General features: G+C 69.3%; 38 protein-coding genes, 2 tRNA genes and 3 rRNA genes (1 of these 43 running past the window's edge). 24 read left to right on the top strand and 19 right to left on the bottom strand.

Annotation, left to right across the window (positions count from 1 at the left end; translation table 11 throughout):
- The 3 genes from rrf to H4W31_RS00015 form a co-directional block, all read right to left on the bottom strand.
- Window positions 1-104: ribosomal RNA gene (gene rrf / locus H4W31_RS00005) — 5S ribosomal RNA — on the bottom strand; the annotation flags it as partial.
- A 94-nt stretch (window positions 105-198) separates the two neighbouring features.
- Window positions 199-3,309 (bottom strand): 23S ribosomal RNA (locus H4W31_RS00010).
- Between the two features lie 363 nt (window positions 3,310-3,672).
- A 16S ribosomal RNA gene (locus H4W31_RS00015) occupies window positions 3,673-5,190 on the bottom strand.
- 602 nt (window positions 5,191-5,792) lie between these two features.
- Between H4W31_RS00015 and H4W31_RS00020 the strand changes: the two genes are divergently transcribed.
- On the top strand, window positions 5,793-6,014 hold the full coding sequence (locus tag H4W31_RS00020; RefSeq protein WP_192764737.1) for a hypothetical protein: 222 nt from the start codon (window positions 5,793-5,795) through the stop codon (window positions 6,012-6,014).
- Window positions 6,015-6,053: 39 nt separating this feature from the next.
- Here H4W31_RS00020 and H4W31_RS00025 read toward each other — a convergent pair whose 3' ends face one another.
- From H4W31_RS00025 to H4W31_RS00050, 6 genes are all read right to left on the bottom strand, one after another.
- Complete coding sequence (locus H4W31_RS00025; RefSeq protein ID WP_192764738.1) at window positions 6,054-6,848, bottom strand: carbon-nitrogen hydrolase family protein; 795 nt, start codon at window positions 6,846-6,848, stop codon at window positions 6,054-6,056.
- Between the two features lie 152 nt (window positions 6,849-7,000).
- Window positions 7,001-8,293 carry an ATP-dependent Clp protease ATP-binding subunit ClpX gene (gene clpX, locus H4W31_RS00030; RefSeq protein WP_192764739.1) on the bottom strand — a complete coding sequence of 431 codons (1,293 nt, stop codon included), beginning with the start codon at window positions 8,291-8,293 and terminating at the stop codon, window positions 7,001-7,003.
- A gap of 214 nt (window positions 8,294-8,507) precedes the next feature.
- Window positions 8,508-9,173, bottom strand: a complete 666-nt coding sequence (locus H4W31_RS00035; RefSeq protein WP_192764740.1) for an ATP-dependent Clp protease proteolytic subunit — start codon at window positions 9,171-9,173, stop codon at window positions 8,508-8,510.
- An 11-nt stretch (window positions 9,174-9,184) separates the two neighbouring features.
- Entirely contained in the window at window positions 9,185-9,826 is a 642-nt protein-coding gene (locus tag H4W31_RS00040) for an ATP-dependent Clp protease proteolytic subunit (protein ID WP_404825549.1), read from the bottom strand.
- 183 nt (window positions 9,827-10,009) lie between these two features.
- Window positions 10,010-11,374 (bottom strand): trigger factor, encoded by a 1,365-nt coding sequence (tig, locus tag H4W31_RS00045; RefSeq protein WP_192764742.1) that lies wholly within the window; start codon window positions 11,372-11,374, stop codon window positions 10,010-10,012.
- Window positions 11,375-11,501: 127 nt separating this feature from the next.
- Window positions 11,502-11,575, bottom strand: a tRNA-Pro gene (locus H4W31_RS00050).
- A 251-nt stretch (window positions 11,576-11,826) separates the two neighbouring features.
- Here H4W31_RS00050 and H4W31_RS00055 point away from each other — a divergent pair.
- The 7 genes from H4W31_RS00055 to H4W31_RS00085 all read left to right on the top strand — a co-directional run bounded on the left by H4W31_RS00055 (window position 11,827) and on the right by H4W31_RS00085 (window position 16,959).
- Window positions 11,827-11,900: transfer RNA gene (locus H4W31_RS00055), tRNA-Gly, on the top strand.
- Between the two features lie 222 nt (window positions 11,901-12,122).
- Window positions 12,123-12,572: a hypothetical protein gene (locus H4W31_RS00060; protein WP_192764743.1), complete on the top strand. Its 450-nt coding sequence runs from the start codon at window positions 12,123-12,125 to the stop codon at window positions 12,570-12,572.
- A 777-nt stretch (window positions 12,573-13,349) separates the two neighbouring features.
- On the top strand, window positions 13,350-13,880 hold the full coding sequence (locus tag H4W31_RS00065) for a helix-turn-helix domain-containing protein (protein ID WP_192764744.1): 531 nt from the start codon (window positions 13,350-13,352) through the stop codon (window positions 13,878-13,880).
- Window positions 13,881-13,884: 4 nt separating this feature from the next.
- A complete protein-coding gene (locus H4W31_RS00070) occupies window positions 13,885-14,535 on the top strand; it encodes a PIN domain-containing protein (RefSeq protein ID WP_192764745.1) in 651 nt (216 codons plus the stop codon).
- A gap of 423 nt (window positions 14,536-14,958) precedes the next feature.
- Entirely contained in the window at window positions 14,959-15,429 is a 471-nt protein-coding gene (locus H4W31_RS00075; protein WP_192764746.1) for a hypothetical protein, read from the top strand.
- A gap of 246 nt (window positions 15,430-15,675) precedes the next feature.
- Complete coding sequence (locus H4W31_RS00080; protein ID WP_318782945.1) at window positions 15,676-16,320, top strand: hypothetical protein; 645 nt, start codon at window positions 15,676-15,678, stop codon at window positions 16,318-16,320.
- Between the two features lie 33 nt (window positions 16,321-16,353).
- Window positions 16,354-16,959, top strand: a complete 606-nt coding sequence (locus H4W31_RS00085) for a DinB family protein (RefSeq protein ID WP_192764747.1) — start codon at window positions 16,354-16,356, stop codon at window positions 16,957-16,959.
- Between the two features lie 136 nt (window positions 16,960-17,095).
- On the opposite strand, the gene H4W31_RS00090 is transcribed toward H4W31_RS00085, so the two are convergent.
- Entirely contained in the window at window positions 17,096-19,912 is a 2,817-nt protein-coding gene (locus tag H4W31_RS00090; RefSeq protein WP_192764748.1) for a helix-turn-helix transcriptional regulator, read from the bottom strand.
- Window positions 19,913-20,080: 168 nt separating this feature from the next.
- Here H4W31_RS00090 and H4W31_RS00095 point away from each other — a divergent pair, with 168 nt between their 5' ends.
- Window positions 20,081-20,830, top strand: a complete 750-nt coding sequence (locus tag H4W31_RS00095) for a hypothetical protein (protein WP_192764749.1) — start codon at window positions 20,081-20,083, stop codon at window positions 20,828-20,830.
- Window positions 20,831-20,968: 138 nt separating this feature from the next.
- On the opposite strand, the gene H4W31_RS00100 is transcribed toward H4W31_RS00095, so the two are convergent.
- Both H4W31_RS00100 and H4W31_RS00105 read right to left on the bottom strand, forming a co-directional pair.
- On the bottom strand, window positions 20,969-22,060 hold the full coding sequence (locus tag H4W31_RS00100) for an NAD(P)/FAD-dependent oxidoreductase (RefSeq protein WP_192764750.1): 1,092 nt from the start codon (window positions 22,058-22,060) through the stop codon (window positions 20,969-20,971).
- 162 nt (window positions 22,061-22,222) lie between these two features.
- On the bottom strand, window positions 22,223-24,403 hold the full coding sequence (locus H4W31_RS00105; RefSeq protein ID WP_192764751.1) for an MMPL family transporter: 2,181 nt from the start codon (window positions 24,401-24,403) through the stop codon (window positions 22,223-22,225).
- 204 nt (window positions 24,404-24,607) lie between these two features.
- Between H4W31_RS00105 and H4W31_RS00110 the strand changes: the two genes are divergently transcribed.
- Window positions 24,608-25,192 carry a TetR/AcrR family transcriptional regulator gene (locus H4W31_RS00110; protein WP_192764752.1) on the top strand — a complete coding sequence of 195 codons (585 nt, stop codon included), beginning with the start codon at window positions 24,608-24,610 and terminating at the stop codon, window positions 25,190-25,192.
- Between the two features lie 104 nt (window positions 25,193-25,296).
- Complete coding sequence (locus H4W31_RS00115) at window positions 25,297-26,964, top strand: MFS transporter (protein ID WP_225945964.1); 1,668 nt, start codon at window positions 25,297-25,299, stop codon at window positions 26,962-26,964.
- 52 nt (window positions 26,965-27,016) lie between these two features.
- Here the strand turns inward: H4W31_RS00115 and H4W31_RS00120 are convergent, their stop codons facing one another.
- Both H4W31_RS00120 and H4W31_RS00125 read right to left on the bottom strand, forming a co-directional pair.
- On the bottom strand, window positions 27,017-28,606 hold the full coding sequence (locus tag H4W31_RS00120; protein WP_192764754.1) for a hypothetical protein: 1,590 nt from the start codon (window positions 28,604-28,606) through the stop codon (window positions 27,017-27,019).
- A complete protein-coding gene (locus tag H4W31_RS00125; RefSeq protein WP_192764755.1) occupies window positions 28,603-29,793 on the bottom strand; it encodes a CHAT domain-containing protein in 1,191 nt (396 codons plus the stop codon). Before H4W31_RS00125 ends, H4W31_RS00120 begins: the two co-directional genes overlap by 4 nt.
- 612 nt (window positions 29,794-30,405) lie before the next feature.
- On the opposite strand from H4W31_RS00125, the gene H4W31_RS00130 reads away from it, so the two are divergent.
- The 13 genes from H4W31_RS00130 (at window position 30,406) to H4W31_RS00190 (ending at window position 51,646) form a co-directional block, all read left to right on the top strand.
- Complete coding sequence (locus H4W31_RS00130) at window positions 30,406-31,050, top strand: 4Fe-4S single cluster domain-containing protein (protein WP_225945326.1); 645 nt, start codon at window positions 30,406-30,408, stop codon at window positions 31,048-31,050.
- Window positions 31,047-32,471 (top strand): coiled-coil domain-containing protein, encoded by a 1,425-nt coding sequence (locus H4W31_RS00135; RefSeq protein ID WP_192764757.1) that lies wholly within the window; start codon window positions 31,047-31,049, stop codon window positions 32,469-32,471. Before H4W31_RS00130 ends, H4W31_RS00135 begins: the two co-directional genes overlap by 4 nt.
- Window positions 32,468-34,189: an AAA family ATPase gene (locus tag H4W31_RS44065; RefSeq protein ID WP_192764758.1), complete on the top strand. Its 1,722-nt coding sequence runs from the start codon at window positions 32,468-32,470 to the stop codon at window positions 34,187-34,189. Before H4W31_RS00135 ends, H4W31_RS44065 begins: the two co-directional genes overlap by 4 nt.
- The gene (locus H4W31_RS00145; RefSeq protein WP_192764759.1) at window positions 34,186-36,039 is read left to right on the top strand and encodes a hypothetical protein; all 1,854 of its coding nucleotides are present in this window, start codon (window positions 34,186-34,188) and stop codon (window positions 36,037-36,039) included. The genes H4W31_RS44065 and H4W31_RS00145 overlap by 4 nt, the downstream gene beginning before the upstream one ends.
- Window positions 36,040-36,052: 13 nt before the next feature.
- Complete coding sequence (locus H4W31_RS00150) at window positions 36,053-37,297, top strand: hypothetical protein (protein ID WP_192764760.1); 1,245 nt, start codon at window positions 36,053-36,055, stop codon at window positions 37,295-37,297.
- Window positions 37,298-37,386: 89 nt separating this feature from the next.
- On the top strand, window positions 37,387-39,942 hold the full coding sequence (locus tag H4W31_RS00155; RefSeq protein ID WP_192764761.1) for a hypothetical protein: 2,556 nt from the start codon (window positions 37,387-37,389) through the stop codon (window positions 39,940-39,942).
- Window positions 39,939-41,165, top strand: coding sequence for a hypothetical protein (locus H4W31_RS00160; RefSeq protein WP_192764762.1), 1,227 nt, complete (start codon window positions 39,939-39,941; stop codon window positions 41,163-41,165). Before H4W31_RS00155 ends, H4W31_RS00160 begins: the two co-directional genes overlap by 4 nt.
- Window positions 41,162-42,115 (top strand): hypothetical protein, encoded by a 954-nt coding sequence (locus H4W31_RS00165; RefSeq protein WP_192764763.1) that lies wholly within the window; start codon window positions 41,162-41,164, stop codon window positions 42,113-42,115. Before H4W31_RS00160 ends, H4W31_RS00165 begins: the two co-directional genes overlap by 4 nt.
- Window positions 42,112-43,641, top strand: a complete 1,530-nt coding sequence (locus H4W31_RS00170) for a vWA domain-containing protein (protein ID WP_192764764.1) — start codon at window positions 42,112-42,114, stop codon at window positions 43,639-43,641. Before H4W31_RS00165 ends, H4W31_RS00170 begins: the two co-directional genes overlap by 4 nt.
- Window position 43,642: 1 nt before the next feature.
- Window positions 43,643-45,601 carry a caspase family protein gene (locus tag H4W31_RS00175; protein ID WP_192764765.1) on the top strand — a complete coding sequence of 653 codons (1,959 nt, stop codon included), beginning with the start codon at window positions 43,643-43,645 and terminating at the stop codon, window positions 45,599-45,601.
- On the top strand, window positions 45,598-45,819 hold the full coding sequence (locus H4W31_RS00180) for a hypothetical protein (RefSeq protein ID WP_192764766.1): 222 nt from the start codon (window positions 45,598-45,600) through the stop codon (window positions 45,817-45,819). The genes H4W31_RS00175 and H4W31_RS00180 overlap by 4 nt, the downstream gene beginning before the upstream one ends.
- Entirely contained in the window at window positions 45,816-48,650 is a 2,835-nt protein-coding gene (locus H4W31_RS00185; protein ID WP_192764767.1) for a CHAT domain-containing protein, read from the top strand. Before H4W31_RS00180 ends, H4W31_RS00185 begins: the two co-directional genes overlap by 4 nt.
- A gap of 110 nt (window positions 48,651-48,760) precedes the next feature.
- On the top strand, window positions 48,761-51,646 hold the full coding sequence (locus H4W31_RS00190) for an AfsR/SARP family transcriptional regulator (protein WP_192764768.1): 2,886 nt from the start codon (window positions 48,761-48,763) through the stop codon (window positions 51,644-51,646).
- A gap of 91 nt (window positions 51,647-51,737) precedes the next feature.
- Here the strand turns inward: H4W31_RS00190 and H4W31_RS00195 are convergent, their stop codons facing one another.
- From H4W31_RS00195 to H4W31_RS00215, 5 genes are all read right to left on the bottom strand, one after another.
- A complete protein-coding gene (locus tag H4W31_RS00195) occupies window positions 51,738-52,643 on the bottom strand; it encodes a hypothetical protein (protein ID WP_192764769.1) in 906 nt (301 codons plus the stop codon).
- A gap of 153 nt (window positions 52,644-52,796) precedes the next feature.
- Window positions 52,797-54,674 carry a GH39 family glycosyl hydrolase gene (locus H4W31_RS00200; RefSeq protein WP_192764770.1) on the bottom strand — a complete coding sequence of 626 codons (1,878 nt, stop codon included), beginning with the start codon at window positions 54,672-54,674 and terminating at the stop codon, window positions 52,797-52,799.
- On the bottom strand, window positions 54,671-56,281 hold the full coding sequence (locus tag H4W31_RS00205) for a glucoamylase family protein (protein ID WP_192764771.1): 1,611 nt from the start codon (window positions 56,279-56,281) through the stop codon (window positions 54,671-54,673). Before H4W31_RS00205 ends, H4W31_RS00200 begins: the two co-directional genes overlap by 4 nt.
- Window positions 56,282-56,408: 127 nt before the next feature.
- A complete protein-coding gene (locus tag H4W31_RS00210; RefSeq protein WP_192764772.1) occupies window positions 56,409-57,257 on the bottom strand; it encodes a carbohydrate ABC transporter permease in 849 nt (282 codons plus the stop codon).
- A gap of 6 nt (window positions 57,258-57,263) precedes the next feature.
- A protein-coding gene (locus H4W31_RS00215; RefSeq protein ID WP_192764773.1) for a carbohydrate ABC transporter permease crosses the window boundary here: on the bottom strand, window positions 57,264-57,671 show its end. It continues 567 nt past the right edge of the window; the window shows 408 of its 975 coding nt (coding positions 568-975); the start codon falls outside the window, past its right edge; its stop codon occupies window positions 57,264-57,266.

Genomic DNA, 57,671 nt, shown 5'->3' on the forward strand with positions numbered 1-57,671 from the left:
CTACTCTCCCACACCCTCCCGAGTGCAGTACCATCAGCGCTGGAGGGCTTAGCTTCCGGGTTCGGAATGTTACCGGGCGTTTCCCCTCCGCCATAACCGCCGTAACTCTATCAACAAATCAAACAACACCACCCAAAACACATTTGGGGGTCTGTTGTTCGTTTGCTGTGAATCACACAGTGGACGCGTAGCAGCTTTGTAGTCAAGTCCTCGGCCTATTAGTACCGGTCAACTGAACCAGTTACCTGGCTTACATTTCCGGCCTATCAACCCAGTCGTCTACCTGGGGGCCTTACCCCCTTTACAGGGGTGGGATACCTCATCTTGAAGCAGGCTTCCCGCTTAGATGCTTTCAGCGGTTATCCCTTCCGAACGTAGCCAACCAGCCATGCCCCTGGCGGGACAACTGGCACACCAGAGGTTCGTCCGTCCCGGTCCTCTCGTACTAGGGACAGCCCTTCTCAAGTATCCTACGCGCACGGCGGATAGGGACCGAACTGTCTCACGACGTTCTAAACCCAGCTCGCGTACCGCTTTAATGGGCGAACAGCCCAACCCTTGGGACCTGCTACAGCCCCAGGATGCGACGAGCCGACATCGAGGTGCCAAACCATCCCGTCGATATGGACTCTTGGGGAAGATCAGCCTGTTATCCCCGGGGTACCTTTTATCCGTTGAGCGACACCGCTTCCACACGCAAGTGCCGGATCACTAGTCCCGACTTTCGTCCCTGCTCGACCCGTCAGTCTCACAGTCAAGCTCCCTTATACACTTACACTCAACACCTGATTGCCAACCAGGCTGAGGGAACCTTTGGGCGCCTCCGTTACATTTTAGGAGGCAACCGCCCCAGTTAAACTACCCACCAGACACTGTCCCTGAACCCGATAAGGGCCCGAAGTTAGATACCCAAACCAACCAGAGTGGTATTTCAAGATTGCCTCCACCCATACTGGCGTATGGACTTCACCGGCTCCCACCTATCCTACACAAGCTAATTCAAGTACCAATGTCAAGCTATAGTAAAGGTCCCGGGGTCTTTCCGTCCTGCCGCGCGTAACGAGCATCTTTACTCGTACTGCAATTTCGCCGGGCCTGTGGTTGAGACAGTGGGGAAGTCGTTACGCCATTCGTGCAGGTCGGAACTTACCCGACAAGGAATTTCGCTACCTTAGGATGGTTATAGTTACCACCGCCGTTTACTGGCGCTTAAGTTCTCAGCTTCGCCCCGAAAGACTAACCGGTCCCCTTAACGTTCCAGCACCGGGCAGGCGTCAGTCCATATACATCGAATTACTTCTTCGCATGGACCTGTGTTTTTAGTAAACAGTCGCTTCCCCCTGCTCTCTGCGGCCATACAACGCTCCAGGAGCAAGTCCCTTCACGTCTCCGGCCCCCCTTCTCCCTAAGTTACGGGGGCAATTTGCCGAGTTCCTTAACCACAGTTCACCCGATCGCCTCGGTATTCTCTACCTGACCACCTGTGTCGGTTTGGGGTACGGGCCGCTCGGAACTCGCTAGAGGCTTTTCTCGGCAGCATAGGATCACTGACTTCACCTGAATCGGCTCGGCATCACGTCTCAGCCTTAATGCACCACGGATTTGCCTATGGTACGGCCTACACGCTTACCCCGGCACAACCACCGGCCGGGCTCAGCTACCTTCCTGCGTCACCCCATCGCTTGACTACTACCCGCCAGGTTCCCACGCTCCCCCAGATCAGTCCGAAGACCTCACCAAGATCGGGTGGTTAGCACAACAAGGTTCATCACGGGCGCTCCTACACGGGTACGGGAATATCAACCCGTTGTCCATCGACTACGCCTCTCGGCCTCGCCTTAGGTCCCGACTCACCCAGGGCGGATTAACCTGGCCCTGGAACCCTTGGTCATCCGGCGGAAGGGTTTCTCACCCTTCTTTCGCTACTCATGCCTGCATTCTCACTCGTGCCGCGTCCACAACTAGGTCACCCTGCTGCTTCACTCGCGGCACGACGCTCCCCTACCCATCCACACACCTGCACACAACCCCAAAGAGTCATGCGAAGTTAAAATGTGAATGCCACAGCTTCGGCGGTGTACTTGAGCCCCGCTACATTGTCGGCGCGGAACCACTTGACCAGTGAGCTATTACGCACTCTTTAAAGGGTGGCTGCTTCTAAGCCAACCTCCTGGTTGTCTGTGCGACCCCACATCCTTTTCCACTTAGCACACGCTTAGGGGCCTTAGCTGGTGATCTGGGCTGTTTCCCTCTCGACTACGAAGCTTATCCCCCGCAGTCTCACTGCCGCGCTCTCACTTACCGGCATTCGGAGTTTGGCTGATTTCAGTAACCTTGTAGGGCCCCTAGACCATCCAGTGCTCTACCTCCGGCAAGAAACACGCGACGCTGCACCTAAATGCATTTCGGGGAGAACCAGCTATCACGGAGTTTGATTGGCCTTTCACCCCTAACCACAGGTCATCCCCCAACTTTTCAACGTTGGTGGGTTCGGCCCTCCACGCGGTCTTACCCGCGCTTCAGCCTGCCCATGGCTAGATCACTCCGCTTCGGGTCTAGAACACGCGACTACACGCCCTATTAAGACTCGCTTTCGCTACGGCTACCCCACACGGGTTAACCTCGCCACGTGCCACTAACTCGCAGGCTCATTCTTCAAAAGGCACGCCGTCACCCCTAAAGGCTCCGACGGATTGTAGGCGAACGGTTTCAGGTACTATTTCACTCCCCTCCCGGGGTACTTTTCACCATTCCCTCACGGTACTCGTCCGCTATCGGTCACTAGGAAGTATTTAGGCTTACCAGGTGGTCCTGGCAGATTCACGGCAGATTACAGGAGTCCGCCGCTACTCGGGAACACCCACAAAAGAGACCAGCCACTTTCACCTACCGGACTCTCACCGTCTACGGTTGGCTTTTCCACACCATTCGACTAGCAACTGGTTTTATAACTCTCCACACAAGTGTCAGCTCATGTCATGAGGTCCCACAACCCCGACCACGCAACCCCTGACAGGTATCACACGCAACCGGTTTAGCCTCAATCCGCTTTCGCTCGCCACTACTCACGGAATCACTGTTGTTTTCTCTTCCTGCGGGTACTGAGATGTTTCACTTCCCCGCGTTCCCTCCACACACCCTATGAATTCAGGTGCGGGTGACACCACATGACTGATGCCGGGTTACCCCATTCGGACACCCTGGGATCACAGCTTGGTTGACAGCTCCCCCAGGCCTATCGCGGCCTCCCACGTCCTTCATCGGCTCCTAGTGCCAAGGCATCCACCGTTCGCCCTTGACAACTTGACCACAAAGATGCTCGCGTCCACTGTGTAATTCTCAACAAACGACCAACCCACAACCCACAGCCCCACACCAACAACCCCACAAGGGATCCGGTATGTGAGACCAGGCCATGCCTGGCAACCCAAGACAACAACCCCGCCCTCACGAAGAGGACCACGGTTTGTTCCCTCAGGACCCAACAGGATGCTCTACATTCGCCAACCAGCCGCACCCCCACCACCCTCCACACCCCCGAAAGGGTTGTACTAGTGGAAAGAAGGCCGTTGCCGGTAACAAACTCGCCAGTGTCTCCGCCATTGAGCACCCCGACCCGACATACGCGGACCGTGGGCTCCTACCCGACCTTCGCCGAGAGGTGCTCCTTAGAAAGGAGGTGATCCAGCCGCACCTTCCGGTACGGCTACCTTGTTACGACTTCGTCCCAATCGCCAGCCCCACCTTCGACCACTCCCTCCGGAAAACCGGTTAGGCCATGGGCTTCGGGTGTTGCCGACTTTCGTGACGTGACGGGCGGTGTGTACAAGGCCCGGGAACGTATTCACCGCAGCGTTGCTGATCTGCGATTACTAGCGACTCCGACTTCACGGGGTCGAGTTGCAGACCCCGATCCGAACTGAGACCGGCTTTTTGGGATTCGCTCCACCTCACGGTATCGCAGCCCATTGTACCGGCCATTGTAGCATGCGTGAAGCCCTGGACATAAGGGGCATGATGACTTGACGTCATCCCCACCTTCCTCCGAGTTGACCCCGGCAGTCTTCGATGAGTCCCCGCCATAACGCGCTGGCAACATCGAACAAGGGTTGCGCTCGTTGCGGGACTTAACCCAACATCTCACGACACGAGCTGACGACAGCCATGCACCACCTGTGACCGCCCCCGAAGGACCCCACATCTCTGCAGGTTTTGCGGCCATGTCAAACCCAGGTAAGGTTCTTCGCGTTGCATCGAATTAATCCGCATGCTCCGCCGCTTGTGCGGGCCCCCGTCAATTCCTTTGAGTTTTAGCCTTGCGGCCGTACTCCCCAGGCGGGGCGCTTAATGCGTTAGCTGCGGCACAGAGAACCGGAGAGGTCCCCCACACCTAGCGCCCAACGTTTACAGCGTGGACTACCAGGGTATCTAATCCTGTTCGCTCCCCACGCTTTCGCTCCTCAGCGTCAATATCGGCCCAGAGACCCGCCTTCGCCACCGGTGTTCCTCCTGATATCTGCGCATTTCACCGCTACACCAGGAATTCCAGTCTCCCCTACCGAATTCTAGCCTGCCCGTATCGGCTGCAAGCCCACAGTTGAGCTGTGGGTTTTCACAGTCGACGCGACAAGCCGCCTACGAGCTCTTTACGCCCAATAAATCCGGACAACGCTCGCGCCCTACGTCTTACCGCGGCTGCTGGCACGTAGTTGGCCGGCGCTTCTTCTGCAGGTACCGTCACTTTCGCTTCGTCCCTGCTGAAAGAGGTTTACAACCCGAAGGCCGTCATCCCTCACGCGGCGTCGCTGCATCAGGCTTCCGCCCATTGTGCAATATTCCCCACTGCTGCCTCCCGTAGGAGTCTGGGCCGTGTCTCAGTCCCAGTGTGGCCGGTCGCCCTCTCAGGCCGGCTACCCGTCGTCGCCTTGGTAGGCCATCACCCCACCAACAAGCTGATAGGCCGCGAGCCCATCCCAAGCCGAAAAACTTTCCACCCTCGGTCATGCGACCAAAAGTCATATTCGGTATTAGCCCCGGTTTCCCGGGGTTATCCCAAAGCCTGGGGCAGGTTACTCACGTGTTACTCACCCGTTCGCCGCTCGAGTACCCCGAAGGGCCTTTCCGCTCGACTTGCATGTGTTAAGCACGCCGCCAGCGTTCGTCCTGAGCCAGGATCAAACTCTCCAACAAAAACTTGGAAAATCAACCCGGCAACAATAAAAACACTTGCTGCCAAAACAATCAAAACCATTTTGGCACTGGCTTATCAAGCACCCTGTTGAGTTCTCAAAGAACAAACACACACCGATCGCGTTCCCAAAGTTTGGGCCCGTCCTCGGGGCAACTCGCCCAATCTACCCGGTCGGTGTCGCAGTGTCAAGCCTGAACTTCAGTCTCAATCTGCTTCGCCCGAGTGTCCCCGTGCTGACGCACACCGTGATCCGGTGGTCGTTTCGTAAGGGGGAAGCCTTCAGACCGGCCGACGGCCGCTCGCGGCACATCTGCCCGGCTCCTGCCGGCTTCAGGTACTCTACCCGGTTGGTCTCGCAATCTCAACCTGAACTTCATCCGGCTGAGCGCACCACCCGTTCCCGTCCTCCGTCGGCAGTTGCCTTCGTAAGACCGGAGTGTTCGCGGCCCGGCCATCCGTCCGGGGTCCCGCTTGCAGAGAGAAAGTTACGCTGCCGGCCCGCCCGACGCAAATCGACGTCCGCCTCCTCTTCCCGTCTCGGTTACCCACCCCGCCCTGGATGTCCGTGTCAGCCCTTGCCAGCCGTGCCAGAGTGGCAACCATGGCCGCACCTAGCGACACCGACATCGTCGTGGCGCAAGACAGCATCTCGGCTCTCCTCCTACCGTTCTGGCAACTGGTGATCGGCGGGCTCGTGCTGCTGGCCGTGATCGCGTCGGTCCGACGACTGGCCCGGCGGGGCATGTCCCGGATGACCACCGGACTGCTCGTCACCGCGTCGGTGATCGTCGGACTGGCCCTGGTCGGAGTGCTGCTGCAGTAGCGGCGGCAGGAACACCGCGCGCGTACCGCCGGCGTTTGGTCAGAGCCGGCGGTTGGCCAGGCTCGGCAGCTCCGTCCGGATCTCGCGCAACCGCTCGAAATCCAGGTCGACCACGACGACACCGACGGTGTCGGGCGCCTGGCCGAGGACCGTCCCCCAAGGATCGATCACCATGCTGCGACCGAAGCAGGTACGTCCCGGGTCGTGATCACCGATCTGGCCCGCCGCCGCCACGTAACACTGGTTCTCGATCGCCCGGGCGCGCAGCAGCACCTCCCAGTGGTCACGTCCGGTGTGCATCATGAACGCGGCGGGCACCACCAGCAGTTGCGCTCCGTCGACGGCCAGCTGCCGGTACAGCTCGGGGAAGCGCAGGTCGTAGCAGATCGACAAGCCCACCGGTACGCCGTCGACGTCGACCACCACCGGTTCGGTGCCGGCGGCGACGTTCCGGGATTCCAGATAGGAGACCCGACCGGGGATCTGCACGTCGTAGAGGTGGATCTTCCGGTACGTCGCCGCGAGCGCGCCGCCCCGGTCGAAGACCAGTGACGTGTTGTAGGTGTGCTCCTCGTCCGGCCCGGTTTCGTGGAACGATCCCGCGAGCACCCACATGCCGTGCTGCCGAGCGGCCGCGCTGAAGAACTCGGCGAACTCGCCGTCCGTCGGCTCGGGCGTCGGCAGACCACGCGACGGGCCGAGGTAGTCGACGTACTCCGGAAGGATCGCGAGGTCCGCACCGGCCGCCGCGGCCCTACCGATTAGCTCGCCGGCGGCGGCCAGGTTCGCCTTCCGGTCGTCGCGGGCGTTGAGTTGGCAGACGGCGACGCGCATGCCGGAAGCCTACGGCGACCGGGTACGGGTCGCCAGGCCGTCCAACAGAGCACGATGGTGGGTGGTTGGACCCCTGGGGTGTGGACAGGGGGCCTACCGCGCCAGCAGGGCGGCGCGGCGCACTGCCTACGGTCGGTCCGTGGGCCCGGCCCTCAGGCCGACCGCTCCTCGCGCTCACGACGGGCACGGCGCCCGGTGAACTCGCGCGGCACGATCGTCGGGTTCACGTTCTCGAGGACGACACCCCGGGTGATCAGTACGCGGGCCGCGTTCGGGTTGCTCGGCACCTCGTACATCACGGAGAGGAGGACCTCTTCGAGGATGGCCCGCAGTCCACGGGCACCCGTACCACGCAACATCGCCTGGTCCGCGATCGCCTCCAGCGCGTCCGGCTCGAACTCCAGCTCGACGCCGTCGATCTCGAAGAGGCGCTGATATTGCCGGACCAGCGCGTTGCGTGGTTCGGTCAGGATCCGGACCAGCGCCTCGCGGTTCAGGCTGCGGACGTTCGTGATCACCGGCAGCCGGCCGATGAACTCGGGGATCAGGCCGAACTTGAGCATGTCCTCCGGCATGACCCGACCGAAGATGTCATCGGTGGAGCGTTCGGAGATTGACCGGAGGTGAGCGCCGAAGCCCAACCCGCCCTGGCCGGTACGCGACTCGATGATCTGGTCCAGCCCGGCGAAGGCGCCACCGCAGATGAACAGCACGTTGGTGGTGTCGATCTGGATGAACTCCTGGTGGGGGTGCTTACGACCGCCCTGCGGCGGCACGTTCGCCACCGTGCCTTCCAGGATCTTGAGCAGCGCCTGCTGCACGCCCTCGCCCGAGACGTCCCGGGTGATCGACGGGTTCTCCGACTTGCGGGCGATCTTGTCGACCTCGTCGATGTAGATGATGCCGGTCTCGGCCCGCTTGATGTCGTAGTCGGCGGCCTGGATCAGCTTCAGGAGGATGTTCTCGACGTCCTCACCGACGTAGCCGGCCTCGGTCAACGCGGTCGCGTCGGCGATGGCGAACGGCACGTTCAGCATCCGGGCCAGCGTCTGGGCCAGGTGTGTCTTGCCGCACCCGGTGGGCCCGATCAGCAGGATGTTGGACTTGGCGAGTTCCACCGCGTCGCCCGAGCCGGGCCCGCTGGCGCCCTCGGCCTGGATCCGCTTGTAGTGGTTGTAGACCGCGACCGCGAGGGCCTTCTTCGCCTGGTCCTGGCCGACCACGTACGAGTCGAGGAACTGGCAGATCTCCATCGGCTTGGGAAGTTCTTCCCACTTCACCTCGCCGGACTCGGCCAACTCCTCTTCGATGATCTCGTTGCAGAGGTCTATGCACTCGTCACAGATGTAGACCCCGGGCCCCGCGATGAGCTTCTTGACCTGCTTCTGCGACTTACCACAGAAGGAGCACTTGAGTAGGTCGCCACCGTCGCCGATCCGTGCCACCTACGTTCTCCCTGCGCTCATCGGCCAGCCTTGAAGAGGCAACTGGCCTGCGGACGGTACACCCCGTCGGTCTTTCGTGCCGGCCGGTCGCGGCCGGCGGTGTGCGGTGCAGAACCGACGTTACTCGCTGCGCGAGGTTTCTCCGACCCCCAAAACGGGTGTGTCAGAGGCCGGCCGCCGTATCACCGCCCGGCCGGCCTCCGACCCGAGTCGATCAGCTCGAGGCGTTGGCCGCGAGAAGACCCTTCTTTCGGCTGGTCAGGATGGTGTCGACCAGCCCGTACTCCCGCGACTCCTCGGCCGTCATGAACTTGTCACGATCGATATCACGACGGACCCGCTCAACCGGCTGGTTGGAGTGTCGGGAGAGCATCTCCTCCAGCTGCGTACGCATCCGCAGGATCTCCCGGGCCTGGATCTCGATGTCCGAGCCCTGCCCGTAGCCGCCCTCGGTGGCCGGCTGGTGGATGATGATCCGCGAGTTCGGCAGCGCCATCCGCTTGCCGGGCGTACCGGCGGCGAGCAGCACCGCGGCGGCACTGGCCGCCTGCCCGAGGCAGACCGTCTGGATGTCCGGCCGGACGTACTGCATGGTGTCGTAGATCGCCGTCATGGCGGTGAACGAACCACCGGGCGAGTTGATGTACATGATGATGTCGCGGTCCGGGTCGGTGCCCTCCAGGGTCAGCAGCTGGGCCATCACGTCGTTGGCCGACGCGTCGTCCACCTGGACCCCGAGGAAGATGATCCGGTCCTCGAAGAGCTTGTTGTAGGGGTTCGACTCCTTCACGCCGTACGACGTGCGCTCGACGAAGGAGGGCAGGACGTACCGGTTGTGCACCGGTTCGAAGCCGCCGGACAGCAGGTTCGGGTCAGTCATCGTCAAGCTCCTCAGCTCAGGGTCCCGGCGCCTTCCGGAACCTGGGTGGCTCCGGAGATCACCTTGTCGATGAAGCCGTAGTCCTTGGCCTCGGTCGCGGTGAACCAGCGGTCACGGTCGGAGTCCGACTCGATCTGTGCCTGCTCCTGGCCGGTGTGGTGGGAAACCCGCTCCTGGAACATCCGCTTGGTGTAGAGCATCTGCTCGGCCTGGATGGCGATGTCGGACGCCGTACCGCCCATGCCACCGGACGGCTGGTGCATCATGATCCGCGCGTGCGGCAGGGCGTACCGCTTGCCCTTGGTGCCGGCGCAGAGCAGCAGCTGGCCCATTGAGGCGGCCATGCCCATGGCGACGGTCGAGACGTCGTTGTCGATGAACTGCATGGTGTCGTAGATCGCCATGCCGGAGTAGACCGAGCCACCCGGCGAGTTGATCCACAGGTTGATGTCGCGCTCCGGGTCCTCCGCGGCGAGCAGCAGCAGTTGGGCGCAGATGCGGTTGGCGACCTGGTCCGTCACCTCGCTGCCCAGGAAGATGATCCGCTCTTTGAGCAGCCGGTTGTAGACCGAGTCGTCGAGGTTGCCAATTGCGTCCCCACCGCGGGCTTCGATCACCCGCAGGGGCATAGCTGAGAAGTCTGAACCAGTCATGGCAGCCCTTCGCTCTCCGTGCCGTCTTACGCCCGACACTAACCGCTGACCGGGGTCGTAACGCCCCTGTCCGGGCACTGTTCGCTATCAGCGCAGTTGCCGCCGGAGACGTACGCCCAGGGGTTTTGTCCGGTCGGGCCCGGCCCGGGAAGGCCCGGGCCCGGCGGTCGACCCCCGCGCGGCTCAGTGCTCGTGATCGTGGTCGTGTTCGTGGTCGTGCTCTTCACCGCTCGCGGCGCGGAGCTCCTCCAGGTTGACCGGATTGCCCGCCGAGTCGGAGATCTTGATGCGCTCCATCACCATCGCCAGCGCCTTGCCCCGGCGGACGTCGCCGAAGACGGCTCCGGCCGCGCCGGAGCGGACCAGCTGGTCGTAGTACTGCTGCGGGGCCAGCCCGGCACGCTGCGCGCGGTGCACGATCTCGTGACCGAACTCGTCGTCGGAGACCTGCACCTCCTCGGCGTCGGCCAGGGTGTCCAGCAGCAGCTGGATCTTGACGCCCTCGGTGGCCGCCTCGGTCAGCTCGGCGTCGATCTGCTCCTCGGTCTTCTCCTCGGAGGTGAGGTACTCCTCCAGGGAGGCGCCGATCCGCTCCAGCTGGTCGACCATCGCCTGCTTGCGGTGCTCGACCTCCTCGCGGACGACCCCCTCCGGGGCCGGTACGTCGGCGGCGGCGACCATCTGCTCCAGGGCGCGGTCCCGGGCGGCGTAGATCTGCTCGACCTTCTTCGACTTGCTGACCCGCTCGCGGACGTCGCCGCGAAGCTCCTCGAGGGTGTCGAACTCGCTCGCCAACTGCGCGAACTCGTCGTCGAGGGCAGGAAGTTCCTTCTCCTTGACGGTGCGGACCGTCACCGCGACCTCGGCGTCCCGGCCGGCGAAGTCGCCGCCCACGAGCTGCGTCACGAAGGTCTTCGACTCGCCGGCCGAGACGCCGACCAGGACCTCGTCCAGGCCGGGCAGGAGCTGCTTGCTGCCGACCTCGTGCGAGATGTTGGTCGCCGAGCCGCCCGGCACCTCCTCGCCGTCGACGGTCGCCGCCAGGTCGATCTGGACGTAGTCGCCGTCCTGGGCGGGCCGCTCGACCGTCTTGAGCGTGGCGAACCGCTCCCGCAGACTACCGACCTGCTGGTCGATCTCGGTCTCGTCGATCTGCAGCTCGTCGACGGTCACCTCGACGGTGGAGAGGTCGGGCAGCGCGATCTCCGGGCGGACGTCGACCTCGGCGGTGAACTTCAGCGAGTCGCCGTCGTTGAACTCGGTAATCTCGACCTCGGGCCGGCCCAACGTCTTCACGTCGTGCTCGCGGACCGCAGCGAGAATGTTGTCCGGGATCGCGTCCTGGACGGCCTCGTTGAGTACCGTGCCCCGGCCGACCCGCTGGTCGATCACCGACGCCGGTACCTTGCCGCGCCGGAAGCCCGGCACAGTGACCTGCGAGCCGATCTCCCGGTACGCCTTCTTGAGGCTCGGCTCGAGCTCGACGAACGGCACCTCGATGGCGAGCCGCACGCGCGTCGGGCTCAGAGTCTCGACGGTGCTCTTCACAGGCGTACTCCTTGACGGATCTCGATCTTTATTCATGGGCCGGATTCAGCCCATCGAGTGTAGGCGAGCCGGCATGACTGTCCGGCGGCGCGGGGCAACACGAGCGCCCCGCGGCGGCGGACGACAGTCGGGGTGGCGGGATTTGAACCCACGGCCCCTCGCTCCCAAAGCGAGTGCGCTACCAAGCTGCGCCACACCCCGTGGCGTGAAAGAGTGTATGCCGTCCCCTCGGGGTCCCGCCCGCCCGGTCTCCGCACGCCGCCGCCGTGTCGTCCGAATCAAGCTTGATCTTGGCGTACGAGGACAGCTGATCTTGCGGTATCGGAGGGTGCTCCGGGCCCGGCGTCGTTGCTGGGCGGGGTGGCTGCTGGACCGCTCGACGGGGTGCCGGTACCCAGTCGACGGGGCGACGCGTTAGGCTGTCGGTCGCGTCGCGGGAGACCGGGACGAGCGCGGGCGTAGCTCAATGGCAGAGCTTCAGTCTTCCAAACTGACGGTGCGAGTTCGATTCTCGTCGCCCGCTCCAAGTGTTCCGGCCCAGGTCAGCGGTAGTTTCGCCGAGCCTGGGTCGTTCTGTTTCCAGCTCTCTTGATCATGCATGCCATTCGCGTGCCAGTAGTGCGCTTCGTGCCGTCCGGCGCGGCTCCAGGCGACAAGTTGGTGAAGTCATCCGCGCTTGCCGGCACCCGCTGCTAGCAGGCGGGGTGACCCGAAGCCGGGACGGTGTCTGAGGGTATTTTGCGCTTCAATGGCTCTCATCTTCATCGCGCTTGTGCTGCTAGCGCTGGCCTGGCCGGTGGTGGCGGTCGGCGCCGCAGTACTCGTGATACTTGCCGTGCTCGCCCTCAGGGGCGACCAGATCATGCGGGACAGGTCAAGGGCGCTGACGCGGGCGGGATGGTTGCTCACCGTTGGGGCGGCGATGACGACGATCGCCGCCTACGGTCATGGACTAGCGGCCACCACCTTCGGGTTGATCACCGACGCCGACGACCGGTGCGCGCTGAGGCGGCCGGAGGGCTACGACTACCACCTTGGTGCCCCGGCTGGTGGATCGCACAGCATGTGGCCGCTGCATGACACCACCTGCGGCCCCGATCTGGTGCCCGGTTTCGTCAATCCCTTGGTAGCTGGATCGGCGGTGCTGTTCGTGGCGCTCGGGGTGATCATGACTGCCGTGAAGATCAGATCTCGTTAGCGTTTGCGGCCGACGACGTGCCATCAGCACGCCATTGACGAGAGCTAACCCGAGGCAAATCAGGCCAGCGAGGACCAAACCAACCAGGCCGTCCGGCAGATGTGGAGTTGCCGTGACGATCGCGAGGGTGGTCGACAGCCATCGATCTTCCAAACAGACGGTGCGAGTTCGATTCTCGTCGCCCCGCTCCATCCGTTCCGGCCCAGGTCAGCGGCATGCTCGCCGAGCCTGGGCCGTACTGTTGCCAGTTTTAGCTGTCTTTGATCTTGCGTGGCAGTGGCGCGGTTGGTGCCGTCCGCTTGGTCAGTCGTTCGGCCGGGCGCCATGGACGGGCGAGAACCAGCCCGGCCACGAGGACGGGACGCTGGGCAGATCCGGGCGGGACGCTCCGGGGCGACGCTTGGGGAGTCGGTGGTACCGGCCAAAGAGCCACAAGGCCGGCCGCGCGCATGGGCCTGGCTCGTGGCAGCCGACACAGCGGCCTTCTCCACTCAACCGGGTCTCGGGTCAAACTGATGCTCCCGGCCACCCCCAGAGGCAGCAAGGAGGCAGCGGCCGTGCCGGCTGTGTTCGACGCGTCACGGCAGCGGACGAGGTCGCAGCCGAGCTGTGAGGCGCAGGACGACACCCGATGACAGCAGACGATGCAGCGCAGCCGCGGTCGGGACGAACGGACGTGGGCAGCCACGGGCTGCAAGCAGGGCCCTCGGCCGTCCAAGTTTTGTAGACGCAAGAAACGAATGCGGTTACGATGCTTGTGACGAGGAGGCGAGCGCCATGACTGCAGCTGCTCTGAAGGAAGCCACCTACCTGCCGGAGGCTGATCAGGAGGTCGCCAAGGTCTATGACTTCTTGAAGGCTCATGAGAGGGCCGGCCTAGGGCCGGTGGAGCCGCGGTACTTCCTGGCCGGAGCCACTCCCGGCGACCGAGTCGAACTTCCGGCTGAAATCTACGGAATGCTTCGCCAGGTAGTCGAGGCTCTGCAGCAGGGGTTCGCAGTCACTGTGGCTCCTCGGACCCTGACGTTGACGACTCAGCAAGCTGCCGACCTGCTAGGAGTTAGCCGGCCTACCGTCGTCAAGCTGCTCGATGAGGGCAAAATTCCATTTGAACGAGTGGGAACCCACCGTCGGGTCCTGCTGCCCGACCTACTCGTCTACAGGGAGCAGCGCAGGGCCGAGCAGTACGCCGCGCTGGAAGCCACGTCAGTAAGTATCGACGACGAAGAAGACCTAGATGCAGTGCTGCAGCGACTGCGCGAGGCACGCCGCACAGTCGCGCGTCGCCGAAGGGGCCTGACAGAATAGAGCTGTGTTCACAGCCCTCCTCGATACCTGTGTTCTCTGGCCCAGTCTGCAGCGCGACTTCCTGCTGTCTCTTGCGATTGAGGGCATGTATCGGCCCGTGTGGAGCGCGGTCATCCTCGAAGAGTTGGAGTATGAGGAGAGGGTGAAGTGGATCGAGCGAGGCGAAGAGGACGCCCTGGCGACTAGGCGGGCACGACACCTTATCGAGCAGATGCGTCAGCACTTCGACGATGCGGAAGTCACTGGGTGGGAAGGCCTGGAGGGCACATATGGCCTTCCCGACCCTGACGATGAGCATCTGGTTGCCGCCGCGTTCGTGGGCAGCGCTGGGGCGATCATCACCCACAACATCCGAGACCTGCCCCAGAGCAAGATGCCTGCTGGGGTGCAGGTTCTCCCGCCGCAGGAGTTCGCAGCGAACACTGTTTCTCTGGATCCTGTAAGGGCTCGCGCCGCCGTCGCCGCAATAGCGAGGCGATCGGGAAGGGTAGGTCCTACCCGGACCGAAGAGGACATCATGGAAACCCTCTCGGAGCGTTACAGAATGACGTCTGCGGTAGAGGTGATGCGCCGGGCCTCGGTTGGCGCCTCGGGCCTGAGGATTACGCGGCCTCGGGACGGTGGATCGGCACGTCCCACCAGAACCCCGGGATAGCGCGCCACAGCCGAGCAGGCTGATCCCACCGATTGAAGACGATCAACTCTGCGCGAGGGGGGTTCACAGGTTCAAGCCTCAGCCTCACCGACGTCCGTGCCCGATGCAGCGGTCAACATCGGCCAATAGAAGCCCGTTGTAGAGCTTGGCCGGCCGGTGTGCGCGTCGCGTCCCGGGATCGCACCGGACCTCATCCGGGCAGCCGGCAACGATCTTCCAAGCTGACGGTGCGAGTTCGATTTTCGTCGCCCGCTCCACACGTTCCTTCCCAGGTCAGCGGCATGCTCGCCGAGCCTGGGCCGTACTGTTTCTAGTTCTAGCTGTCTTTGATCTTGACGGATCCGTCCCAGGACATCCTCGTCAGGTGGCCTAGGGTCTAGCGGATGCGAGGCTTGCGACCACGATCAACTAGCCGGAGCGGGCATGGCCTACACGCTTGAGGCGGTCATCGGCCCTGCGACTCTGCTGCGAGCAGCGGTACAGGGTCAGCTGGCCGCTGTGCTGGTGTCGCTGCCACAGGGCCTCGCGATGGTGCCGATGACGGACGAACTCTTCGACGCGCTCACCACCGGCGCGTCCGGTCGTCCGTTGGGGTTCTGGAAGCTTCCCGGCGGCTTCGATCGCGTACTGGCGGCCTGGTCGTCCGCCGGGCCGGTCGGCTACGTCGAGGCGGAATTCTTTGGCGGTGTCGGCAGCCAACGGGCAGCCCTGTGGGCAGATGGAGAGCTGACGGTCGGACCTCTGTCGATCGAGGAGGACCAGTCGTTCGCGGAAGCTGGAAGTCCCATCTCGCAGGTCCTGAGAGGGCTTGGCGTCGTACGGGCGAGCCATTACGACGAGTTCGAAGCGCTCAACCTCGGGCGATACCGACGCACCACCGCCTGGCTGCCCTGATCACGCGACCGCCAACGCCTGCCGTGAGCGAAGCCGATCATGTCAAGCATCCGGTGGGACGCAAGTGTCAAGCATGTCCCGTGACAGGACGACTCGGCTGGTGCTGTGCACTGCCGTACCCATGTCTTGAGGATGAGGACGGCCCGTAAGCGGGCCGCGTCGGCCTGCACCGGTCTGCTGGCGGCCTCCGGCCGGCAGCCTCGAATCTCTGACGCCCACAGCGAGCGCCTATGTGATCATCCTGGCGTGGAGATCTGGTCTCACGAGGGCAACCTGTACGAGGTCGTCTCGTTCTACTGCCTGCCAGAGGACGCGTGGCGCTACGAGTTGGACGGGCTGAGCGGAGCCCCGGGTACCGGGCCGCACATCACCGTCGCCATCCCGGACGCGACCCCGGACGATGGACCCTTCACGCCAGAGCCCGCTCGCCTCGCCGTGGTCCACGTCGGCGGGGGCGAAACGCCCTGGCCGGTCCTGCGCCGGTTTCTCGACCTGGTCGAGTCCTCGGGTGACCTCGTGAACAACGAGGCTTCGCCGACCGAAGATGTCGAGCTTCCGTCGTCGAACAACGTCTGGTGGCACGACGGCCAGCGGTTTGAGGTCAACTCGTTCCACTTCGGCGAGCATGACGCCTGGTGTTACGAGTTGTGCGAGGTCAAGCCCGAGGCCGAGGGCAACGACTACATCGAGGTCCGCATACCCGACGCCTCTCCGGACAGCGGACCCTTCATCCCCGAGGCAGCCGACCGCGTCACTCTGACGATCCACGGCTCCTGGACCATCCCCTGGCCGATGTTCCGTCGCTTCATCGAAGCCATCAAGGCATCCGGCGACATCGTAGGAGACCCGCCGGAACCGGACGACCCAGAGCCATCAACGCTTGCAGGTTGAGCCCGCTGACGGCGCGTGGCAGGCTCGTGCCCCGTGATCGATGACTTCGCGAAAGAGTACCTGCACAGCGATCTACGTGAGATTCGTGAGGCGATGCTCTGGAAGCTCGACGGGCTGTCCGAGTACGACATCCGCCGCCCCCTGACCTTGACCGGTACCAACCTTCTCGGCCTGGTCAAGCACCTGTCGCTGTCGGAGTCCAGGTACTTCGGTGAGGTCTTCGATCGGCCGTTTCCCGAACCCCTGCCCCGTTGGGACGATCTCGGGGCGCGCGGGGCCGACACGTGGGTGACCGAGCGCGAAACGCGTCAGGAGATCATCGACCGGTACCGTCGTGTTTCGGAGCATTCGGACGCGACGATCACCGCCCTGGACATCGACTCTCCGGGCCACGTGCCCTGGTGGCCACGCCCCGACGTGAAGATGTTCAACATCCTGGTCCACGTGCTCACCGAGACGAGCCGGCACGCCGGACACGCCGACATCCTGCGCGAGCAGCTCGACGGCTCGACGGGGACAGCAGCCGGCTACGCGAAGCCGCAGCGCGAACCGGAATTCTGGGAAGCCCGGCGCGCGACGATCGAGCGGGCTGCCAAAGCAGCCGTCACCATGCCGTCCGAGACAGTACGCGACTCATGATCAACGGCACAGATTGGGCACGGCCGACGCCAGCGACGGCTGCCGACCGTCAACAACGGCCAGAAGGTTCGCAGCAGGGCCGATGAGCGGATGCCGTGCTGCCTCGGTCTGTCGGCGTCCGTACCCGGATGGGCGTTCATCCGGAGTCGCCCTCCGGTTCTTCCGGTAGGGCGTCGCCCAGCTGTTGCCGGTTGGAGATGGCCAGCTTGCGGTACGTGCTGGTGAGGTGGATCTCGACGGTACGCATGGAGACGAACAGCCCCTGCGCGATCTCCCGGTTGGTGGCGCCCCTCCTGGCCAGGCGTGCCACCCGCAGTTCGCCGGTGGTCAGCGCTTCGCGGCCGGTGAGGCGGGCCCGGCGTGGTCGGGCTCCGGCTGCGGTGAGTTCCTCGCGCGCCCGGGCGGCGAGTGGGGTGGCCGCGCACCGGTCCGCCAGGTCGAGGCCCTGCCGTAGGGGTGCCACGGCACCGGTTCGGTAACCGGCGCGGCGCAGGGCGGCACCGTGGTCGACCAGCGCGTGGGCCCGCTCCAGAACTGCGGGTGAGCCGTCCAGTAGTGACGCCGCCTCTTCCAGCTCGGTCAGCGCGTGCCGGCCCGGTTCGATGAGCGCACCGACCCGCAGGGCTCTTGCCACCGCACTGGTTGCGCCGAAGCGTCGGGACAGCTCCAGGTCCTCCGCAGCCAGTTCGGCGGCGAGGGTGGTCTGGCCGAGCGCTTGATGCGCCAGTGCCGCTGCCGTACGCCAGTGTGCGAAGTTGGGGTTGCCGTACCCGCCCTCGGTCAGCATCCGGCCGCACTCCCGCAGGTCTGCGGCTGCCTCGGCGTACCTGCCCTGGGCCAGTCGTAGCCGGCCGCGGGCCAGCAGGACGAAGTGTGCGATGAGTGTGGTCATCGACTGGTCGTCGTCCAGATGGTTGTCGGTGACCACGCGTTGGGCTTCCTCGATGGCGCCACGGGCGACCAACGCGTCGACGAGTACGGCTGCGGCGAGTGGGAGGTCCTGGGGGCGGGTGTCTTCCTGTAGTTCGAGCGCGGCCCGCCCGTCGCCCTCGGCGTCGATCAGGTTTCCGGCGTAGAAGGCGGTGTGCGATCGCAGTACCGCGAGGTAGCGGAACTCGGCCGCGTTTCCGAGCCGGCCCGCGTCGTCGATGCCACGGTCGAGCAGTTCCAGGGACTCGGGCAGGTGGTCGGCGACGGCGAGCGCCGCGCTGGCCATGTTGATGAGGATCCACCTGTCGCGGAACAGGAGCGGCCCGGCCGCAGACCGGCGGGCGAGCCGGGCGGCCTCGGCGGCGGGGCGGTCGCCGCTCACCGCCGCGCCGAAGGCCACGACGGACAGGATCAGCCGTTCGACGTCGCGTTCGCCGGACAGCGACGGCACCAGCGGGTCGAGCCGTGCGGTCCACGTCTTCGGGGGCTTGATCGTGATGATGTCGACCATGGCGAGGGCCGCCTGTAGCTGGAGCGGTAGTTCAAGGTGGTCCCCGTTGATCGACAGGCGGGCGAGTTCCATCGCCTCGACGGCTGCCCGGCTGCGTCCGGTGTGCAGCATCAGCCAGCCCAGCTGCATCGCCAGCTCCACCCGCCCCTGCGAGGTCGGGGCGAGGTCGATCGCCTGGCGGAGTACGACCGCCGCCTCCTCGGGTCGGTTGGCCATGCCGAGGGCCTGGCCCAGTTCGGCGTGGACCGCCAGCCGCTGCGGCGGCGCGACGGGCTCGGCCAACGCCCTGTTCAGGAACGCCACCGCGGGCTCGGGCGCATTGCGGGCCATCGCGCCGTTGGCGGCGGCCCGCAGCGCCTGGCTCACCCACTGGTCCGCCTCGGGCTCGGCGAGCAACAGGTGGGCGGCCAGTTCGTCGGGGTCGGCTCCGTCGTCGCGCAGGACCAGCGCGGCCCGTTTGTGGTCGGCGGCGCGCAGCATTTCGGTGGAGTCGCGGTATACGGCGGTGCGTACCAGCGGATGTATGAACCGCATCGGCCGACCCGGCTCCAGGATCGCCTCACGTGCCAGCGCCTCCGCCAGCTGCGCCACCTCGTGCACCGGCAGCCTGGCCAGCTTGGCCACCCGCCGAGGCGTGGCTGCGGGGCCGAGCACGGCAACCGCGCGGGCCACCCGGACCGCGGTGGGGCCGAGCCGGGCGAGCCGGGTCAGCACCGCCCGGCTGATGGTGTCGGGCTGGAGGTTCTCGACTCGCCGGGCCTGCGCCGCCTGCGGGCGTACTCCGCTGTCGCGCAGACTGGTCAGCGCCTCGATCAGCAGGAACGGGTTGCCGCCGCTGGCCCGGGCACAGGCCCGGCAGAACTCGTCGTCGGCATCGGGCCCCAACTCGGCGTGCACCAGTCGACTGATCGCCTCATCGCTGATCGGGGACAACTCGACAAGTGTCGGATTCAACCCGGTCAGGGCGCGGCCGATCGGATCATCGCCGCCGCGACGGGAACGGCTCGCGAGGATCAGCAGGGCGGGGATGTCGCCGAGCCGCCGGCCCAGGTGCGAGATGAAGCGCATGGACGCCTCATCGGACCACTGCGCGTCGTCGATGCTGAGCAGCAGCGGCCGGTCGGCGAGGTTGCAGCACAGCCAGTAGAGCCCGTGCTCCACACCGCCCGGGCCGGCCCCGCCCTCGCCGCCGGGGTCCATCCCGAACACCACGGTGGCGAGGCTGGCCGCGCCGGACAGCAGGTCGGCGCGTACCTCCGGACCGGCGGCCCGCAGCGGCGGCTCCAGCAACTGCCGCACCATTCCGAACGGTACGTCCTGTTCCAACTCACCGCCGAGCGCGGCCAACAGCCGGAATCCGCCCTTTGCCGCTCGGGACCGGATCTCGGCCAGCAGCGCTGTCTTGCCGATGCCGGGCGGACCCTCCACGAGCAGAACGGCACCCTGCCCGCCGGCGGCCCGGCTCAGCAGCCGATCCGCCGTCTCCAGTTCGCTATCCCGTTCGATCAGCACCACGTGCCGCCCTCATGATCATGTCCAGTCAGGGTCACGCTCTCGGATCCCGCCTAAAGGTAGTGGTGGGTACCACGATGCGTACCACTTCCACCACCGGCACCGTTGTCACATGTCATTCACCCGACGCGCCCGTGCCGTGGCAGGCCCGGCGAGGATGGAGCGGACGTGAAATCATGGGACCTCACCGACGAGGAACGACGGCGGGGGCGCTCGGCCCTTGTTCAATCGGTGACGTCACTCGCCTTCGGGGTGGCCGGCCCCCCGGCCGCATGGTTGGGGCAGTACCTGTACGACCGGAGAGACCTGATCTTCAACCGGTACGGAACGCCGAGACGAGCGTTCGATGCCGGTGGACATGCCCTCGACCTGTCCAGGGTGGGGCGCCCGTCGGCGACGCGACCTGCGACGCTCTCGCTCCAGACCGGACTGACGAATGCTGTCCGTCAACTCGGCCTTCGTGAGGGCGACCCGGTCACCCTCGTACTCGTCGGTCAGCTCTCCGTCCGGTCCGGAAGCGGCCTCGTCGTGCCGGCGCTCGTCGGCGACCAGGTCGAGCTGGCCATCCCCATGGGCACGTATTCGCTGACGGCGCTCGCCAGCCCGCGAGACACGCTGTTCGCCGAACCGGACCCCTTCCGGGCCGTGACCGGTCGGACAGTGGCCCTTGGCGGACACCAGACCCTCGCGCTTCCGCTGACAGCCCGACAGCCGGCAACCTGGGCACGGTCCACGACACCGTCCGCGCCTGCGGCGCTGCTGACGCGCTGCACCTGCCCGGAGTGCACTCGGCGGCGTCCCGTGCGGACCGGTCAGGTCAGGTTCCGGCCCACCGGCCCGGTGTGCTGGTCCTGCGGCCTCACCGAGTCCAGCTGCGACTGCCTGGTCGGCTCGATCCGGCGCTGGTGGGAGGGGTGAGACGACCGGGCGAGCGCACGCCCGTCCCGGCTCAGGCAGAGCTGATGTGCACGGCGAGTATCCGCCAGCCGCAGGTCGTAGGTCCAGGTCCGGGTGTAAGGACACCGCCGCTCCGGACGGATCGTCGGCACGTCACGCTCATGCCGTGGCCGTCTTCCAACTGAGCTGCGGGTCGGGGAACGAGCCGTCGCCGAACAGCACGCGCGACGCGGCGGCTCGTCCCGGCGACGTTCGGAGCAGCGCGAACGCGGCCTCGGTGACGGTCGGTGACCGTACCCCGGACAGGGCGCGGCGCATCAGCAGCCGTACCCGGAAGCGCGCCCGTAGCGACGCACCGTCGTAGTGCCGCAGCACCGACACGTCCCCGGTGCGCAGGTAGTCGTCGGTCACCGCGGCGGCCAGCTCCGACAGCCGCAGGCACGGGTCGAGGCCGCCGGCGGTCAGCGGTGACACCGCGCCGGCCGCGTCGCCGACGAGCAGCCCCTCGGGGCAGGCGAGCCGGCGCAGTACACCACCGACCGGGATCGGCCCACCGCGACGCCGTACCGGCCCGGTCGCGGCCGGCAGCCCGCCGAAACGCTGGCCGAAGGTACGCAGCAGCCGGGGCAGCGGGCCGGCGAGCTGGTCGGGCCGCCCGGCCAGCCCGACGTGGGCGTGTCGTCCGTCGTCGACGACCCAGGCGAGGTATCCCGGGGCGAGTCGCGGATCGACCACGCAGTGGAATGTCGGTGGCCCGCCGCCGTCGGCCACCGGGAACACCTCTTCGACGCCCACGATCACGTGCTGGTTGACGTCGAGCCCGAGCCGGCGGGCCACCGTCGACCGGGCACCGTCCGCGCCGATGGTGAACCGGGCCGCGACGCCGTCGACCGGATAGGAGACGCCGAGGCGTACCCGGGCACCGGCCTGCCTGGCGCGGGCCAACGCATGGGCGTAGATGCCGGCCATGTCGGCGACCCGGAACTCGTCGCGCGAGCTGACCAGCTCGACCGGCCGCCGCAGCGACGGCGGATAGAGCACGACCCGGCGGATCGCCGGCCCGAGCTGCTCGGCCGGCAACGCAAAGTCTTCGAGGGTACGGCGGACGAAGATGCCGGTGGTGCGGATACCCGAGTCGAGGGTGCTCCGGCGGTCGACGACAAGCACGTCACGGCCCTGTACGGCCAGTAGCCGCGCGGTGTGCAGGCCGGCCAGCCCGGCACCGACGACGAGTACGTCCACGGTCTCCATAGCCGCCGAAGGTAGCGGCGCAGGGGCCCGCAGGCGGCTGCTGTCACAACACCTTCACGCAACTTCCCCAGATCCTGCCGAGGGCCCGCCCGGCGCGTGTCACCACACCTGCGGAAGGGCACCTCGCGGTACGCGTACGGCGAGGTGCCCTTCCGCAGGTGCTCAGCCGACGCCGGCGCCGACCGGTGAGCGGTCGTCCGACGGAAGTTCCTGGTCGCCGTCGCCCGGCACGTCGCCGTGCCCGGGCCACCACGCCTTGTGGCCCAGCAACGCGGTCAGCGCGGGCACCAGGAACATCGACATCACGAATGCCGAGATGGTGATGCCGATGGCGACGGCGAAGCCCATCTCGGACAGGAACGCGACGCCCCCCAGCATCATCGAGGCGAACGTGCCGGCCAGGATCAGCCCGGCCGCGCCGACCGACGGGCCGCCGTGTTCGACGGCCAGCTGGGCCGCCGTACGCGGGTCGTTGCCGAGCCGCGCCTCCTCCCGTAGTCGGGCGATCATGAGGATGTTGTAGTCGGTGCCGATCGCCACCACGAACAGGTAGAGGATCGTCGGCAACATGAACGACAGCCCGGGCCGGTCGCCGAGGCCCTGGAACATCAGCACCGTCGCGCCCAGCGTGCTGAAGAAGCCCAGTACCACCGTGACCATGAGGTAGACCGGCGCGACGATGCTGCGCAGCATCAGGCCGAGGATCAGCGCGATCAGTACCGCCGCCACGGGGAAGATGACCCGCAGGTCCCGGTCGTTGGCGTCCCGGATGTCGGCGAAGATCGAGGTGGCACCGCCCACCAGCGCCGTGGTGCCCGGCGGAGCCTCGGCATGGGCCACGTCGCGGAGCTCGTCGCCGGCGAGGTCCAGCGCCTCGTTCGAGTACGGGCTGTCGGCGAGCAGCAGGTTGATCTGGGCGGCGGTACCGTCCTGACTCATCCCGGCCGACTCTCCGGACTGGCCGGCCGGCATGATCCCGCCGATGCCCGGTACCTGCTGAAGTCGCTGGGCGAACCGCTTCACCGCCGCCGGGTCAAGGCGCTCGCCACCGTCGCTGCGGACGTAGACGGTGGTCGGGTTGAGCGCTCCGGCCGGGAAACCGGACTGGAGGTCCCGGAAGCCCTGCGAGGATTCGGTGTCCTCCGGCAGTTGGGCGGTCTGGTCGTAGTCGGCCTGCATGCCGAGCGAGCCCAGCGCGAGGACCACCATCACGCCGCCGGACGCGAGCGCCACGACGGCGGGACGCCGCCCGACGAACCGGCCGATGCCCCGGAACGCACTGCCCTTCGGCGTGCGCTGCCAGGACTTGGACGGCCAGAAGATCTTCGGACCGAACAACGAGACGACCGCCGGTACCAGGGTGACCGCGGCGAACGCCATCACGACCACCGCGATGGCCAGCGCCGGCCCGAGGCTCTTGAAGGCACCGAAGACCGCCAGCAGCAGCGCCATGAACGCGATGACGATGGCGGCCGCCGCCGAGGCGATGACCTCGCCCACCCGGGCGACGGCGGTGACCAGGCCGGCCTTACGGTCGTCGCCCTCGCGTAGCCGTTCGCGGTAGCGGAACAGCAGGAACAGGATGTAGTCGGTGCCGATGCCGTACAGGACGATGGTCAGGATGATCTGCAACGACTGGTCGACCTGGAGATCGGTCGCCTGGGCCACCAGGGCGATCAGTCCCGGGGAGATGGCGCTGACCACGGTGACGGTCACGATCGGCAGCAGCGCGGCGATCGGGCTGCGGTAGATGAGCAGCAGCAGCGCGATGATCAGAACTACTGTCGCGATGCCGACGATGAGGAAGGCGGTCTCGAAGGCGTCCTGGTTGTCCAGTTGCATGGCGACGTCGCCGGTGACCGAGAGGGTCAGCGGTGTACCGCCGACCGCGGGTTTCGCCACATCGCGGATCTGCTGGACCGCGTCGAGCACCTTCGGGTCGTCCGGTAGGCCCTTGAGCCCGGCGCTGATCAACTGCACCTGTTTGTTCGGGGAGAGTGCCTGCGGGCCGGTCACCACCCCGGTGACCTGTTCGATGTTCGCCGACTGGAGCTTCTGTGCCAGCGTGCCGATCGTCGTCTGGTCGGAGTCGGTCAGCGGTTGGCCGTCGGTGCGCCGGACCACGATCGTGGCACTGGAGTCGTTGGCCTGGGCGAAGGACGTCTCCGCCAACTCCTGTGCCTTGACCGATTCGTAGCTGCCGGGCAGGAAGTTGGCCTGATCGGTGTTCGTGACGTCGGACAGGCTCGGCGCGAAGATGACGATCGCGGCCGCGGCCACCAGCCAACCGATGATGACCTTCCACGGATTGTGGACGACGTAGCGCCCCAACCGTTCGAACATGACTCCCCCTCTGTCGATGTCCCTTACCGTCCGGCAGGTAGATGCCTACCTGCCGGCAGGTAGACAAGATTCGAGAGTACGGCCCGTGCGTTTCGGGCACGTGACCTCCCCTGTGGACATCCTGCGAAACCCGCACTGTGAGCACGCTGAGGAAGCGTTGTGTTCGCGTTAAGATCATCGGCCGCGAGGGAGGCGGATCGAGCCATGGTCGAGGACACCAAGGAACGGATCAGGGCGGTGGCGCTGGCGCTGTTCACCACGCACGGCTACGAGCAGACCAGCCTGCGCGAGATCGCCGATCGGGTGGGCATCACCAAGGCCTCGCTCTACTACCACCACCCCTCCAAGCAGGCGCTGCTGATCGCCATCGTCGAACCACTCCTGACCGAATGGCGGATGATGGTGGAGCGCCTGGCGGCGGCGCCGCACACGCCCGAGCACGTACGCGACGTGTTGGGCGAGTGTCTGGACACGATGCTGCGGCACCGCGACGCCTGTGCCCTGTTCGCGCGGGACGTACCCGCGCTGCTCACCGCCGTCGGGCCGATCCTGGTGGAGGCGAAGGAACTGGGCACCCGGATGAACGCCTGGCTGGCCGGACCGGATCCGAGTCTCGCCGACCGGGTCCGGGCATTCGCCGCCACCGAGGTACTCAACTCGGCGCTCGCGTCCGCGGTCATGCTGCCCAGCGTGCCGCAGGACGAACTGCGCGCCACACTGCTCGACGCGGCCGCCGCCGTACTCGGCCTGCCCCGGACCGAGCCGGCTCCCGGCAGGCCGGGGGGCTAGCGACCGTTCGGGGGTAGCGAAGTTCTTAACGCGGAGTGCACGATAGGTCACGCCAGCGGTGGCCCGGCTGCCGGTAGTTGACTACGATGCGGATCGGTTGGGTGATGGTGACCGTCGGCCAGGAACTGCGCGTGCCAGGTTCGCCGTCACCGTGGCCGCCGCGTGCGGCGCTGACGCTGGCACTGGCGACGGTGGGATTGGGTTTGAACCTGAGGGCCTGGATCCTGCTGGGCCCGCACCTGCACGAGCGGTTCGACGTCGGGCTCCGGGACTACGTCCTGCTGATGGCGCTGCCGCTACTGGTGGCGGCGCTGGTACGCCTGCCGGTGGGAGTCCTCACCGACCGGTACGGCGCGCGGGTGATGTTTCCCGTGGTCAGCCTCGCGAGTGCGGTGTCGGTACTCGGCCTCGGGCTCGCCGAGTCGTTGCCGGCCGTCGTGGTCTTCGGCAGCACGGCCGGGCTGGCCGGCGCCGCATTGGTCGTGGGTGGATCCCTCGTGTCGAGGACGGTCCCGTACGGCCGACGCGGCCTCGCCCTGGGAGTGTTCGGTCTCGGTGCGACGGTCGCCGTGGTGATCTCGGCCCTCTCCTGGCGCCTCGGCCCCGACGGACGGCGGGCCGCTCTGCTGCTCGGCGTGGCGCTGGTGGTCTTCGCCGGGCTGGCCGCGCTGGTGTTCCGGGATCCGGTCACCGCGCACCGCGCCCGTTCGCCGCTCGGCACATGCGTCGAGATGATCAAGCTGGCCTCGACCACCTCGCTGTCGGTGCTGTACGCGCTCGCGCTCGGCGGTGTCGTGGCGAGCGCGGTCTACCTGCCGGTGTACCTGGCAACGGTGTTCCGGATGGAGTGGTTCCACGCCCTGGCGGTCACCGGCACGCTGGTGGGGCTGGGCGCCGGGGCGCGACTGCTCGGCGGGTGGTGGACCGATCGGCGGCCCACCCCGCAACTCCTGACGGTCTGCTACACCGTTGCCGCGGGCCTGTGTCTCGTCGCCGCGTCGGACCCGCAGCTACGGTGGCTGTCGATCCTGGTGATCGGGGCGATAGCCGTCTGCGACGGTGTGGCCAGCGGGGTGCTGCTCGCACTGATCGGCAAGGCGGCACGGGCGGAGAGCGTCGGCGCGGTGATGGGGGCGACCGGCGCCGTGGCGGCGCTCGGGGCGCTGGTACCTCCGCTGCTGATCGCCGGTGCGGACCGGCTGAGCCAGTCCCACGCCGTCGCGTGGATCCTGCTCGCCGCGCTGTTGCTCGTCGTGGCGCTCTACGTACGGGCGCACGGCCTTCGTATCGGGTTGGGCCTGGCCGTACGGTTCGAGCCGGAGCCCGGCCCGACGGCGATGACGGTCGCGGTGGTCGGAGAGGCGGAGACCCAACTGGGTGCGGCCGCCGTGGTGGCCCGGCTCGCCGAACTGGCGGCGAGCGACGAGCTGGTCGTGGTCTACGGATCCGACCGGCCGGTACGCCGCCGGCCCAGCGCGAACGTCCTGGTGCTCGGGCTGCGGGACCGCCTGCCCCGGCACAGCGTCGTGGGCGTCGGAGTCACGCCGTACGCCGGGACGCTCGGCGCACTCGCCGCCCCGGTCGGCGAATCCGTCGAGGCCGGTGAGGTGGCGATCGCCGTCACCCCGACGGCGGATCTCAGCGGCGTCGCCGCCGAACTCTCCAGCTATCTGCGCGCCGACCGGGTGCTGAGAGTCTCCTACTCTCCGGCGGGTGGTGCCGGCCTGCACGAGGTCTGGAACCGCCGTACGGCGGCCACGAACCACGGGTAGCACCACAACCGCCGTACGGGCCCTGTCGGGGCGCGGATACTGCGCTCATGGGTCACCCAGGGGGACTCGAACCGCCAAACCCCGGATTTAACGGGCTCTCCGGGTCCGGACGCTCGAACCAGGCCCTGATCTCGGTCAGCCGGTCGGCGAGGGCAGGGGCGACCGCCCTCAACCGGTCGAGGTCGCCGCGGCGATCGAGCTGCTGGGACCACATCACCGACCGGGCGAGTTCGAGCAGTTCGACGGCGCGTACCGGGTCGGCAAACGCCGCCGCGGCGCTGGCGGCCTCGGTGGCCCCGGCGAGACGATCTTCGCGTATGGAGCGGGACAGGCCCGGCCACGCGGCCGCCGGAAGCAGCGCTACCGCACCGCCGTAGCCCAATACCGCGTCTTCCCGGTTGCCGGCCTCGGCGCCGAGCTCACCGAGTTGGATCGCGGCCTGCAGTGCGTGCTGCAAGGTCAGCGTCGGCACGGGCAGTTCGACAGCCGTGCGCAGGTTCGCCCGGGCTGCCGCCCCAGCGTCCGGCCGCCGCAACTGCACCATGGCGAGCCGGGTGAGCGCCAGGCCGCGGAACGGGTGCCGTGGATCGAGCGCGGCGAGAGCGGCCTCGGCGGCCTGTTCGCTGCGACCGAGGGCGGCCATGTCGGACGTACGGTCGTACAGCGTCGCCGTGATCATGCTGAGGTTGTGCAGCACCAGCGGCCGGTTCGTACCGTCCTCCGGAGTCGCCGCGACCGCCCGCTCCGCGGCGGCCACCGCTCGGCGCAGGTCGCCGGTGTCGTCGCGGGCGCGCCCGCGAAGCCACAGCGAGGCGGCGAGGTTACCCAGGAACACCACACGGTCGGGCCGGTCTCCGGTCCGGGAGACTGCCAGCTCGCCAGCGGCGATCGCGGCGTCCAGGTCGGCCACTTCGCCGGTCACGCCGAACCGCAGCCGGTAGATCGTGCCGAGGTTGTCGGCGTAGCGGGCCCGACTGTGGTCGAACAGCTTGCGGGCGCCCACCGCCCGCCGGCCCGCAGTGACCGCCTCGTCGAGATCACGAACGTCGTCAGTGTTCACGAAACGTGAGGCCAGCGCCTCGGCCAGCACGTGCAGCCGTAGCGCGTGACTGTGGTGCCGCGGTCCCGTCAGGCTCACCGCTTCCCGGGCACCCTCGACCGCGGCCAGGACGTCGGCCCGGTCGGCGGTGGACAGGTAGCGCGAGTGCCGGGCAGCCGCGAGGTTCGTCAGCGCCACGGCTCGGGTGGCCGGGTCCTCGGTGGCCCGCAGCGCCTCGGCGGCAACGGCGACCGCCTCGTCGATGTCGGCGAGCCGCCCGTACCGGTGAAATCGCGCCCGCAGCGGCGCCGCGAGGTCCGCGAGATTGCCGGCTCGTTGGCCCTCCTCGACGCCGGGCACCGCGACCGCCTGCCGGCCGCGCCGGATCGCTGCCTCAAGATCCTCGACATCGCCGGTACGCTCGTAGCGCATCCAGAGTCCGTTGCCGAGCACGGCGAGCACCAGCGGGTCCGGCTGACCGCTGCGAACGGCGCGGCCAAGGTAGGTGATGGCGCGGTCGAGGTGGCGGCGCCGGTTGCCCAGCGAGTACAGCAGGGCGTTCAGCACCCCACGACCTTCGAAGAACGTCTCCAGCATGGTCACGGTCCGATGTGTATGAAGGGGGTCCAGGCGCTCGGGCCCGCCTGTCGGCGCAGCTCCCGGATCGCGTGGTGCAGGGCCTGTGCCGCCAGCCTCGGGTCCAGCCCGCCGTTGCGGACCAGGACGGCGTAGACGTCCGCGGCAACCTGGGCGGCCGTCTCGTCCCGGACCGACCAGAGTGTGGCGATGACATGCCGGAAACCGGTGTAGTGCAGGGCCGCGGCCAGCGTGATCGCCTCGTCGGGCAGGCGGACGCCGCCGACCGCCGTCTTGCAGCCGGAAAGGTAGGCGAACTCCCCCGCATACTGCAACGCCCCCAGGTTGGTCACAGTGAGGGGACCGTCATGGACGAGCAGAGCGCCGCTGGACGGGTCGTCGAGGTTCTGGTCGCCGTGGCAGGCGAAGTGCACCCAGGCATGGGCGGGCAACGTCCGCAGCACGCGCTCGCGGGTCGCCCGGTCGCCGATGAGCGAGGTGAGCCGGCCCGGCAGCAGCCCGGCGAGTAGCTCGTGTTCGGTCGCGACGTTCGGCAACGGGGCCTGGCCCGGTGTCTCCGGTAGACCGACGAAGAGCATCCGGTCGGCGTCCGCGGCCGGTGCGGTCCCCATGCCGGCCCGCCTGAGGGCGCGCAGCGTCGGCGTGTACGAGGAAACCACCCGGTCGAGAACGGCAGCTCCGGGCGTACGGTGGTGACCGGCGGCGTGCAGGGGCAGCAGGCTCAGCGCGCCCGTCGGGCACCACCACACGCGCGGCCACGGGGTGCCCTGCGCGGGCGTCGACCGGTAGCCGAGGTGGTCGAGGATCGGTTCGGCGATGCTGTCCCACATCCAGGCGAGGCACCGCTCCAGCTCCGGTTCGAGCGACTCGCCGACCTCGCTGTCGACAGTGGCGTCACGGCGCCCCTGGTGGGCGCCGACCGCGGCGAGGTACCGCTCGACGTGCTCGCCGACCGCGTCCTGGGCGAGCCCGGGCAGGTGGAACCGGTGTGGCCCGGCGGCCCGCACGATAAGGGCGTCGCAGCGCCAACGGCTCACGTTCAGGATGATCACCGGGCCGTCCGCCACGGCCGGAAGCAGCGTCTCCAGTCGGGGCGGACGCAGGAAGTCCGCGAAGCCGGGGAGCGCGCGGGTCCTGGCGACGAGATCGTCCCACTCGTGGGCCAGCGCCATCCGCCGGTCGGATTCACTCATGCCCGATCAGCCCGACGTCCGCCACGAGATCATCGACGCTCCGTGCAGCACATGAGGTACGGACGACAAAGATCACCTCGACAGGTCAGGAAACGTGGCGGCGGAATACGCCGATGCATTGGACGACCGCAATGCCGACACCCTTGCACGCTAGAGCATCGCCGATCCCGTCGAAATATTGCAACGGACATGTTTCGCCCGAGCAATTGGTGGTCCAGGGTGTCCGATCGGCCTATCCCCCATCCTCGCGCAGTTCCAACCGTGCCATCACGCCGTTTGCCCGATGGGCTGACCCGCCCACGCCGAACGGGGGCGACAGGAGCCGGACCGGACCGCTGACCTCTATTACTGGATGACAGATCGGCGTGACGGCCCCCGACCGGGCCCTGGCCGCCGCAGCGCAACCCGCAAGGTACGACTTTCGAACGAGGTCGTTCCGCGGAAACTCTCCATTCTTCGGAACGACCTCGTTCTGCGAATTCTCAGTCCTTCGCGGAACAACACATCCGCGCGGCTCGGACGCCCCGAGAAGGGAATTGCCGCAGCCCGGAAATCGTGCCACACTTTCGACTCGTCGCACCCGCCGAGCAATTCTCCCGGTGGAGGGAAATATTGAACGTCGCCGCGATCACCACATTCACCCGCGCCCTGGGGCCCGGCCGCCGGTCGGTGTTATGGGTGCAGGGCTGCCCGTTCCGGTGTGCCGGCTGCATCGCCGAGGAGTGGATCCCGCAGCACGAGGCTGACCGGATCACCCCGGCCCGGGCCGCCGAGCTGCTCACGACGGATCCGCGGATCGACGGCGTGACCTTCTCGGGTGGCGAACCGATGCTGCAGGCGGCCGCTCTTGCCGAGGTCATCACACTGATCCGCCGCGACCGCGAGCTCAGCCTGATCTGCTTCACCGGCTATCGCCTCGAACAGCTACGCGACCGCCCGCCGAACGACGGTGTGCCGGCCCTGCTCGCCGAGGTCGACGTGCTGATCGACGGCCTCTACGTCGCCGCCCGCAACGACGGCCGAGGGCTGCGCGGCAGCACCAACCAGCGGATCCACCATCTGACCGGTCGCCTGAGCGACAGCGACTACGACTACGAGAACCGCGAACGTGTCAGCGAACTGCAGCAGGTGGACGGTGAACTGCTGCTCGTCGGCGTGCCCGACCCCCTGTTCGCCGCGGCGTTCGGGCCGGAGGCCCCGCCGGTGCGGGTGCCGTCAGTCTCTCCACCGATCCGACGATCCGGGAGTTCACGATGAGCGGGCGCAAGGTTTCCTATGTCAGCGTCGAAGAGTCCGAGGCACGCAAGATGCGCGAGGCCCAGGCCCGGCTCACCGAGCTGCGCGCCGACGTGCCGAAGCTGCTGAACAAGGTGCGCGACGACACCAGACGCGAGGCCGACCGACGGTTCCGGGAAGCCGATGAGCGGCAGCGGCGGTACGCGGCCGCGGTCGACAAGCTCAGCGCCGACATCCGCCAGGTCGAGGTCGCTGCGCGGCGGCGTACCGAGGAGAACGCCCGCAGGCTGCGTCAGGAGTTGAACGCGGAGATCGACGCCGTCCAGCAGCAGCACGCCGTCGACCTGGCGGAGCACGACCGGCGGATGCGGACCGCGGTTCAGCAGAGCGAGCGGCGCCTGCAGTCGGCGATCGTCGCCGAGTCAACCGTCCGGCAGCAGGTCACCGAGCAGCTCGCCAGCGACATCCGGCAGGTGGGCCGGGATGTTGCGGCGCAGCGTGAGCGCGAACTGGCCGCAGCCCGCCAGTGGCTGGCCGACGCCGAGGTGCTGCGCAACTACATCGCCGGCGATCTGGCCCACGAGCGACTGGCGCCCGGACAGTTGCAGCGCCTGGCGCAGGACCTGCGCCTGGCCGTGGCCAACGCGGACAACGGCCTGTCCCAGGCCGCAGTGGCCCAGGCCCAGGCCGCGTACGCAGGGCTCAGCGAGCTGCGGGCCACGGTGGAGCTACGTGAGCAGGAGTGGTCGGCACTGCGCGGTCAGACGTACGAGCGCCTGCTGCTGCTCCGCGAGATGGTCCACGCCGTCGCGCAGCCGGGGACCGGCCCGGACGACGGCGTCGACGTCGACTTCTGGACCCACGGCAGGTACCAGGCGCTCCAGGAGGAGCTGGGACAGGCGGTCGCCCTGGCCGGACAGGACGGCCCCGACGCGCCCGGTCCGGAGGAGCTGCGCAGGCTGCTCGAGGTCGAGGCACCCCGGCTACAGGCCGAGCATGAGCGGTTGGTGGACACCGCCGCCGCGGCCGCGAACAACTCGCAGCTGCGCGCGAACATCGCCGACCGGGTCGTGCAGACGCTGGCGGTGGCCGGCTACGACCGCGACGTCGACGGCGGGTACGAGGGCGAAGACTTCCGGGGCGGCTTCGTGGCCCGGACCCGGCACGAGGACGGCAGCGAGGTGCTGGTCACCATCATGCCGGTCGACGAGCGCGGCACGGCCGAGCTGGCCATCCACTCGATCCACACCCGAATCGGCAGCGAGGAGGAGCGCCGGTCCCGGGCGACCGCGCTGGTGACCCAGTTGCGTGCCGGCGGCCTGCGGGTGTCCGACCCGGCCGAGGCGCAACCGCCGACGCAGCTCGACGAGCTGCGTGACATCACCAGGATCAAGAAGTCCCCGCCCGGAGCGGTCGTGCCGGCGCCCGGGGCACCGCAGTGACGGCGCCGATCCGCCCGGTCCCGCCGGGGTCGACCGAGCGGCTGGCATCGGCCCTGCCGTTCGACACCGGCGACGCCCTGCTGATCCTGTACGGGACCGGCACCACCGACCGGTTCTGCTGCGGCGACTACCAGGAGCGCGGCTTCGAGGAGGCGATCTGGTCGCTGCTGCGCTCGGCCGGCTACCAGCGGATCGTCTTCTGCACGCTCAACGGGTTGTACTTCCGGGACGAGCAGTCGGCGCAGCTGGACCGGGGCGGCACCGTCGCGCCGGACAACGCCGAGCCGGCGACGATGACGAGGTTCGCCGGCCCGCAGGGCCGGAAGGTGGTCGCGCAGACCGGACCGCCACCGACCGGCGGCTCGGCACCGACCATGCAGGACCCGCAGATCATCCAGAAGCTGGACGCCTGCATGACCGGGCGCGAGATGCGTACCGCCGTGGTGCTGCTGCGCACCGAGGACTTCCTGCAGCACAACCAGGCGCCACGACCGTTCATCGACCGGATCGGCGCCTGGATCGCAGCCGGGCCCTCCGCCGGCAACCTGTGCGTGCTGGCGTTCAGCAACAGCGGCCTGCAAGAGGTGCACGAGTCGGTACAGACGAATGGCGGGATGGGCGCCCTGCAGGCGTTCCTGAGCGACCAGCGACGGCGTCGCTCCGGCAGCGGCATCAGCCGCGTCGGTGAGTCGGACGAGGCGGAGTTGCGGCGGCTGGTGCATCGCACCCGCATCCGCGACGGACTGCGCATCGACGACTGGTCCCGGCTCGACAAGTTGATCTCCGCGATGGCGGCGATGAACCAGCCCGCCGGCCCGTGGATCGCCCGGCTGCAGGGCCTGGCCCGCGACGGGATGCCGCTGTCGGCCGAGCTCCTCCGCCAACGCGAATGGATCGAGAGGGCGAACATGGACGGTCGTACGGCGTTGGAGAGACTCAACGAGCTCATCGGCCTGAGCGAGGTCCGGAGGCACCTGTCCCAGCGAGCCGACCGCGTGCGGGCCAGGAAGGTGCGGCGGGCGACGAGTGACAACCCGCCGTCCCCACACCTGATCTTCACCGGCAATCCCGGCACCGGCAAGACCACCGTCGCGCGACTGGTCGGCGAGATCTATGCGGACCTCGGCCTGTTGCGCCGGGGCCACCTCGTCGTCGCCGACGCCCCAAAACTGATCGGGCGGTTCGTCGGGCAGACCGCCCCCCTGGTGAACGACGCCGTCGACGAGGCCCTCGGTGGTGTTCTGTTCATCGACGAGGCGTACCGCCTGACCGAACCGGACCGGGGCGGTTTCGGCCTCGAGGCGATCGACGCCCTGGTCGACCGGATGGAGAACGACCGCGACGCCTTCGTGGTGATCGCTGCGGGCTACCCGGACAAGATGGCCCAGTTCCGCTCCGCCAATCCGGGACTGGCCGGCCGCTTCCCGCTCCGCAACGTGATCCTGTTCGCCGACTACGACCCGGCGGAACTGCTGCAGATCCTGACCGGCATGCTCGCCGCCGCCGACCTGCGCTGGGAGGACGGCTTCACGGCCGATCTCAAGCTGGTGACCGAGGGCATCTACCGGGACCGTGACGAGAACTTCAGCAACGCGCGCGACATGCGCGAACTGGCCGCGGAGATCGAGGACAACTGGGCCGCCAGGGTCACCGACGACGGCGGGATTCCGCTCGAGTCCGCCGACCTGCCCAGTCGGCTGCGGAACTACCTGCGATGACCGCGACCTCACTCTGCCCGGTGTGCCGGCGGGCCGACGCGGGCGGATCGCACTGTGCCCGGTGCGGCTGGCAGATGTCCGGGCCGCTGCTGCTCGGCGGCGGCGACCCGGAGACCCTGGATGCCTCGCGGCGCGATCTCGAGTCGGCCGGCCACCGGTGGGACGCGATCGCGGCGACCCGCGCCGCGCGGGCAACCGGTGATCCCTTCGACGCCTACGCCGACCTGCTGCGCGGCGAGGGCGCCGCCGTCGCGACCGATCTCCCGACGTCCTCCCCCGGCCACCCGGCCGACCTGGCTCCGATGCTGGCCCGACTCGTCAGCGGCGACCTACCCGCCCTGCACTTCGTCGAGTTCACTGCGGAACACGCCGTCCGGGTGACGGCCACCGCCGACCGGGCCGGCGTCCCGGCCATCGGCTCGGGCCCGGTACACCTGCCCTGGAGCTCCGCCGTACTCGGCGCCGCTCCGCGTGTGCGCGCCTTCCGCCTGGCCGGCGGGGTCGGCCGGGAGCCGGTCGACGCGGGCGCGTTCGACGAGGTGACGGCCCGGTCCCTCGCCGGTTTCCTACCCGCCGACGGGGAGACCGTGCTGGTCACCCGGCATCCCGGCTGGGTCCTGCTGGAACGTGCCGCCGAACTGGCGCGCCGTCACCACGCCCCGGTCGCCGAGCTGGTCGACCCGTCGCGCACCGGGACGCTGTCCGAACTGGTCGCGGCGGTGCTGCGGCGGGCGCCGCTCGCCTACGACTACGTACTGCTCGGCATGTCGGTCGACCACGACACGGGCCAAGTGGATCTGGTACCGCTGACATTGTTCCCGGCCGGCACGGTCACCCCGGCCGACCGCCCGCTGTCACGGCAGGTCCCGGTGTACGGACCGCCGATCGCCGCGGAGGCTACGACGGCCACACTGCCACTGTTGGCCCGCCACGGCGCCCATCCGGCAGACTGGCCGATCCTGCGGCTGCCCCGGCTGGAGCTCGCCGGCCGGGCAGCCGAGACGGTGACCGTCACCCTGGTCGGGCCTGGCGCGCTACATTGCGCGGACGGCCGCAACGGCGACCTGCCGGTCGACGACCCGGAAAGTCTCCGTACGGGGCTCCGGCACCGACCGATGACGATCCCGGTCCCACCATCGCTGGACCTGGTCTGCCTGGTGGAACTCTGCGGCGGCAGCCGCGACGAGGTGCAGGACCGGCTCGACATTCTGCTGCGCACGGTGGACCTGCTCACCGAACGGTACGCCCGCCAGGACAGCCTGCGGATCGGCGTGGTCGGCTACTTCGACCACGTCTACACCGAGGCCAAGGGCGATCGGCAGCGCGAGCTGTGCCGGGTCGTCGAGCTCGGCGAGCCCGGCTTCGTCCGCGCCCAGGTCGCCCGCTGGCGCCCGGCACCGCGGCAGCGCGACTATGCCACCGCTGTCGGCGACGCCCTGGCCAGGGCGAACCGGCTGCGCTGGCGGCGCGACGACCCGCGGGTCGAACACGCCGTCCTGATGATCGGCCGCCGACCGCCGGAGGCGCGCCCCGGCTCGGACGACCTGATTCCGACCTGCCCGCGACAGGTCGACTGGCAGGTGGAGATGAACCGGCTGCAGGTGCTGCGGGCGCGCCGGGTAGCCCGCGTCGACCTGCCGGCGGACTGGCCCGGCACCGACCGGGCCGGCAACCACGCCCGCAGCTACGCCGAGCATGCCTGGCAGGTACTGGCCAGGGACGGCCTGCACCACGAGGACGGCCGGCCTGAAGACCTGGCCGACCTGGTCAGCGACCGACCGAGCATCGCAGACAGCAAGGCGTTTCCCTTCCCGTTTCTCGCACCGGCCGAGCGAGGCCGGAGTCGCTGAAAGGTGGCACTCGATGAGCACCGACCACACCGGCGGCTACCCGCCCCAGGAGCCGCCGGCGCAGATGCCGTACCCGCCGTCTCCGCCGTCGCCCGTTGACCAGGAGCGTCCGGCGAGCTACCCGTCGCCGACGTACTCATCCCCGCCGCCCGGACCGCTCCCGCCGCCGCTCTCCCCCAACGGCAACGGCACGACGCCGACCATCCCGCCCCAGTCCGTCGGCGGTGCCGAGCCGATGAGTGCCATCCCGTACGCCGTCGCGCAGCCGCAGTTCCCGGTGAACGAGCCGGAGCCGACACCGATCCCGACGCCCGGTGTCCTGAGCGCGACGCAACTGCCGTCGGTCCGGATCGGATTATGGGGATCGAGCCGGGCCGGAAAGAGCACCTACCTCGCTTCCCTGCCGATCGCCGGCATGCAGACCACCGACCCGAACGGGCGTTGGATCGTCGGCGGCATGACTCCCAACGCGGTGGAGTACCTCGTCCGAGGTGTCGATCGGCTGGCGAACCACCGAAGCTTTCCGGCCATTGGCCAGATCAACGAATCCCTGACCTGGGTGTTCCACGGACCGCCCCCGACCGAGCGGGCAGGGCTCTTCCGCCGCCAGCCGGCTGACGGTGTGCAGTTCGCGTTGCAGTTGCAGGACGTGCCCGGCGAGTTCCTACGCACCGGGCAGTTGTCGGAGGACGTCGTCGAGCATTTCGCCAACTCTCAGGGGCTGATCTATCTGTTCGACCCGATCGGCGACGCAGAGGAGCGGACGAGGAGTTTCGACTTCTTCTTCGAGATGTTGCAGGCCGTACACGCGCGGGTTCGTGAGGCCGGCCGACTGGTCCGTAACCGATTGCCGCACCGGGTGGCCGTCTGTGTCACCAAGTTCGACGAGCCGGAGTTCTTCGACGCGGCAGTGCACGCGGGCTGGGTCAACCAGCAGGACTTCGGCTCCCGCCTGCCGGTGGTGGAGGAGAAGCAGCGTGCCGCCTTTTTCGACTGGGTGTGCCGCGGTTACCGGGGCGGCACGGCGACGATGATCTGCGACGCGATCCAGTCGTTCTTCCACCCCACATACGTGCGGTACTACGCCACCTCGGCGATCGGCTTCCGGCTCAACAGCAACCAGGTCTTCGACTACCACGACTACCGCAACACGGAGCAGGTCAACAACGTCCGACGCATCCGCGCCACACCGCGTCCGCTGAACGTGCTCGAACCGCTGATCGACCTGGAACGCCGCATCAGCGGCCGGAAGCGGTAGGCGCCGTGCGACCCGATGCTCCGCCGAAGCGGCGCAGGCCGTCGGCACAGCCAGCGCTCTGGGCCCTACGCAGCAAACATCCTGGTCAGATGATGAGCTACGAACTGGTGGCCGGCACCGGCGACCTGCGGTTGGCGGAAGAACTCATCCGGGCAGGGGTGGTGGGCAATCCCGAACGGACCGCGGCCGATCAGCCGGACGCCCTGCCCTGGCTGGCCTTCGTACCCGGGAAAACGGCGCAGGTGCTTGCCTGTGTCGAGACCGGGTGGACCGAGGCCGTGGACGGAACGGGCCAGCCGATCGCACCGGTCAAGTTGGTCTATCTGCCCTACTCGGACGCGACGGTGGGGTTGCCGACCTGCCAGTCGCTCTCCACCGCGGTACACGGCCTGCGTTGGTCCGGTGTCGACCAGCCGCCGGCGGACCTCACCGGTGACGGCAGGATTGTGTTGGACCTGGCGCCAGGAGCCGTTGACACGCTGATCGCGGCAGTCGCTCACTGCGGGTTCGAGTGGGCAGCGACGGTGGCCGCCGTGCTGCTCGATGGCGGAACGGTCGCCATCGTGGCGGCCATCGACCAGTTCCCCGGCCCGGACGAGCGGATCGTCGCACTCGACGCCGTGTTCGCCCTGCTGCCGTACTGGTACCGCACCGCCCTCAGCGCCGCGACATGGACCAGTCCGCGAGCCGCGCATGCGATCCGGCTCAGCTTCACCTCTCGTGCCGGAAGCGAGCAAACCGAGGTCGGGTGGCGGGTCCCCGTACCCGAACCGCAGCTACGGACCCAGGACGCGGTGGCCTACCTCGAAGAGTTGTGCATCGCGGCACGCGATCCCGAGATCGGGACGGCGGGGGTCGTCCGGCACCTCGCCGAGCGCCGTCAGCCGCCCGCCGACAGCCCACAGTCCCATGCGCTCAATGATCTGCGCGAGGTCCGGCTGGCGGAGATGGTGCACCACGAGGTCAACCGAGGGTACGGTCACCCCCTGCGGGTCGACAACGTACTCGCCCGCGGCTGGCAACTCCTCGACGGCGTGAAGCGGCGGGACTTCACCTGCTTCCTCCTCGACCGGGCGGGTCGGCCGGACGAGCTTGGCGTGCAGGCGGTCGACGTGTTGCGTCGACGCTGGGTGCCCGACATGCTCGACATCCTGCTGGAGCGCACCCGGACGGCGCTGTCCGCGCGGGATCTCGCCCTGGTGCGCCGACATCTCGACGAGGTACACCGCCTGGCTCCGCCGAGCAGCGGCACGGCGGACCAGTTGTTCCAGCGGCTACTCGCCCGGGACCGGGGGGCCGACCCGGCCGTGCTGCTGGATCTCCTCTTCGACCCGCCCGACGGCATCGACGCCCAGGCGCCAGGCGTTGCGCGGGCATTGCTCCGGTGGCCCGATCTGTACTGTCGCTATCTTGAGCGCCTGCTGCGCTCGGACGCCGCCAGGATCGTCGGTCACCTGACCGGACTGGAGCGGGCCGCATCGGGTGATGTGCCCGGCTGGTTCCGCCCGTTCATCGCGGTCGCCCAGGGCGACATGAACCGGGCGCGCCCCGAGGACCGGGACTCTCTGGTCCAGATCTGGCCGGAGGCCGGCGGAACTCTTCTCGAGATCGCCGAGCTTCGCGGGGTCACCAACCGGATGTTCGGGTTCGTGTGGCCCGCGCTGGTCCGGTCCGTCGGCCTGAGCCTCGCCCGGACCGGATCCGCACCCCCGGTGCCCACGTTCATCCCGCTGAACGGACGAGACACCGCAAAGGCCGACCTGCTGAACCTTCTCATCCTCGGTGCCATGCCGGCGCTGGCGCTCTCCCCGGCGGAGCCGCCGGCCGACTATCTCGACGGCCTGAGGGTCGGTTGGTCGGATGCCGCATTCGCGGACCATCGTGCGTCGCGGGTTCGCCCCCTGGTCGACATCATCGGAGGGGAACCCGGCCCGGCCCGGGTGGCGAAGCTCTGCGCCGTCGGCAACGCCATCGACGACGACCGGGTGACGGCGGCCATCACCGACGCCCTCGCCGACGAGGTGGCCCGGGCGAGACCGCGATGGCTGAACCTGTCCGTCGAGTGGGCGCGCCGGATCGCGAACCTCGGTCGGCTGCGACACTTCTGGCCGCTCTACCAGCTCGCCGGACTGACCCGGATCGACGGCACCGACATCACGGCACTCGCCGGCACCGTCCGGCAGGCGGCAGCTCGGGGAGCCGGCCTGGACGAAATCCTACCGATGCTCGCGACCTGGCTGGCCAGGCAACTGAACGCCGGCACGCCCGAGTCCATCGTCCGGGACATGGTGTCAGAGATCAGCAGACCGGAGCCGCCGATATCGCAGCTCGGCCACCAGATCGGCATCGCGATCCTTCAGGGACGCGCCGGCCCCGAGCTGGCCAACGCTTTCGGGCGAGTGATCGAAACGGATGTACGGAACGCCAACGTATTCAGTCAACTCAGGGCGGCGGCGACGGCTCCGCCGCAGCACCACGCACCGGCTGTGCGGACAACCGATCGCATCAGCCCACCACCGGCCGTCGTGCGGGCACCGAAGGTCGTGCACCCGGCGGCTGCGCCAGGTGCACCCGGGGACAGCCGCATCAACCGGGCCCTGGCCGGTGTCCGGAAACACAACCCGTTCAAGAAGCGGCAGTCGTGAGGGTCGGCGTCGACCTCGGGTCGGCCTTCGTCAAGGTTGCCTTGGTGGGCCGCGACGGCACCCCCGTGCCGGTGGACCATCCCGACCTCGTTCCCGGGCACGGTGTACCCACCTTGGGCGCCGACCTGCCGACCGCACTGCTCAACGCTCTGCGTCCGATCCGGCCGGCCGAGGTCGTGGTCGCCGTGCCACCGGACGGGATCGACCAGCACCGGACGAGCGTCGCCGGCGTGCTGCGCGGCGTCGCCCGCTGGCAGGTGGTTGGCTCACCGGTCGCGGCGGTGGCCTGGTCACGGCGCACCGGTGAGCCGGACCCCGGGCTGCTGCTGACCGTGGACCTCGGCGCGGCAGGGTGCCGAGCCCACGTCTGCCGGATCGAGACCGGCCTGGTTGGCGTCCTGCCGGCGGCCGGGAGTGCGGACGAGCGCGACTTCGGGGCCGCCTTCGACCGGTCGGTACTGACGGCCGCGGACGAGCACGACATCAGCCACCTGCGGCGGGCCCGTCAGGCTGCGACACCGGGCACCGTTCGGGACAACCTCGCCTTCGTGGCGGGGCACCCCAGGTTCGCCGACATGCCGATCTTCGGCTCCGGCCCCTACCGCGTCGCCCCGACCCTGGCCGCCTACGAGCCGCTCGCCGCCCGAGTGCGCGACCTGGTCCACGGCACGCTGGGCCGGGTGTCCGAGCCGGTGCGACTGCTGGTCACCGGTGGGATGGCGAACTTTCCGCCCGCGCTGGACCGGGTAACCGAGCAGGCTACGGCCCACGGTGTTCCGGTCGTCGAGGGGCCGGCGGAGCGGGCGTACACCACGGCGTACGGCGCGGCGCTGATCGCCACGGGGCGGGTGACGGTCGGCGACCGGTTGCCGCATCCGGTCACCGTCCGGTCCCGACGGATCGCCACCGGCCAACTGGTCGCCGCCGACCTGCCGTTCGCCGGGAACGCCACCACCGACGGCCGCGCCTGTTTCGCCGAGGCCGGCGGCACACGCCTGGAGTTCAGCCTCGACGGCCCGCCATCGCGCGGACCGCTGGTGGACATGCGAACGGACGGCACCGCCTGGTCGGCGGCCGAACCGGACGGGCTACCGGCCAATGGCACCTTCCACGTCGGCATACGCCTGTGGGCCGGGCGCCCAGAGCTGGTACTCGCACCGGCTGACGGCGGTGAACCCTCCTATCACCGGCTCACCACCCACTCATGCAGGGAGAACCTATGACCACCATGGAGGTTGCGGACCCGGCCCGGTCGTTCCGGGTACTGCGGGACACGCTGCTGGCCGCCGCCAGGTCGCTGGACGAAGCGGTCGACGAACGACAGGTGACGTTGCCGCTGATCGCCGAGCTGGACGAGGCGCTGCGCAGCACGCCACGGCTGACCACCGCCATTCGGAATCTGCTCGACGCCGCGGATCCCGGCCGCGCCGTCGCGGGGGATCTGCGGCGCTGGTCCGAAGACCTGGTCCGGGTGACCGAGCAGCTTTCCGCCGTACGGGCAGAGCTGGCCGAGGCGTCGGCGACCGAGGCGCAGCTACGCGAAGCCGCCGCCGAAGCCGAACGGGAGCAGGGCCGCATCGACGAGCTGCACCGCGCGGAGCGGATGGCCGGCCGGCTCGACGAACTGAGGGCCGCCCGTACCGCCCTGGAGGCACAGCATGGCGCACCGAGTGACCAGCTGGCGGTCGAGGAGGAAGCGTTCTGGCCGCCGCTCGACCAGGCCATCGAGCTGATCGAGCGGCTCGCCGGTGATCTGCGGGCGGAGACGGTGCGGCGTGGCCGGCGGGCGGCGGAGCTGGCCGGCGAGGTGGCGGCGCAACAGTCCGAGTTGCTCGCCGCGCGCGTGGCGGTCGAGCGCAGCTCCGCGCAGATCGAGTTGATGACCACCGAGATCGCCGCGGCGGTGGAGCGGCAGCGGCAGCTCGGCGCCGAGCTGGCCGAGCTGGTACAGCGGCATCGCCGGCACGCTGAAGCGGACCGGTTGCTCGCCGAGGCGTTCAACGCCGATGGGCCGGCGGACGGCGCGGTGCCCAACATCGCCGAGGCACGGACGCAACTCGCCGCGGTCGAGGAGCGGCTCACGAAGATCGACGAGGTGCTGCGCGAGGCGCTGATCGCGGACGAGGCGCAGGACCGGCTGCGAACGGCGCCGATCTGGCCGGGGGGCCGATGACCATGCTGATGAGGACAGTCGTACGACCGCTCGCCGGTGTGGTGATCACCGGCCTGCTCGCCGGGGCCACCCTGCTGCCGGCCCCGGCCTCCGCCGACCCCTCGGCAACCCGCAAGGAGATCTACACCAGGCTGGGGGTGGATCAGGTCCGTGCCGACTACGTGGTGCTGGTCGACTCCTCCAACTCGATGTACGAACGGGACCGGTACGGCCAGGTGCGTAGAACCCTGCTGCCGTTCCTGAAAGGCCTGTCCAGCACCGACCGGGTCACGCTGTACACGTTCGACAACCAGCCGGCGCTGCGGTACGGCGGACCGGCCGGTGACCCGGCGGCCGTGGTCGCCAGCCTGCCGCCCGGCCCGACCCGGGACGGTCGGACTGACATCGGTGCGGCCATCGACGCCGCGCTCGTACAGCTCGAGCGCGGCGACGCCGCCGAGGTGGCCACGGTCGTACTGGTGACCGACGGTGCCCACGATGCCCCCCTCGGGTCGGCATACTCCGACCTCGGCTCGCAGGCCTGGACCAGGCTGGCGAACCGGGCCAGGGCCATGACCGGCAAGACCGTCAACGCGTACGCGTTACCACTGGACACCGCGGACGGGGCGAAGCTGCTCGGCCAGGTCTTTCCGCGGGCCACGGTGCTCAGCGCCGGCTCGGTGCAGGATCTCGGCGGCTATCTGGACCAGGCGAAGGAGGCGACCCGACTGGGTAAGGCCGCCAATGCCCTGGCCGGCGATGTCGGCAAGGGTATGGCGGTGCGCTGGGAGGTGCCGGACCGGGTCGACCTGACCGACGGCCCGCAGCCGGTACGCGCGGTCCTGCGGTCCACCACCGCCAAGGTACCGCTGACCATCACCGGACTGGCCGCCAGTTCCTCCTACGGCCCACTGATCGCCGAGGCCTCCCCGTCCGTCGTCACCCTGGCACCCGGCGCGACCGCCACGGTCGAGGTCACGCTGCGCTGGCGGCCCGGAGCGGATCTGCTGCCCATCAGTCGTACCCGGCAGGCACAGGCGAACCTGACCCTGACCGGAACGGTGGCCTCGCCCTGGACCGCCGCCCTGGAGCCCACCGTCCCGCTGCGCATCCCGGCCGCGTTGTCGGCCACCACGGCGGCGACGACGGTCACCGCCGACGTGGGCCACCCGTGGGTGCTACCGGCAACGGCCGGCGGGGTCATCCTGACCGTGCTGATCCTGTGGTTGCTGACGTACCGGCGGCGGCATCCGTACATGCCAGGAGTGCTCTCGGTCAGCACCGTCGGCGGTGACCAGGAGCTGGCCCGGTTCCCGCTGGGCCGACGGCGGCCGCTCGACCTGCGGGTGCCGGGCATGCCAGGTATCGGCACGGTCCGTGGGCGGCGCAGCACCACGACCGCGGGCGGGTCGGTGGAGGTCAGCTACAGCCCCGACGGCTCGGACGGCCGCCGCGCGACCACCCTGCTACAGCCCCGCGAGCCGCTGATCCTCAGCGGACTGACCTTCGTCCACCAGATCGACGACACCTTGAGGCAGGTGCCCTGAGATGGCCAAGCTGTACGCCTTACTGGTCGGCATCGACGACTACCGCCGCCCGATGGAGCCGCTCGACGGCTGCCGCAACGATCTGGGACACGTCGAAGAGCTACTGCGCGGCCGCGTCGCCGCGGCCGACCTGCGGCTGCGTACCCTCCTTGACGCGCAGGCCACCAGGGCCGCCGTGGTCGGCGGCTTCCGGAGGCATCTCGGCCAGGCCGGCCCCGACGACACCGCGCTCTTCTGGTTCAGCGGGCACGGCTCGACCGCCCCACTGCCGCCCGACATGCCGTTCGCCGAAGCCAGCGGCGACTGCCAGACCATGGTCTGCTACGACAGTCGGCACGACGACGTCCCCGACCTGTACGACAAGGAACTCGCCGTTCTCGTGCACGAGGTCGTCGACCGCGGCGCCCACCTCGTCACCGTGCAGGACTGTTGCCACTCCGAGAGCGGCATGCGCGGTGCGGCGAGCGGGCTGCGGGCCCGGGTGGCGCCGCCCGTCAACGTGGCGCCGCTGCCCGGCACGCTGCTGCCCGAACTCGGTGCCGGCGGCCTGGTGCCAGGTGCGCAGGACCCACGGCACGTCGCGCTCTCCGCGTGCCAGGCCTTCGAGCTCGCGAACGAGTTGCAGTTCGGGAAACGCGCGTACGGCGCTTTCACCCGTGCGCTGCTGCAGGCGGTCGCGCATCTCGGCGGAGACGCCACGTACCGCGAGGTCATGGCCGTCGCGCGGACCCGGGTCAACGTCCGGTACCGGCAGCAGGTCCCGGTCCTGGAACCGCGCGACCCCGGCGGCATCGCCGACCGCCGGTTCCTCGGCGGCCTGCTGCGGCCCGCAGCCGCGCAGGTGACGATGCTGCGCGTCGACGGAACGTGGACGATCGACATCGGTTCGCTGCACGGTCTCACCGCGCCGGTCGACGGGGAGGAGACCCGTTTCGCGGTACACGGCAGCAGCCCGCTACAGGAGGTACGGGTGACCGCCGTGCAGACCGAGCGGTCCGTCGTCGAGCCGGTCGGCTGGCGGCCGGATGGGCGAAGGCCGTACCAGGTGGTGCTGAGCCGGGTCCCGCTGCCGGTCGTCGGCGTGACGATCGACGGGGAAGCCGACGGCGGCGTCATCGGCCGCCTGACCGATGCGATCGCCGTGGCTGCCCCCGGCGGCGGGCCCTCACCGCACGTGCGCGTCGTCTCCGCCCGCGAACTCGCGGGCGACGGGCCGGGGTTGCGGGTGACGGTCCGCCACGGTGGGCCTCTGCAGATCACCAGTCTGGACGGTGTGCCCCTCGCGACCCCGGTGGCCGCCGACGAGGCCGGGATCCGGCAGACCGTCCAGGATCTCGAGCACGTCGCCCGCTGGCTGCATATCCGCAACCTCGACAACCCCGGCTCCGCGTTGCGGGACGCGGTCAGGCTCGAGGTGCTGCCGGCCGCGCCCGGCGAACGGATCCTCGCCGACGACCAGCGCCCGGACCTCGGGCCCGGCCCGATCACCGCGGCGTACACCCGGACAGCTGACGGCTGGGAGCCCCCGTCGATCTTCATCCGGCTGACCAACACCACCGACCACCGGCTGTACTGCGTGCTGCTCGACCTCACCGACACGCACCGGATCCATGCCGCCCTGTTCCCCGGCGAGCACATCGCCGCGCACTGGACGACCGCGGCCGGCAACGGCCGGCCGATCCGCCTCACGCTGCCCCGGGGCCGCACCCTCGAGCCGGGGGCCCGGGTCAGCGACTGGTTCATGCTGGTGGTCGCCGAGGAACCGTTCAGCGCCGAGCCGTTCCAGTTGCCTCGCCTGCGGGAGAAGGCGGAGCCCGGCAAACGCGGCGTGGCGGCGTTCACCGGGATTCCGGACCGGCTCGGCCTGGCCGCCGCCCGCCGTGACGCGGAGACCGCACCTGCCACCGGCACCGACTGGGCGGTCACCGTCGTCGAGGTCACCACCACGGTGCCGGCATGACCCCGGTGACGCGGAACGATCTCATCGCCGTGCTTCTGCTGGTCGGCCAGCACCGCATCGGCCCGGTCACCGGGCCGGGGACCCGCTGGCCACTCTCGCCGACAGCTACGGGGTGTGCCGATGCCGCGGGCGTCCGCGACGCGGACCCCGATCGCGACGCCGGACCCGACCCGCTGTACGGCTCGGCTCCGTTCATCCACCTCGGAGGATTCGCATGAGCGACAACGGCCCGGACGCGCTCACCGGCATGATCGCCCGTACGTCGGCGGTGATGGCGGCCGAACCGGAGAGTGGGCGGGCCGCCTGGGCGTTCGCCCGCTGCTGGCTGCAGACCCTACGGTTCGAGGACCACGGCCACGATCCCGGAGCGCTGCGGGCGGCGCTGGACGATTTCGACGTGGTCGCGCCCGCGCTGCCGGGCCGGGCCAAGCTCGCCGCGATGCTGGTCAACGCCCAGATCCGGGCAGGAGTGCTACGCGAGGGTCCGTCGATCCGTCGGGCCGCGGCCCTCGCCGAGATCGCCGACGCCGATGACCGCCCGTTGCCGAACTGGCCGGCGACCCGTGCCGTGATCCGCGCGCTCACCCTCCTGCAGCTGTGCCAGGACGGCGACGCCACGGTGTCCGCACACTCGGCACTGGCGGAGCTGTCCACGCTCGACGCGGTGGTGGCCGGGCAGCAGCCCCATGCCGAGATGCTTGACCTGGCCCGGTTCGCCCTGACCAGCCTGCGTGCCCAGCAGAACCTGGACCACGCCGGGATGTCCCAGGCCGCGGCCCAGGCGGAGGCGATCGGTCGTCGGCACGGCCCCGGTTCCCCGCTGCACGGCCGCGCCAGGGTGCTGGAGGCAGCGGCTGCCGCCCAGGCGGCCATCGCCCGGGGCGACATCGCCGCGGTCACCGCCGCGGTCGAACAGATAAGGAGCTACATATCCGATCTTGCCCCCGACCATCCGACGCGCCGGCAGAGCGAACAGCTGCTCGCCTCGGTGGAACCCTTTCTCGCCCTGCTGCGACAGGGCCCGACGAGCGCGGGCGCGGGCGTGGCGAACGCGGACGCCTTCCTGACGCACGGCGGGCCCGTGCCGCCGCCGCTGGATGCGGGCCTGGCGGCGCTGCGACGGCAGGCGGATGAACCTGGCCTGGACGACCTGGAACGCGCCATGCGGCTGTCGACCCTCGGAACGGCCGAGGCGGCGTACGGGCCGGCCGCGCCGCACGTTCTGGACGAGGGGGTACGCCACCTCGCCGAGGCCGTCGCGACCGCGCCCGCCCACGATGCTCGGCTGCCGTTCTACCGCATGTCACACGGCTACGCACTGATCCAGCGCTATGAGCTGGCCCGCCGCCCCGCCGACCTGACCGACGGGATCCGGGTGCTCGAACAGGCTCGGGCGCTCGCCGACTCACCGGCGCACCCGTACTGGGCGGTGGTCAGCCAGATGCTCGGCCACGCTCACCGCCTCGCCGGTGCCAGGCAGCGCGGCCGCGGGATCGCCCTGGAGGGCCTGCGTGGGCACGCCTGGAGTGTCCTGCTGCAGGCGCACACGGCAGCGGCGACCGCCGCGGCCCGCGACGCCGCCGGGGACGCCATCGACGTGGCTCGCTGGTGCCTGCAGGACAACGCGCCCGGGGAGGCGGTCACCGCGCTGGACGCCGGCCGCGGCCTGATCGTGTACGCGGCGACGCAGATCCGCGGCGTCGCCGACCAACTCGACGAACACCATCCCCAGCTGGCCGGGCGATGGCGGCAGGCGACCGCGCAGCACGCTCCGGGCGATGTCGGCATCGACCTGCGCCGCGAGGTGCTGAGCGCGCTGGCCGGCATCTCGGGCGGGCCGGCCGCCTCCCGGCGGCTGCTGGACCCACCCTCGCTGCACGAGCTTCGCGCCGCGCTCGTCGCGCTGGGCGTGGACGCGCTCGTCTATCTGGTACCGGGCGATCAGGGCACCGGCGCGGCGGTGATGGTCCCGGCCCGCGAGGAGCCCGCGTGGCGCCCGCTGCCGCTGCTGACCGGCGAGGCGATGACGGAGTTCGACGTCCGACCGAGCCGCAACCGTGACGCTGACCTCGACGACGGGCTCGCGGTCGCGGGATTGCCGTCGGTTGACGAGGTGTGCACCTGGGCGTGGGATGCCGGCATCGGACCTGTGCTGGAGATGCTGGACCTGCCCGCCGACGGCAGCGGCCGGATCGTCCTCATCCCGATGCGGGAACTGGCCCGGGTGCCCTGGCACGCCGCCCGGCACCGGGTCGGCGGGTGCGATGAGTACGCGATCCAGCGCGCCGGCTTCTCCTATGCGGCGTCGGCGCGGCTGATCTGCGACTCGGCCTGGGCCGGAGACGTCGCGGTGTCGAAGACCGGCCTGATCGTGGGCGACCCGGACACCGCTTCGGCGGCCCGGGCACTGCCTGCGGCCCGGGCCGAGGCGCTGGCCGTACGAGATGCGTTCTATCCCCCGGCCCGCTATGTCGGCCGGCTCGAGACCGGGAGCGAGAGCGCCGCAGGGCCGGGCGACCGCCGCGACGTGCTGAACTGGTTAGCCGACCCGGGCGGCGGAACAATGCTGCACCTGGCCTGCCACGCGGTGGTCGACTCCGGCGTCGGGGCGGACGACAGCGCATACCTGCTGCTTGCCGACGGCGAACGGCTCTCGGCGGAAGACATGGTCCGCGCGCTCACTGGCCGTGCCGGGCGCGACATCGCTCTGGCGACGCTGGCCGCGTGCAGTACGGGCGTCTCCTCCCGCGGCTACGACGAGGCGTTCAGCCTGGCTACGACGTTCCTGGCAAGCGGAGTCCGATCGGTGGTCAGCTCGCAGTGGGCCATCCCGGACGAGGCGACCTCCGTGCTGATGTTCGCGTTCCACCACTTCCTGCAGACCCACTCCGGTGGGCCGGCTCAGGCGTTGCGGGAGGCCCAGTTGTGGATGCTCAGCGAGCGGCGCCCTGAGCTGGACGGGATGCCACCGGAGTTGCAGAAGCGGATGCGCGGCATGACGCTACCGGAGATCGCCGACTGGGCGGGTTTCGTCCACTCCGGGCGCTGACCCCGCGACGTCCGGCAGTCGTGAAATTGGCTGCTCGGCGGCGGTGTGTTACGGCATCCTGCTAGCACGGCGTCACCTCCGGTGAGCCGGGTCAGGGGGTGCGGCCGGCGATGGCGGTGGAGTTGCTGCTCCTCGGGGACGTACGGGCCCGGGTCGACGGCCGACCGGTCGATCTCGGTCACGCGAGGCAGCAGTGCGTGCTGGTGGCGTTGCTGGTCGACGCCAACCGGGTCGTACCGGCCGACCGGCTGCTGGACCGGGTGTGGGGCGACCAGCGCCCGCAACGTGCCCGCAACGCGCTGTCCGGGTACGTGTCCCGGCTGCGTGCGCTGCTCGGACGGAACGGCGATGTGACGATCACCCGCCGCTCCGACGGCTACCTGTTGACGGTGGACCCGGACGCGGTCGACCTGCACCGGTTCCACCGGCTGCTCGCCCGAGCCCGGTCGACGACCCGGGGCGGCGACACCGGCGACGAGGCGTATCCGGGCGGTGCCGAGAACCCGGCGGTGCTGCTGGAGCGGGCCCTGACGTTGTGGCGGGACGAGCCGTTCGGGACGCTCGACACGGCGTGGCTGGCCGGAATCCGTACCGCGCTCGCGGCCGAGCGGTTGGCCGCCGTACTCGATCTGGTGGACCTGGCCCTGGCCGGCGGCCGGCAGGCCGAACTCCTCGGCGAGCTGGCCGCGCGGGCGGCCGAGCATCCGTTCGACGAGCGGATCGCCGGGCAGCTGATGACGGCGCTGTACCGCTGTGGCCGGCAGGCCGACGCGTTGCGGCACTACCAGGACGTCCGGTCCCGGCTGGCCGAGGAACTGGGCATGGACCCGGCGGCGGCGCTGCAACGGCTGTACCACCGGATTCTCACCAACGACCCCGCCCTGGAGGTCACGGCGGCGCCGGGTCCGGAGCGGGTCCCGGCCGAGCCGGCCACAGCGGCCACGGCCACGCCGCCGTCGGCGCCGCGCCAACTGCCGGCGCCGCCGTCCGCGTTCAGCGGCCGGGAGTACGAGCTGACCGAACTGGACGCGCTGCTCGAACCCGCCCCGGAAACCGCCGGTACGGCGGTGGTCTCCGGCTCCGCCGGGGTGGGCAAGAGTGCACTCGCCGTGTACTGGGCACACCGGACGGCGGAGCGTTTCCCCGACGGGCAGCTCTACGTCAACCTGCGCGGCTTCGACCCGGACGGCGTGGTGGTCGACCCGGCCGAGGCGGTACGCGGGTTCCTGGACGCGTTCGGTGTGCCGGCCCAGCGCGTACCGGTCGGGGTCGCCGCGCAGACCGCGCTCTACCGCAGTCTGGTCGCCGGCCGGCGGGTCCTCGTCGTACTCGACAACGCCCGCGACGCCGCCCAGGTCCGTCCCCTGCTGCCCGGCGCACCCGGCTGCGCGACGGTGGTGACCAGTCGGAACCAGCTCGGCGGCCTGGTCGCGATCGACGGTGCCCGGGCCGTGACGCTCGATCTGTTCACCGTCGCCGAGGCCCGCCGCTTCCTGGCCCGACGGCTGGGTGCGGACCGGGTGGTGGACCAGCCGGCCGCCGTCGACGAGCTGGTGACCCGGTGCGCGCGGCTGCCGCTGGCGCTGGCGGTGGTGGCCGCCCGCGCCGCCGCACACCGCGACTTCCGCCTCGCCGATCTGGCCGCCGAGCTGCGCACGGCCGGGGGCAGCCTCGACCCGTTCGACGGCGGCGAGCCGGCCGCGGACGTCCGGGCGGTCTTCTCCTGGTCGTACCGGGCACTCAGCCCGAACGCCGCGCGGCTGTTCCGGCTGGTCGGGCTGCATCCCGGACCCGATCTGGGTACGCCGGCCGTGGCCGCGATGGCGGGCCTGCCCCCGACGGCGGTACGGCGGCCGTTGACCGAACTCGCGCGGGCGCACCTGCTCACCGAGCGGTCGCCGGGGCGCTACGTCCTACACGACCTGCTGCGGGCGTACGCCGCCGAGCAGGCTGCGGTCGAGGAGGCCGCCCCGGATCGGCGGGCGGCGGCGAACCGGCTGCTCGACCACTATCTGCACACCGCGTACGCCGCCGACCGGCTGCTCTATCCGCACCGGGATCCGATCGTGCTGGTCGAGCCCGTTCCCGGTGCCGGGCCGGCGCCGCCCGGCGACCGGGCCGAGGCGATGACGTGGCTGGGCGGGGAGCACCAGGTCCTGCACGCGCTGGTCGACTGGGCGGCCCGGACCGGGTTCGACCGGCACACCTGGGAGCTGGCCTGGAGTCTGACCAGCTTCTTCAACCTGCGCGGGTACTGGCACGACCAGGTCGCCGTGCAACGTACCGCGCTGGACGCGGCGCGCCGGATCGGTGACGAGGCGGCGCAGGCACACGTACACCGGAATCTTGGTCGTGCCCACACCCAGCTCGGCCAGCTCGACCAGGCCCGCGCCCAGCTCGCCCTGGCCTCGGAGCTGTTCGTCGCGGTCGGTGACCGCGCCAACCAGGCGCAGACGCGGGTGAACATCGCCCGGATCCTGGAGCAGCAGGGTCGGGACATGGAGGCGCTGCACCACGACCAACGCTCACTCGACCTGTACCGGGACGCGGGCCACCTCACCGGACAGGCCCGCGCGTTGAACAACATCGCCTGCATGCTGACCCGCCTCGGCGATCACGACCAGGCCCGCGACCTGTGCCGGCAGGCCCTCCGGCTGAACGAGGAGATCGGCAACCGGCACGGGGCGGCCACGAACTGGCAGAGCCTCGGCTACCTGGAGTACGCCGCCGGCGCGTACCGGGACGCGACCACCGCCTGCCGGCGGGCGCTCGACCTCTTCGGCGACGTCGGTGACCGGGCCGGCGAGGCCGAGACGCTGACCTGCCTCGGCGAGGCCCTCCAGGCCCGGGGTGCGGTCCGCGCCGCGCACGAGACCTGGCAGCGCGCGCTCACCCTGCTGGACGAGATGGGCCACCCGGACGCCGACCGGGTCCGCCGGTACCTGTTCGACCAGCGGCAGCCCGCCGTCCAGCACGCGCGCCCCTGGGTTCGCTAGCCGCCTGTTCCGCCGGGCAGCAACGACCGATGGCCGGTCGGCACCCGCGGGTGCCGGCCGGCCATCGGTGATCCAGGGACATCGGGGCCGGTCAGGTGGCACAGATCGCCTGGGCGACGATGAAGTCCCAGTCCTGGCTGACCGGGGTGTTCTCCACCGCGAACGCCTCGACGTTGTCGAGGGCGTTGGACGGGTACACCACCTGCAGCGACACCCCGCCGGGCGCGGCGTCGGAGATCGCCGCACCCGCGCCGTGCACGCGCGTGCCGGCCGGGCACCGCGCGAACGCGATCTTCTCCGACTCGGAGTCGCCCTGGGTCGACGCGGTGGTGACCACCTGGTAGCCGGCGGGCCGGTTCACGCAGACCGCGTACGCGTCGACGGTCCAGTTACCGGAGTAGCCGTCCGCGTCCTCGTGCGCGCTGGCCCGGAAGATGTCACCGGTGCCGGAGGCACGGGCCACCTGCAACGCGACGTCCCGGCCCGGGTTGACGATCCGGGCACCGCCGCCGATGGCCCGCCTGGTGCCGCAGCCGGCCCGCGCCTCCAACTCGACCGGCGACGAGGTCGCCGGGTTCCGGGTCGTCACCAGGCCGTACCCGGCGAGGCCGGACGGGCTGGCGCAGATGGCGTACGCCTGCACCCACCAGTCACCGGTCATCGCCGCCGTGGTCTCCGAACCCGTGACCACGAAGCCGTCCCGGGTCCCGTCGGTGCGGTGCTCCGGTCGCAGTTCGACCAGCGTCACCTTGGCACTGTCCGCGGCGGCCACCGAGAAGGCCCATCCCCCGCCGCCGGTCACCCACTTGCCCGCCGGGCACTCGGCCCGCACGGTGTGGGTCTGCTGCGAGTCGATCGACGAGAGCGGCGAGGTCACCTTCTCGATGCCGGTCACCGCGGCGGCCGGGGCGGCGCCCACGAGTTGGATGCCGACCTGGGCCGCCAGCACCATCGCGGCAACACTGGCCAGAGCGAACCAGCGATGTGTTCGGTTCATCGTGAATCCCCTTTCGATCCGGGCCATCGGTCGGCCCGGCAACTGCTGACCACAGTCGCGGGCGGGGTTTCGGCGACGTTTCGGTGGCGATGAAATCGCCGCGCCGATGGCGTCGACGCGGCTCCTTCGACCGATCACCGGTAGGGAGTCCGTTCAGCCGGACTCCCCCGGGTCGTCGGCCAGGGGGCGCAGTTCGAGATGGTGGATGCCCGGCATCGGCAACTCCAACTCGACCGTCAGCTCACCGCCGACGGGTTCGACGTACCGGGGCTCCGCCTCGGCGAGCCGGTCCGCCTCGGCCAGCGCCCGCCACTGTGCCTCGTCCGGCCAGTCCGCGCCGCCGCCGAGTTCCCGCCACCGGGCGGCGACGTTGGAGTGACCGGCGTCCACCCGCCACTGCCGCAGCTCGTACCGCTGGCCGGGCAGGCCGGTGACCCGGACGGCCACCCGCCGGTCGAGTTCCGGAGCACCGTCGACCCGGGAGTGGTCCAGGGTGCCGTTCCAGCACAGGACGCCGACCGTGCCGTCGGCGGTACGGGCCGCCCATGCCTCGACCAGGCTCCGGGCGCCGTCGCCGACTCCGGTCACCGGCAGTTCGGTGTCACCGAGCCGTTGCGCCAGCGCCAACGCCCAGAACTTGGGCTTGGCGAGGTTGCCGACGGTCAGCAGGCCGAAGCCGCCATGCAGCAGCCGGGGCGGCCGGCCCAACTCCTCGAAGTGGTCGGAGGCGACCCACGGGGCCAGCGCGTCGATCCGGCGCGACGCCGAGCGCATGCCCCGGAGCAGGAACGTCGCGGCGAAGACCGTGTCGTTGACGTCGCTGCCGTGGGTCGCCGTGACCCCCCACTCGGTCCAGAGCAGCGGCAGATCGGGCCGGCCGTGCGCGGCGGCGAGCGGACGCAGGTCGAGCGGCGGGCTGCCGTAGACGTGGGTGGAGAGGAAGTCGACCGGCGCGTCGACGGCGAGCTGGGCGTCGATCCAACCGACCGCCGCGCTCGCCGGGCCGCCGACCCGGATCTCGGGATCGACCTGCTTCACCGCCGCCGCCGTCGCCCGGTAGAGCTGCCAGTACTCCTCGGGTGAGCCGGCCCAGAAGACCGAGAGGTTGGCCTCGTTCCAGACCTCGAAGAACCAGTGCACGACCTCGGTGCGGCCGTACCGGTCGACGAGGTGGGTCACGGTGGCGCGGACCAGGTCCGCCCAACGGTCCCAGTTCTTCGGCGGGGAGATCACCGCCTGGTAGGCGAAGACCGTACGGGACGGGTCCCGGGCGAGGTCGCGGGGCATGTACCCCAACTCGACGACCGGACGCATGCCCAGTTCCAGCACGGTGTCGTAGACCCGGTCGAGCCGGCTGAAGTCGTACCGGGGTTCGCCGTCCACCTCCCGGTAGATCCCGAGGTCGTCGCCGAGGATCGCGTGCGCCCGTACCGATTCGACACCGAGTTCGTCGTGCGCCCGGCGCAGCGCCTCGCGCAGTTCGGTCCCGATCGGCCGGCCACCGCTCAGGTCGGCGCAGAGCAGGTGGCTGAGGTGTTCCGAGCCGACCATCGCCCGCCAGGGCCGGTGCAGGGGTCCGGTGTCGCCGTCGGCCGCCACCGTCACCCGTACGGCGGGCAGCGCGGCACCCGGTTCGCCGGCCACCGAACCGCCGGGGACCGGTGGGCAGAGTGGACCCATCGCGTTGACGGTGGCGAGCGGCGCCACCGAGTACCAGTACTCCCGACCGGGTTCCCCGGTGGTGTCGGCGTACGGCGGGTGCGGCACCGCCAGCACGTCCCCGCCGCCGTGGTCCACGACCTCGTACGGGCCGGTCGCGACGGTGGCGCGGTGCACGGCGTACCCGATCGCCCCGGGCACCGGATCCCAGTCGACGGTGGTCTGGCCCCGGCCGGCGACAGCGGTGAGCCCGGTCACCGGGGACAGGTCGGCGGCGACCACCTCTCCGGACGCCCGGTCCTGGGCGCCGCCGGTGCCCATCAGCTCGACCCAGCGCTGCCGCGCCTGCTCTGCGAGGTCTCCCACGCTCATCGTCCCTCCCGGGTGGTCGTCGGTGCGGTGGCCGGCTCGCGCCCGATCGGCAGCTCCTGCCGGGCGGGCACGTTGAAGGTCTCCATCGCCAGCAACGGCCGGATCGCCCGCTCGAACTGGGGCGTGACGAACGCCTTCCGGACGTCGTCACCGGCCAGATCGTTACCGAGCGCCCCCATGATCATTCCCTGGTCGAGGGCGAGGTACCGGCGGGCGACGGTGCCGCTGCCGACCGCGACCGCGTCGTAGAAGCCGCCGCTGCCGTAGACGTCGAAGTCGGCGCGGAGTCGGGCCAGGTTCCGTACCGCCTCGCGGGGGGCGTAGCGCAGCGCCAGGAAGACCGCGTGCGGGGTCACCACCCCGTCGCCGTACGACGGCTGCGGACCGGCCGGGCGGCACTCGCCGAACCCGGCGTCGTAGTTGGCGCGTTCCACGTCGGAGGCGTAGCCGAGGGTGTCCATCCCCATCGCGTCCACGCCCCACTCCCGGTACCCGCCGAACGGGTCGGAGGCGGGCGAGAAGCCCCAGTAGCCGTACCGGGCGTCGGTCATCCCGTGCGCGATCTGACCGGCGACGGTGGCCGGGTGGTTACGTCCCCAACTGCGCAGCCCCCAGCGGTCCTCGGGGACGAACAGGTCCGGCATCAGCGCCTCGAACATGTCCCCGCCCCAGCTCGGCACGAACTGGATGCCCTGGTATCGGTACGCGCCCTCGAAGACCGGTACGCCGAGGTGGGAGGTGTGGAAGCCGACCGGCTTCTGCTCGGCCCAGGACCAGTCGCAGGAGTCCGGCAGGGTGCGCCAGGTCGCGAAGTAGTGCTCCGGCGGAATCTGCCCGAAGGCGATGCCGAGGTAGCTGGCGATCCGTGGCTCGGTGACGGTGATGTCGTAGTGGTTGCAGGTGTACCAGACGTCGGGCCCCCGGTCGCGGTAGTTGCCCAGCACCGAGCAGCCGGGCGGGGCGGTGTCCCAGAACCCGCCCCGGATCAGGCCGGGCAGGCCGGCACCCTTGGCGTCCGGGTTGTAGAAAAAGCCGAAGTCCATCGGTGCGAGCACCGCATCGACCTCGCGGCGCAGCTCCGGCAGGGCGCTGCGGGCCACCAGCAGACCGGCGGCGAGCCATCCGTTGTCCACGCTGGACAGGAACGGGGTGACCGGGTTGCCGTCCTCCGGCCAAACGGTCAGCACGTCGCCGCTGCGCGGGTCGTACCAGTTGTAGTACATGCCGGAGTCGGCGTGCATCCGCAGCCGGGCCAGCGTCGCCAGGGTGGCCGCGGCCCGCTTCGTCGCCTCCCGGGTCGAGATGAGCCGCAGGTCGCGGGCGACCACCGTGGACCAGAGGTAACCGCCGATGTTGGTCGGTGAGGTGTAGGTGGAGCGGGTCTCGGCGGCGAGGTCACCGCCGATGTTGTCGGCCGGCAGGCCGGTGCCCGGGTCGACCATGGCGGCCATCGACCGCCAGGTGTCGACGGCGTAGCCGCGCAGCGCGCGCCGGTCGGCGTCGCCGCCGACGGCCGGGCTGTCGTCGCCGGGCGGCGCGGCGGTGGCCGGGACGGTGCCGGGCAGCAGCAGGGCGAGGGCGAGGACGGGTACGAGCAGACGTCGCATGACTCTCCTACGGGGGTCCGGTGTCGCGTGACTTCAGTCCGATCGCGTTGCTTCAGTCCGATCGCTTTGCTTCGGTCCGGTCGCTTTGCTTCGGTCCGGTCGCTTTACTTCAGTTCGGTCGGGCGGCCTATTTCAGTCCGGTCGTGGCGATGCCCCGGAGGAAGTGCCGTTGCAGCACGAGGAAGACCACCAGTGCGGGCAGCACGACGACGACCGCACCGGCGAGCAGCAGGCCGAAATCGATCCGGCCCTGCCCGACGCTGTAGAGCGCGAGCGCCACCGGCAGGGTGTACCGCTCCTCCGTGGTCGCCACGACGAGGGGCCAGAGGAAGTTGTTCCAGGTCGACAGGAAGGTGAGGATGCCGAGCGTGGCCAGCGCCGGGCGGCACAGCGGCAGCACCACCCGCCAGAAGATCCGGAACTCGCCGGCCCCGTCGACCCGGGCCGCCTCGATCAGGTCGTCCGGAATGGAGAGCAGGTACTGCCGCATCAGGAAGACACCGAACGGCCCGGCGAGGAACGGCAGGACCAGCCCGGCGTACGTGTTGACCAGTCCCATGTTGCTGACCAGCACGAACTGTGGCACGAAGGTGACCATCCCGGGCACCATCAGCGTGCCGAGCACCAGCAGGAACAGGGCCCGCCGGCCGGGAAAGCGGAGCTTCGCCAGGGCGTAGCCGAGCAGCGAGCAGAAGAAGAGGTTGCCGGCGGTCACCAGGATCGCCACCAGCGCCGAGTTGGCGAAGAACCGGGGAAAGTCGAGCCGGTCGAAGAGTTCCCGGTAGTTGGCCAGGGTGAACGTTTCCGGCAGCCAGGTCGCCGGCACCTGCCGGATCTCCGGCTCGGGTTTCAGCGAGGAGAGCAGCATCCACAGGAACGGCCCGACGACGGCGAGCAGCCCGGCCACGAGTACGGCGTAGAGCACCGCCCGGGCGATCCGGTCGCGCCCACGCAGTGGAGTCTGGAGGGTGGTCATGGCGGATCAGTCCCTCGAACGGAGTAGCCGGAACTGGAGTACGGAGAGCGCGACGATCGAGACGAAGAGCACGTAGCTCGCCGCCGCCGCGTAGCCGTAGTTGCCGAAGCCGAACTGGTTGTAGATGTGGTACGAGACCGAGAGCGTGGACGACAACGGGCCGCCCCGGGTCATCACGAACGGCTCCTCGAAGAGCTGGAGGTAGCCGATGCCGGTGACCACCGCGCCGAAGAGCAGCGTGGGGCGGAGCAGCGGCAGGGTGACGTACCGGAACTGGTCCCATCGGCTGGCCCCGTCGAGGCGGGCGGCCTCGTACAGGTCGGCCGGGATGGTTTGCAGACCGGCCAGGAAGACCACCATCAGGAAGCCGAAGTTGCGCCAGGCCGCCATCACGGTGATCGACGGCAGTGCCAG

Origin of the sequence: Plantactinospora soyae (genome assembly GCF_014874095.1) — a bacterium.
Lineage (GTDB): Bacteria > Actinomycetota > Actinomycetes > Mycobacteriales > Micromonosporaceae > Plantactinospora > Plantactinospora soyae.

Bases quoted from the DNA above. Each gene is read 5' to 3' on its own strand.
- H4W31_RS00165 (WP_192764763.1), top strand. From the start codon at position 41,162: ATGACCACCATGGAGGTTGCGGACCCGGCCCGGTCGTTCCGGGTACTG.
- H4W31_RS00185 (WP_192764767.1), top strand. From the start codon at position 45,816: ATGAGCGACAACGGCCCGGACGCGCTCACCGGCATGATCGCCCGTACG.
- H4W31_RS00210 (WP_192764772.1), bottom strand. From the start codon at position 57,257: ATGACCACCCTCCAGACTCCACTGCGTGGGCGCGACCGGATCGCCCGG.
- H4W31_RS00025 (WP_192764738.1), bottom strand. From the start codon at position 6,848: ATGCGCGTCGCCGTCTGCCAACTCAACGCCCGCGACGACCGGAAGGCG.
- H4W31_RS00020 (WP_192764737.1), top strand. From the start codon at position 5,793: ATGGCCGCACCTAGCGACACCGACATCGTCGTGGCGCAAGACAGCATC.
- H4W31_RS00040 (WP_404825549.1), bottom strand. From the start codon at position 9,826: ATGACTGGTTCAGACTTCTCAGCTATGCCCCTGCGGGTGATCGAAGCC.
- H4W31_RS00190 (WP_192764768.1), top strand. From the start codon at position 48,761: ATGGCGGTGGAGTTGCTGCTCCTCGGGGACGTACGGGCCCGGGTCGAC.
- H4W31_RS00065 (WP_192764744.1), top strand. From the start codon at position 13,350: ATGACTGCAGCTGCTCTGAAGGAAGCCACCTACCTGCCGGAGGCTGAT.
- H4W31_RS00105 (WP_192764751.1), bottom strand. From the start codon at position 24,403: ATGTTCGAACGGTTGGGGCGCTACGTCGTCCACAATCCGTGGAAGGTC.
- H4W31_RS00175 (WP_192764765.1), top strand. From the start codon at position 43,643: ATGGCCAAGCTGTACGCCTTACTGGTCGGCATCGACGACTACCGCCGC.
- H4W31_RS00075 (WP_192764746.1), top strand. From the start codon at position 14,959: ATGGCCTACACGCTTGAGGCGGTCATCGGCCCTGCGACTCTGCTGCGA.
- H4W31_RS00115 (WP_225945964.1), top strand. From the start codon at position 25,297: ATGGTGACCGTCGGCCAGGAACTGCGCGTGCCAGGTTCGCCGTCACCG.
- H4W31_RS00150 (WP_192764760.1), top strand. From the start codon at position 36,053: ATGAGCACCGACCACACCGGCGGCTACCCGCCCCAGGAGCCGCCGGCG.
- H4W31_RS00135 (WP_192764757.1), top strand. From the start codon at position 31,047: ATGAGCGGGCGCAAGGTTTCCTATGTCAGCGTCGAAGAGTCCGAGGCA.
- H4W31_RS00195 (WP_192764769.1), bottom strand. From the start codon at position 52,643: ATGAACCGAACACATCGCTGGTTCGCTCTGGCCAGTGTTGCCGCGATG.
- H4W31_RS00200 (WP_192764770.1), bottom strand. From the start codon at position 54,674: ATGAGCGTGGGAGACCTCGCAGAGCAGGCGCGGCAGCGCTGGGTCGAG.
- H4W31_RS00145 (WP_192764759.1), top strand. From the start codon at position 34,186: ATGACCGCGACCTCACTCTGCCCGGTGTGCCGGCGGGCCGACGCGGGC.
- H4W31_RS00155 (WP_192764761.1), top strand. From the start codon at position 37,387: ATGATGAGCTACGAACTGGTGGCCGGCACCGGCGACCTGCGGTTGGCG.
- H4W31_RS00060 (WP_192764743.1), top strand. From the start codon at position 12,123: ATGGCTCTCATCTTCATCGCGCTTGTGCTGCTAGCGCTGGCCTGGCCG.
- H4W31_RS00100 (WP_192764750.1), bottom strand. From the start codon at position 22,060: ATGGAGACCGTGGACGTACTCGTCGTCGGTGCCGGGCTGGCCGGCCTG.
- H4W31_RS00170 (WP_192764764.1), top strand. From the start codon at position 42,112: ATGACCATGCTGATGAGGACAGTCGTACGACCGCTCGCCGGTGTGGTG.
- H4W31_RS00180 (WP_192764766.1), top strand. From the start codon at position 45,598: ATGACCCCGGTGACGCGGAACGATCTCATCGCCGTGCTTCTGCTGGTC.
- H4W31_RS00205 (WP_192764771.1), bottom strand. From the start codon at position 56,281: ATGCGACGTCTGCTCGTACCCGTCCTCGCCCTCGCCCTGCTGCTGCCC.
- H4W31_RS00110 (WP_192764752.1), top strand. From the start codon at position 24,608: ATGGTCGAGGACACCAAGGAACGGATCAGGGCGGTGGCGCTGGCGCTG.
- H4W31_RS00035 (WP_192764740.1), bottom strand. From the start codon at position 9,173: ATGACTGACCCGAACCTGCTGTCCGGCGGCTTCGAACCGGTGCACAAC.
- H4W31_RS00125 (WP_192764755.1), bottom strand. From the start codon at position 29,793: ATGAGTGAATCCGACCGGCGGATGGCGCTGGCCCACGAGTGGGACGAT.